49 protein-coding genes (2 of these 49 only partly in view) are annotated in these 55,147 nt (G+C 74.8%); 18 read left to right on the top strand and 31 right to left on the bottom strand.

The genetic code is table 11. The annotated features are described in order from the left end of the window. The 3 genes from ACZ6KF_RS20325 to ACZ6KF_RS20315 form a co-directional block, all read right to left on the bottom strand. Nucleotides 1–350 carry the 5' portion of a phage holin family protein gene (locus ACZ6KF_RS20325; RefSeq protein ID WP_356629002.1) on the bottom strand. Its footprint begins 73 nt before the window's first position, so only the first 350 of its 423 coding nucleotides appear in the window; it begins with the start codon at nt 348–350; its stop codon lies off the left edge, out of view. 95 nt (nt 351–445) lie between these two features. Next, nucleotides 446–991 (bottom strand): phosphatase PAP2 family protein, encoded by a 546-nt coding sequence (locus tag ACZ6KF_RS20320; protein WP_356629004.1) that lies wholly within the window; start codon nt 989–991, stop codon nt 446–448. Between the two features lie 63 nt (nt 992–1,054). After that, nucleotides 1,055–2,017, bottom strand: a complete 963-nt coding sequence (locus tag ACZ6KF_RS20315) for an AraC-like ligand-binding domain-containing protein (RefSeq protein ID WP_356629006.1) — start codon at nt 2,015–2,017, stop codon at nt 1,055–1,057. 296 nt (nt 2,018–2,313) lie between these two features. Here ACZ6KF_RS20315 and ACZ6KF_RS20310 point away from each other — a divergent pair, with 296 nt between their 5' ends. Further along, nucleotides 2,314–5,046 (top strand): helix-turn-helix transcriptional regulator, encoded by a 2,733-nt coding sequence (locus tag ACZ6KF_RS20310; protein WP_469239510.1) that lies wholly within the window; start codon nt 2,314–2,316, stop codon nt 5,044–5,046. Nucleotides 5,047–5,185: 139 nt separating this feature from the next. Here ACZ6KF_RS20310 and ACZ6KF_RS20305 read toward each other — a convergent pair whose 3' ends face one another. The 3 genes from ACZ6KF_RS20305 to ACZ6KF_RS20295 form a co-directional block, all read right to left on the bottom strand. Then, nucleotides 5,186–6,028, bottom strand: a complete 843-nt coding sequence (locus tag ACZ6KF_RS20305; protein ID WP_469157859.1) for an alpha/beta hydrolase — start codon at nt 6,026–6,028, stop codon at nt 5,186–5,188. A gap of 73 nt (nt 6,029–6,101) precedes the next feature. Then, entirely contained in the window at nt 6,102–6,947 is an 846-nt protein-coding gene (locus tag ACZ6KF_RS20300) for an alpha/beta fold hydrolase (protein ID WP_469157860.1), read from the bottom strand. A gap of 225 nt (nt 6,948–7,172) precedes the next feature. Beyond that, complete coding sequence (locus ACZ6KF_RS20295; RefSeq protein ID WP_356629014.1) at nt 7,173–8,159, bottom strand: alpha/beta hydrolase; 987 nt, start codon at nt 8,157–8,159, stop codon at nt 7,173–7,175. A 244-nt stretch (nt 8,160–8,403) separates the two neighbouring features. On the opposite strand from ACZ6KF_RS20295, the gene ACZ6KF_RS20290 reads away from it, so the two are divergent. After that, entirely contained in the window at nt 8,404–9,363 is a 960-nt protein-coding gene (locus ACZ6KF_RS20290) for an AraC-like ligand-binding domain-containing protein (protein ID WP_469239508.1), read from the top strand. A 6-nt stretch (nt 9,364–9,369) separates the two neighbouring features. On the opposite strand, the gene ACZ6KF_RS20285 is transcribed toward ACZ6KF_RS20290, so the two are convergent. From ACZ6KF_RS20285 to ACZ6KF_RS20265, 5 genes are all read right to left on the bottom strand, one after another. Then, complete coding sequence (locus ACZ6KF_RS20285; RefSeq protein WP_469239507.1) at nt 9,370–10,257, bottom strand: helix-turn-helix domain-containing protein; 888 nt, start codon at nt 10,255–10,257, stop codon at nt 9,370–9,372. An 85-nt stretch (nt 10,258–10,342) separates the two neighbouring features. Then, the gene (locus ACZ6KF_RS20280) at nt 10,343–13,105 is read right to left on the bottom strand and encodes an AAA family ATPase (RefSeq protein ID WP_469239505.1); all 2,763 of its coding nucleotides are present in this window, start codon (nt 13,103–13,105) and stop codon (nt 10,343–10,345) included. 293 nt (nt 13,106–13,398) lie between these two features. Next, complete coding sequence (locus ACZ6KF_RS20275; protein ID WP_356629020.1) at nt 13,399–14,067, bottom strand: hydrolase; 669 nt, start codon at nt 14,065–14,067, stop codon at nt 13,399–13,401. Nucleotides 14,068–14,121: 54 nt separating this feature from the next. Next, entirely contained in the window at nt 14,122–15,123 is a 1,002-nt protein-coding gene (locus tag ACZ6KF_RS20270; protein ID WP_469239503.1) for an alpha/beta hydrolase, read from the bottom strand. A 43-nt stretch (nt 15,124–15,166) separates the two neighbouring features. Beyond that, the gene (locus tag ACZ6KF_RS20265) at nt 15,167–16,387 is read right to left on the bottom strand and encodes a helix-turn-helix domain-containing protein (protein ID WP_469239501.1); all 1,221 of its coding nucleotides are present in this window, start codon (nt 16,385–16,387) and stop codon (nt 15,167–15,169) included. Between the two features lie 251 nt (nt 16,388–16,638). Here ACZ6KF_RS20265 and ACZ6KF_RS20260 point away from each other — a divergent pair, with 251 nt between their 5' ends. After that, complete coding sequence (locus ACZ6KF_RS20260) at nt 16,639–19,389, top strand: ATP-binding protein (RefSeq protein ID WP_469239499.1); 2,751 nt, start codon at nt 16,639–16,641, stop codon at nt 19,387–19,389. Between the two features lie 104 nt (nt 19,390–19,493). Here the strand turns inward: ACZ6KF_RS20260 and ACZ6KF_RS20255 are convergent, their stop codons facing one another. From ACZ6KF_RS20255 to ACZ6KF_RS20240, 4 genes are all read right to left on the bottom strand, one after another. After that, entirely contained in the window at nt 19,494–20,207 is a 714-nt protein-coding gene (locus tag ACZ6KF_RS20255) for a GPR1/FUN34/YaaH family transporter (RefSeq protein WP_356629028.1), read from the bottom strand. Further along, nucleotides 20,204–20,728 carry a DoxX family protein gene (locus ACZ6KF_RS20250; protein ID WP_469157866.1) on the bottom strand — a complete coding sequence of 175 codons (525 nt, stop codon included), beginning with the start codon at nt 20,726–20,728 and terminating at the stop codon, nt 20,204–20,206. Before ACZ6KF_RS20250 ends, ACZ6KF_RS20255 begins: the two co-directional genes overlap by 4 nt. A 58-nt stretch (nt 20,729–20,786) precedes the next feature. Beyond that, on the bottom strand, nt 20,787–22,670 hold the full coding sequence (locus ACZ6KF_RS20245) for an amidohydrolase (RefSeq protein ID WP_469239620.1): 1,884 nt from the start codon (nt 22,668–22,670) through the stop codon (nt 20,787–20,789). A gap of 221 nt (nt 22,671–22,891) precedes the next feature. Then, nucleotides 22,892–24,283 carry a glycoside hydrolase family 43 protein gene (locus ACZ6KF_RS20240; protein WP_469157867.1) on the bottom strand — a complete coding sequence of 464 codons (1,392 nt, stop codon included), beginning with the start codon at nt 24,281–24,283 and terminating at the stop codon, nt 22,892–22,894. A 113-nt stretch (nt 24,284–24,396) separates the two neighbouring features. On the opposite strand from ACZ6KF_RS20240, the gene ACZ6KF_RS20235 reads away from it, so the two are divergent. Next, nucleotides 24,397–24,843 carry a type II toxin-antitoxin system PemK/MazF family toxin gene (locus tag ACZ6KF_RS20235; RefSeq protein WP_356629034.1) on the top strand — a complete coding sequence of 149 codons (447 nt, stop codon included), beginning with the start codon at nt 24,397–24,399 and terminating at the stop codon, nt 24,841–24,843. Here the strand turns inward: ACZ6KF_RS20235 and ACZ6KF_RS20230 are convergent. After that, a complete protein-coding gene (locus tag ACZ6KF_RS20230) occupies nt 24,828–25,673 on the bottom strand; it encodes a TIGR02452 family protein (RefSeq protein WP_356629035.1) in 846 nt (281 codons plus the stop codon). The genes ACZ6KF_RS20235 and ACZ6KF_RS20230 overlap by 16 nt on opposite strands. A gap of 276 nt (nt 25,674–25,949) precedes the next feature. Between ACZ6KF_RS20230 and egtA the strand changes: the two genes are divergently transcribed. The 4 genes from egtA to egtD are packed head-to-tail and all read left to right on the top strand — an operon-like array spanning nt 25,950 to nt 30,395. Beyond that, a complete protein-coding gene (gene egtA, locus ACZ6KF_RS20225) occupies nt 25,950–27,266 on the top strand; it encodes an ergothioneine biosynthesis glutamate--cysteine ligase EgtA (RefSeq protein WP_356629037.1) in 1,317 nt (438 codons plus the stop codon). After that, nucleotides 27,263–28,636: an ergothioneine biosynthesis protein EgtB gene (egtB, locus tag ACZ6KF_RS20220; RefSeq protein WP_469239496.1), complete on the top strand. Its 1,374-nt coding sequence runs from the start codon at nt 27,263–27,265 to the stop codon at nt 28,634–28,636. The genes egtA and egtB overlap by 4 nt, the downstream gene beginning before the upstream one ends. Beyond that, nucleotides 28,636–29,427 (top strand): ergothioneine biosynthesis protein EgtC, encoded by a 792-nt coding sequence (gene egtC, locus ACZ6KF_RS20215; RefSeq protein WP_356629041.1) that lies wholly within the window; start codon nt 28,636–28,638, stop codon nt 29,425–29,427. Before egtB ends, egtC begins: the two co-directional genes overlap by 1 nt. Next, complete coding sequence (egtD, locus tag ACZ6KF_RS20210; RefSeq protein WP_469175061.1) at nt 29,424–30,395, top strand: L-histidine N(alpha)-methyltransferase; 972 nt, start codon at nt 29,424–29,426, stop codon at nt 30,393–30,395. The genes egtC and egtD overlap by 4 nt, the downstream gene beginning before the upstream one ends. A gap of 31 nt (nt 30,396–30,426) precedes the next feature. Here egtD and ACZ6KF_RS20205 read toward each other — a convergent pair whose 3' ends face one another. Continuing rightward, nucleotides 30,427–31,701: an extracellular solute-binding protein gene (locus tag ACZ6KF_RS20205; protein WP_469157870.1), complete on the bottom strand. Its 1,275-nt coding sequence runs from the start codon at nt 31,699–31,701 to the stop codon at nt 30,427–30,429. Between the two features lie 237 nt (nt 31,702–31,938). Here ACZ6KF_RS20205 and ACZ6KF_RS20200 point away from each other — a divergent pair, with 237 nt between their 5' ends. Beyond that, nucleotides 31,939–32,160, top strand: a complete 222-nt coding sequence (locus ACZ6KF_RS20200; RefSeq protein ID WP_356629047.1) for a dodecin — start codon at nt 31,939–31,941, stop codon at nt 32,158–32,160. Between the two features lie 170 nt (nt 32,161–32,330). Here the strand turns inward: ACZ6KF_RS20200 and ACZ6KF_RS20195 are convergent, their stop codons facing one another. After that, the gene (locus ACZ6KF_RS20195; RefSeq protein WP_356629049.1) at nt 32,331–32,822 is read right to left on the bottom strand and encodes a phosphatase domain-containing protein; all 492 of its coding nucleotides are present in this window, start codon (nt 32,820–32,822) and stop codon (nt 32,331–32,333) included. An 87-nt stretch (nt 32,823–32,909) separates the two neighbouring features. Here ACZ6KF_RS20195 and ACZ6KF_RS20190 point away from each other — a divergent pair, with 87 nt between their 5' ends. Further along, the gene (locus ACZ6KF_RS20190; RefSeq protein WP_469239494.1) at nt 32,910–33,923 is read left to right on the top strand and encodes an LLM class flavin-dependent oxidoreductase; all 1,014 of its coding nucleotides are present in this window, start codon (nt 32,910–32,912) and stop codon (nt 33,921–33,923) included. Here the strand turns inward: ACZ6KF_RS20190 and ACZ6KF_RS20185 are convergent. From ACZ6KF_RS20185 to ACZ6KF_RS20165, 5 genes are all read right to left on the bottom strand, one after another. Further along, nucleotides 33,875–34,792: a lysophospholipid acyltransferase family protein gene (locus ACZ6KF_RS20185; RefSeq protein WP_469239492.1), complete on the bottom strand. Its 918-nt coding sequence runs from the start codon at nt 34,790–34,792 to the stop codon at nt 33,875–33,877. The two genes, ACZ6KF_RS20190 and ACZ6KF_RS20185, sit on opposite strands and share 49 nt — an antisense overlap. Next, nucleotides 34,792–35,565 carry a GNAT family N-acetyltransferase gene (locus tag ACZ6KF_RS20180; protein WP_356629055.1) on the bottom strand — a complete coding sequence of 258 codons (774 nt, stop codon included), beginning with the start codon at nt 35,563–35,565 and terminating at the stop codon, nt 34,792–34,794. Before ACZ6KF_RS20180 ends, ACZ6KF_RS20185 begins: the two co-directional genes overlap by 1 nt. A 226-nt stretch (nt 35,566–35,791) precedes the next feature. Next, on the bottom strand, nt 35,792–36,541 hold the full coding sequence (locus ACZ6KF_RS20175) for a succinate dehydrogenase/fumarate reductase iron-sulfur subunit (protein ID WP_356629057.1): 750 nt from the start codon (nt 36,539–36,541) through the stop codon (nt 35,792–35,794). After that, a complete protein-coding gene (locus ACZ6KF_RS20170; RefSeq protein WP_469239491.1) occupies nt 36,538–38,487 on the bottom strand; it encodes a fumarate reductase/succinate dehydrogenase flavoprotein subunit in 1,950 nt (649 codons plus the stop codon). Before ACZ6KF_RS20170 ends, ACZ6KF_RS20175 begins: the two co-directional genes overlap by 4 nt. Nucleotide 38,488: 1 nt before the next feature. Further along, on the bottom strand, nt 38,489–39,196 hold the full coding sequence (locus tag ACZ6KF_RS20165; RefSeq protein WP_356629061.1) for a succinate dehydrogenase: 708 nt from the start codon (nt 39,194–39,196) through the stop codon (nt 38,489–38,491). Nucleotides 39,197–39,280: 84 nt separating this feature from the next. Between ACZ6KF_RS20165 and ACZ6KF_RS20160 the strand changes: the two genes are divergently transcribed. Continuing rightward, nucleotides 39,281–40,165, top strand: a complete 885-nt coding sequence (locus ACZ6KF_RS20160; RefSeq protein WP_469239488.1) for a LysR family transcriptional regulator — start codon at nt 39,281–39,283, stop codon at nt 40,163–40,165. A 512-nt stretch (nt 40,166–40,677) separates the two neighbouring features. On the opposite strand, the gene ACZ6KF_RS20155 is transcribed toward ACZ6KF_RS20160, so the two are convergent. From ACZ6KF_RS20155 to ACZ6KF_RS20145, 3 genes are all read right to left on the bottom strand, one after another. Beyond that, entirely contained in the window at nt 40,678–42,807 is a 2,130-nt protein-coding gene (locus ACZ6KF_RS20155; protein ID WP_356629065.1) for a putative bifunctional diguanylate cyclase/phosphodiesterase, read from the bottom strand. Next, nucleotides 42,804–43,616 carry an SAM-dependent methyltransferase gene (locus tag ACZ6KF_RS20150; RefSeq protein ID WP_469239486.1) on the bottom strand — a complete coding sequence of 271 codons (813 nt, stop codon included), beginning with the start codon at nt 43,614–43,616 and terminating at the stop codon, nt 42,804–42,806. The genes ACZ6KF_RS20155 and ACZ6KF_RS20150 overlap by 4 nt, the downstream gene beginning before the upstream one ends. A gap of 298 nt (nt 43,617–43,914) precedes the next feature. Beyond that, nucleotides 43,915–44,853, bottom strand: a complete 939-nt coding sequence (locus tag ACZ6KF_RS20145) for an SCO0930 family lipoprotein (protein WP_469239485.1) — start codon at nt 44,851–44,853, stop codon at nt 43,915–43,917. Between the two features lie 773 nt (nt 44,854–45,626). On the opposite strand from ACZ6KF_RS20145, the gene ACZ6KF_RS20140 reads away from it, so the two are divergent. Both ACZ6KF_RS20140 and ACZ6KF_RS20135 read left to right on the top strand, forming a co-directional pair. Beyond that, nucleotides 45,627–45,755, top strand: coding sequence for a hypothetical protein (locus ACZ6KF_RS20140; RefSeq protein WP_356629071.1), 129 nt, complete (start codon nt 45,627–45,629; stop codon nt 45,753–45,755). Nucleotides 45,756–45,785: 30 nt separating this feature from the next. Beyond that, on the top strand, nt 45,786–46,550 hold the full coding sequence (locus ACZ6KF_RS20135) for a bestrophin-like domain (protein WP_356629073.1): 765 nt from the start codon (nt 45,786–45,788) through the stop codon (nt 46,548–46,550). Nucleotides 46,551–46,725: 175 nt separating this feature from the next. Here the strand turns inward: ACZ6KF_RS20135 and ACZ6KF_RS20130 are convergent, their stop codons facing one another. Further along, nucleotides 46,726–47,214: a hypothetical protein gene (locus tag ACZ6KF_RS20130; protein ID WP_356629075.1), complete on the bottom strand. Its 489-nt coding sequence runs from the start codon at nt 47,212–47,214 to the stop codon at nt 46,726–46,728. Between the two features lie 335 nt (nt 47,215–47,549). Here ACZ6KF_RS20130 and ACZ6KF_RS20125 point away from each other — a divergent pair, with 335 nt between their 5' ends. Then, nucleotides 47,550–48,212: a class F sortase gene (locus ACZ6KF_RS20125; protein WP_469157877.1), complete on the top strand. Its 663-nt coding sequence runs from the start codon at nt 47,550–47,552 to the stop codon at nt 48,210–48,212. 38 nt (nt 48,213–48,250) lie between these two features. On the opposite strand, the gene ACZ6KF_RS20120 is transcribed toward ACZ6KF_RS20125, so the two are convergent. Both ACZ6KF_RS20120 and ACZ6KF_RS20115 read right to left on the bottom strand, forming a co-directional pair. Next, nucleotides 48,251–49,081 carry a polysaccharide deacetylase family protein gene (locus ACZ6KF_RS20120; RefSeq protein ID WP_469157878.1) on the bottom strand — a complete coding sequence of 277 codons (831 nt, stop codon included), beginning with the start codon at nt 49,079–49,081 and terminating at the stop codon, nt 48,251–48,253. Nucleotides 49,082–49,197: 116 nt separating this feature from the next. Next, the gene (locus tag ACZ6KF_RS20115; RefSeq protein WP_356629081.1) at nt 49,198–50,379 is read right to left on the bottom strand and encodes a CapA family protein; all 1,182 of its coding nucleotides are present in this window, start codon (nt 50,377–50,379) and stop codon (nt 49,198–49,200) included. A 212-nt stretch (nt 50,380–50,591) separates the two neighbouring features. Here ACZ6KF_RS20115 and ACZ6KF_RS20110 point away from each other — a divergent pair, with 212 nt between their 5' ends. The 4 genes from ACZ6KF_RS20110 (at nt 50,592) to ACZ6KF_RS20095 (ending at nt 53,984) form a co-directional block, all read left to right on the top strand. Next, nucleotides 50,592–51,137: a sigma-70 family RNA polymerase sigma factor gene (locus ACZ6KF_RS20110; RefSeq protein WP_356629083.1), complete on the top strand. Its 546-nt coding sequence runs from the start codon at nt 50,592–50,594 to the stop codon at nt 51,135–51,137. A 136-nt stretch (nt 51,138–51,273) separates the two neighbouring features. Continuing rightward, on the top strand, nt 51,274–51,786 hold the full coding sequence (locus ACZ6KF_RS20105) for a hypothetical protein (RefSeq protein WP_356629085.1): 513 nt from the start codon (nt 51,274–51,276) through the stop codon (nt 51,784–51,786). 198 nt (nt 51,787–51,984) lie between these two features. Then, nucleotides 51,985–52,635: a zf-HC2 domain-containing protein gene (locus ACZ6KF_RS20100; protein WP_469239483.1), complete on the top strand. Its 651-nt coding sequence runs from the start codon at nt 51,985–51,987 to the stop codon at nt 52,633–52,635. Nucleotides 52,636–52,802: 167 nt separating this feature from the next. After that, nucleotides 52,803–53,984 (top strand): PP2C family protein-serine/threonine phosphatase, encoded by a 1,182-nt coding sequence (locus ACZ6KF_RS20095; RefSeq protein WP_469239481.1) that lies wholly within the window; start codon nt 52,803–52,805, stop codon nt 53,982–53,984. Nucleotides 53,985–54,027: 43 nt separating this feature from the next. On the opposite strand, the gene ACZ6KF_RS20090 is transcribed toward ACZ6KF_RS20095, so the two are convergent. Both ACZ6KF_RS20090 and ACZ6KF_RS20085 read right to left on the bottom strand, forming a co-directional pair. After that, nucleotides 54,028–54,891, bottom strand: coding sequence for an Fpg/Nei family DNA glycosylase (locus ACZ6KF_RS20090; RefSeq protein ID WP_469239479.1), 864 nt, complete (start codon nt 54,889–54,891; stop codon nt 54,028–54,030). A 42-nt stretch (nt 54,892–54,933) separates the two neighbouring features. Next, on the bottom strand, nt 54,934–55,147 hold the end of the coding sequence (locus ACZ6KF_RS20085; RefSeq protein WP_469157882.1) for a SpoIIE family protein phosphatase. The gene runs 1,883 nt beyond the window's last position; only the last 214 of its 2,097 coding nucleotides appear in the window; the start codon falls outside the window, past its right edge; its stop codon occupies nt 54,934–54,936.

The raw sequence follows: 55,147 nt of genomic DNA, 5'->3' as shown, positions 1-55,147 counted from the left end.
GGGCCGGCCCGGTCGACCTCCTTCTTGCCGCGCAGGGCGAGAACGGCGGCGACGAGCCCCAGGACGGCGGTGACGATCAGCGCCGCGGCCCACACGGGAAGCGGCACCGCCAGGGCGGCGATCACGGTGGCGACCAGCGCCTGAAGCGCCAGGAAGCCGACGAGGCCCGCCCCGCCGAACAGTCCGCCGCCCTTGCCGTAGCGCCTGCCCTTCTCGCTCATCTCCGCCTGCGCCAGCCGCATCTCGCCCCGCACCAGTTCGGCGAGCTGCTGCGAGGCCCGCTGCACGAGTTCGCCGACCGGCTCCTGGGCGCCGGCCGGACCGCGGCGGGGATCCGGCGTCGTCGTCATTGCGGATGGCCTCCTCGTCTGTGTCGACTGCCCTCCGGGTGCCCAGACACGGGCACCCCATCCTGCGGCCTTCGGGCTGCGGGGCAGGGGCCCGGTCACAGCAGCCCGCGGGCGATGCGGGGCGCCCTGTGCACCAGCACGGCCGCGCCGGCGCCGATCGCCGCGCCGGCGGCCACGTCGGAGGGATAGTGCGCGCCGGAGTGGACGCGCTCCCAGGCCACCAGGGCGGCGGGCGCCGCGCACACCGCGCCCGCCCACGGCCACACCGCGGTCACGGCGCCCGTGAAGGCCACGGCCGCGGCGGTGTGGCCGGAGGGGAAGGACGACGAGTCGGGCCGCTCCCGGGCCTCCTCGGCCGGCACCCACTCCCCCGACGGCCGCCCGCGCGGGCACAGCGGCTTGACGAGGGCGTTGGACACGGTCTCCGCCGCCGCCATGGCCAGCACTCCCGCCACCGCGGCCCGCCGGCCCCGCCATCCGCCGGCGGAGGCCAGGACCGCGGCGGCGGCCCACCACAGCCGGGTGTGCTCGGCGGCCTCCCGGACCACCGGCGCGAGACGGCGGGCGCCGCGCGGGCGCCGCGTGGCCACCTGCCGCGCCAGCCGGTGGTCGCCGTCGTGAAGAGCCGTCCACACATCCATGTCCGGCCACTTCCCGAAGGGATCAGTTCATAACACCGGTCACCGGGTGCGGCTCATGACACGTCAAAGACCGTGCCGGAGTCCCCGCCAGGCCTGCGGCGGCAGTCCGTACGCGGCCTTGAAGGCGCGGCTGAAGTGCGAGGCCGACTTGAAGCCCCAGCGGTGGGCCAGCGCGGCGATGGTCTCGGCGCTCGGCGGAACGCGGGACAGTTCCCGGCGGCACGCGTCGAGGCGGTGGGTGCGCACCCACTCGCCGAAGCCGACGCCCTGGCGGGCCAGGATGGCGTACAGGTAGCGGACGGAGATGTGGTGGGCGCGGGCCACCGACGCCGGGCTCAGGTCCGGGTCGGCCAGGTGCGCCCGCATGTGGTCGAGGATGCGGGCGCCGAGCGTCTCCTGGAGGGGGCCCGCCGCGAGGTCGGGCCGGTCCCCCTCGGCGGCTATCATCGCGCGGATCAGCTCCATGCTCGGCGCGGCCAGCAGCCGGCCGGCGGCCCCGTCGTGCAGTGCGGGACTGGCCGCCAGCCGGGCGAGGTAGCCGGCGGTGAGCCCGGAGACGGTGCCGTGAGCGCCGAGGGTGCGGGCGACCGTCCGGCGGACCGCGGCGTCGGGCAGCGCGATGTCCCGCAGCGGAACGCGGAAGAAGTGCAGGTCCACGCCGTGGTCGAAGAGCAGCGTGTAGGGCTGCCGGGTGTCGTAGACGGCGATGTCTCCGGGACGCAGCCGGGCGTGCCGGCCCTCCTGGACGACCGTGCTCTCGCCGGAGACCTGGAGGCTGATGAAGAGCACCGGTTCGTCGTCGGCCCGGGCCAGCCGGGGGGTGCGGTGCACCGTGGCGGGGTTGGCCCGGACGGAGGTGACCTGGAGGGACCCCATCTCCGTGATGGCGACGTCGGCGAAGACGTGCTCGGGCCGGCGCGGCAGTTCGATCTCGACCGGGACGACGTGGTCCCGGATCGTCCGGCGCAGCGCGTCGGCCCGGTGCGCCAGCGGAACCCCCGATGTGGCCCAGGTGGTGGTGGCCATAGTCCGTCCTCCCGGCGGTCGTACAGCGGCAGGCTAGGCCGTCCGCGGCGCCGGGGGGCGCCCGCGGCCAGGGAAAAGGGCGGACGGAGCAGCCACGGCACACAGGTGTGCACGCCCAGGACAGCGTGTCCCGGCGGGCGGTTCCGCCGGGACACCGGGCCGTTCCCGGGCGTCCCGATCGGACGGTACGGTTCCGGCTGCGGGCCGGGACGACGGCGTTATCCTGCGCCTCGGGGGCGGCGCGCCGGGTCCGCGCGCATCCGTGCGGCCGGCGTCGCGGCAGGAGGGGGAACGCATTGCCGACAGGGGACGGCACCGACCTCATGGGGCGCCGGGAGGAGACGGCGCTGCTGCGCCGCGCCCTGGACGGCGCGCTGACGCGCGAGGGGGGCGGTTCGGCGATGCTGCTGCGCGGCGAGGCGGGCATCGGCAAGACGGCCCTGCTGGACTGGACGGCCGCCCGGGCCCGCGGGCGGGGGTTCACCGTGCTGCGCGCGGTGGGTTCGGAGGCGGAGTCCGAGCTGGCGTTCGGCGCGCTGCACCAGGTGCTGTGGCCGCTGGTGGAACGCTCCGAGGCGCTGCCCGCGCGGCAGCGCGAGGCTCTCGGGGCCGCGCTGGGCCTGCACGAGACGCTGTCACCGGCCGGCGGCTTCCTGGTGGGCGCCGCCGCGCTGACGCTGCTGGCCGAGGCGACCCGTGAGCGGCCGCTGCTGGTCCTGCTGGACGACCTGCAGTGGGTGGACTCCTCCAGCGTGGCCGTGTTCGCGTTCCTGCACCGGCGGATGGCCGATCTGCCGCTCGTGATCGTGAGCGCCAGCCGACCCGACGGCACGGCCGCCGAGGGCTGGCCCACCCGGCCGGTCGACATCGGGGCGCTGGCGCCCGCGGACGCCGCCCGGCTGGTGCGCCGGCGCCATCCCGAGCTGGGCGGCCCGGCACTGGAGCGGGTGGTGCGGGAGGCCGCGGGCAATCCGCTCGCGCTGGTCGAACTCCCCCTGCAGCTCCATCCGGACCAGATCCGGGGCGTCGCGCCGCTGCCTGAGCAGTTTCCGCTGGGGCGGCGGCTGGAGCGGCTGTTCGCCGACCGGCTCGCCTCCCTGCCCGCCGAGGCGACGCGGGTGCTGCTGCTGGTCGCGCTCGGCGGGGGCACGGCCGCCTGGGACGCCGGCAGGTGGCTGCGCGCGCAGGCCGGCGAGCGGGTGGAGAGCGTGCTGGACCTGATCGAGTCCAGCGGGCTGGCGCGGCTGGACCCGGTGGGCCGACTGGTGTTCCGGCACCCGCTGGTCAGCAGCGCCGTCGTCGCGGGCGCCTCGGGGCGGCAACGGCGCGAGGCCCACCGGGAACTCGCCGGCGCGCTGCCGGCCGACGACCCGCGCCGGCTGGTGCACGAGGCCGCGGCGACGCTGCTGCCGGACGAGGACCTCGCCGCCCGGCTCCAGGCGGCGGGCCGACGGCTGTCCCGGCGCGGCGGCGACGCGGAGGCGGCGCTGCTCCTCGACCGCGCGGCGGCCCTGAGCACCGACCCGCTGTCCCGGGCCAGACGGCTGACCTGGGCCGCCGTCATGGCGGCGCGCGGCGGCAGGCTGCCGTACACGGCGCGGATCGTGGAGGACCTCAAGCAGGGCCCGGTGCCGCCCGACGTGGCGCCGCTGTTCGCGTACGCGGTGGTGTACGTCGACCAGAGCCACCGGATGGACTTCGAGTCGTCCTTCACCCTGCTGCCCGAGGCCCTGGACGCGCTGGCCGAGCCCGGCGCGGACTCCTTCGGCGGCCTGGCCGAGCAGGCGTTCTTCAAGCTGCTGCTCGCCTCCGCGTACACGGGCGACCCGCGGGGCTGGGAGGTGCTGGAGCGGCACCGCGAACGGGTGTCGCCGCTGGCCCGGCTCTGTCTGCGGGCCTGGTCGGACCCGGCGCGCACGGGCCACGGCGTCAGCGGCGAACTGCGGGCGCTGGCCGCCGGGATGAGCGGCGAGCAGCAGGCCGGGGTGGCCTGGCTGCTGCTGTGGACGGCGTCGTCGGTGGACATGGCGGACGCGGCCATGTGGCGGCGCTTCACCGAGCAGCACGCCTACGCCACCCAGGGCACGATCGCGAAGGCCAAGGCGTACCAGGACTACCTGGAGGGCCGCTGGGACCAGGCCGGCGTCTGTCTGCGCGAGGCGGTCGCGGCGGACGAACTGGGGTACCACAACAACGCGCTGGCGTTCCGGCACCACTACGCCATGTATCTCGCGGGGCGGGGCGACGAGGAGGGCCTGGCGGAGATCGAGGGGATCGTCGGGCCCGTCGCGCGCCGGGGGCGGATGAAGCTGGTGCTGGACCGTCTGGTGTATCTGCGCGGGCTGGCGGCCCTGGCCCACGGCCGGTACGAGGAGGCGTACACGCGGCTGACGGAGCTGATGCCGCCGGGCGAGCTGCCGGCCGGGCTGGTCTGGTTCCATCTGGTGTTCTTCGACGTCGTGGACGCCGCCACGCGCACCGGCCGTCACGCGCAGGCGCGCGCCCAGGTGGCCGCGGGCCGGGCGGCACGGATGGCGGAGATCTCCCCTCACCACGCGTTCGTGCTGGCGGCGTCCGAGGCGCTGGCGGCGACGGACGAGGAGGCGCCCGCCCGGTACCGGGCCGCCTTCGAGGTGGAGGGCGCCGAGCGGTGGGTGTTCGAGTCGGCCCGGCTGCGGCTGGCGCACGGGGCGTGGTTGCGCCGGCATCAGCGGGCCGCCGCGCGGGACGTGCTGGTGGAGGCGCACCGGGCGTTCCGGGCGTTGGGCGCCGGGCCGTGGGCCGGGCAGGCGGAGCAGGAGCTGCGGGCAGCCGGGCACGCGGTCGCGCCGGCGGCCGGGGGGCGGGAGCTGCTGACGGCGCAGGAGCTGCGGATCGCCCATCTCGCGGCGGACGGGCTGACCAACAAGGACATCGGGCAGGTGCTGCGGCTGTCGCCGCGCACGGTCGCCGATCACCTGTACAAGGTGTTCCCGAAGCTGGGGATCACCTCCCGTGCGGCGCTCGCGCGGGCGCTGCGGGAGGACTGAGCGGACGGGCGCGGCCCAGGAGGGGGCGGGGCGCGCGGGACGGGGCGGGGCCCGCAGGGATCGGGTCGCCGGCACGGCGAAACGGGGGCGCCGGGCGGATGAGTCGCCCGGCGCCCCCGTTCGCGTTGTCGCTCGCCCGTCAGCCGGTGAACCGCTTGACGAAGGCCAGCGCCGTCCCGGCGACCTCGCGCCAGCCGCTGTCGATGGTCAGCGCGTGGCCGCGGCCCGGCATCTCGGTGATCTCGGTGACGGCGTGCTCGTTGCGGACCTGCTTCTTGTACGACGCGTTGGCCAGCGCCCACGGCACGGTGTGGTCCTTCTCGCCGGAGATGATCAGCAGAGGGCCGCGCTGCGGCGTGAGGGTGTCGACCTTGACCTCCGTCCACGGGTTGATGTTGGCGGTGGCCGCCTGGAACAGCGGTTCGCCCGGCGCCGGCACCGCGAACCGCTCGTACAGCTCCCTGGCCTCCTCCTCATCGACCGCGTTGGCGAAGGAGTAGCGGAACTGGTCGTACGTCAGCGGCACCGCGCGGTGGTAGTTGGCGGGGTTGCCGAGCACGACGCTCGCCGCGCGCAGCGAGGACAGCGGCAGCGGGAGCACCCCGCGGAAGGGCGCCGGGTCGATGGCGACGGAGGCCGCCGACAGGCCCCGGCCGGCCAGCATCTGGGTGATGAGGCCGCCGAAGGAGTGCCCGACGACGACGGGCTTGCGCTCGAGGCGGCCGACGAGGTCGGCGAAGTGGTCGGCGACCTGGCCGACGCTCTTGCCGGCGAACACCTCGGGGTGGGCGTTGGCCTCGGCGACGGTGTCGGGGTCGTCGGGCCAGCCGGGGGTCAGGGGCGCGTAGCCGGCCTCCTCGAAGACCCCAGCCCAGCGGTCCCAGCTGCTGGGCAGCAGCCACAGTCCGTGGACGAAGACGACGGGGGTGCGGCCGGTGGCGTTGGCATGTGCGATCTGTTCGAGGTCATGTGCTGTGGACACGGGGTTCCTCACTCGGGGGGCGGGAAGGCCAGGGGCTCGGGGGACGGCCGTCCGGACGGGGGCCGCCGGCGGCTCAGGCGGAAGGGGCGGCGGTGCGCGCGGCGGTCCTGATCAGGGCGGCCACGTCGCCGGGGCGGCTGTACAGGGGCAGGTGGGAGCTGGCGACCTCCACCGTGCGGGAGCCGGCCCGCTCGGCCTGGAACCGCTGCAGCCGCGGGGGGATGCCGCGGTCACGGGTGGCGACGAGGTTCCAGGACGGGACGGAGCGCCAGGCGGCCCTGGTGGTGCGGTCGGTGAACGCGCCGGCCGACAGGGGCCGTTGGGCCGCCGCGAGCACCGCGGCGGTGGTCCGGGACACATCCGCGGCGAAGACGTCGCGGAAACGGTCGGTGCGGAGGTACAGGTCGAGTCCCGGGGTGCCGTCGGCGGCCGGGGCGGGCACCGGCGACAGGGCCTCCTGCAGCTCCGAGCCGGGGTACTTGGCGGCGAGTTCGCCGAGCACCTCGCCCGCGTCCGGCACGAAGGCGGCGACGTAGACGAGGGCCTTCACGTTCTCCAGGCCGTCGGCGGCCTCGGTGACGACGGCGCCGCCGTAGGAGTGCCCGGCGACGACGACGGGACCGGTGAGGGCGGCGAGGACGCTTCGGACGTAGGCCGCGTCGACGGCGAGGCCGCGCAGCGGGTTGGCGACGGCCTGGACCGTGTACCCCCCTCGCTGGAGGCGCTCGACGACGGGGGCCCAGCTCGATCCGTCGGCGAAGGCGCCGTGCACCAGGGCGATGGTGGGCTCGGGGGTGCGTACGGCGTCGTGGCCGGACGCGGCTGCGGGGGCCGGGGCGGCGGCGAGGCTCGCGCCGGCGGCGACGGCCGCGCCGGCCGCCATGATCCTGCGGCGGCTCATCGACTGGGGCTCGGTCATGGTCCGGGACTCCTTGGACGATCGGGGTGTCCTTCGCACGCTAGGGCGGCGCGGGTCACGCGGTATGACCCCGCGTGCACGGGTTTGTGCCGCCGGCGCACGGCCCGCCGGCGCGCGGACCACCGGCGCACGGACCACCGGCGCACGGCCCGGTTCGCCGGGGCGGGAGGGGCGCGGCGGGAACGGGGCCGGAGGGCCGGGGCAGGCCCGGTGGAGCACGGCGGTTCAGGACCGCCAGGAGTGCAGTGCGGTGTGCAGGGTGTCCATGGTCTGGACGCGGGCGGCCGTCGCCGCGTCGCTGCCGCGCAGGGCGTCGAACAGGACGAATCCGTGCACCGTGCCGTGGTAGCGCAGCGACGTCACGGGCACCCCGGCGGCGCGCAGCCGGGCCGCGTAGGCCTCCCCCTCGTCGCGGACCACGTCGGCCTCGGCGGTGACGATCAGGGCGGCGGGCAGGCCGGCGAGTTCCGCGTCCGTGGCCCGCAGCGGGGAGGCCGTGCTGCGGAGCCGGTCGGCGGGGTCGGGGACGTACTGCCGCCAGAAGCCGCGCATGGCCTCGCCGCCGAGGAAGTGGCCCTCGCCGAAGGCGCGGTAGGAAGGGGTGTCCAGGCCGGCGTCGGTGACCGGGCAGAGCAGGACCTGGTGGAGGAACTCCACCTCGCCGCGTTCCTTGGCGAGGAGGGTGAGGGCGGCGGCGAGGTTGCCGCCCGAGGAGACGCCGGCGACCGCGAGCCGGGCGCCGTCGAGCCCGCACTGGCCGCCCTGGCGGGTGATCCAGCGTGCCACCTCGTGCAGTTGCCCGACGGCTTCCGGGTAGCGGGCCTCGGGCGCACGCGTGTACTCCGGTACGACGACGGCCGCGTCGGCGCCGAGGGCGAGGTCGGCGGGCAGCCGGCCGGGGGTGGCGGCATCCGTCAGGGTCCAGCCGATGCCGTGCGCGAACAGGACGACGGGCAGCGGCCCTTCTGCGCCGGCCGGCCGCAGGATGCGGACGGGGATCCGGCACCGGCCGGGACCGCCGGGCAGGGACAGCCATTCCTCGGTGACGTGCTCGTCCGGCGGCCGGCCGTCCAGCAGCCGCGCGACGGCGGCCCGCGCGGGCCCCGGGTCCGTGCCGGGCGGCACCCGCGGGCAGTCGTGGTCGCGCACGAACTCCCGTGCCCCGCGCTCCAGGACGAGCGGAGGCCACTGCGAGCGGTCGGTACGGGACACACGAACTCCTGGGGGCCGGCGGCGTCCTGCGAAGGGCCGACGTTAGGGACGCCACCGGCGTCGCGGGTGCCTGAGCGCGCACCACGTCATGACCGTACGCGCACCGCATGCGCCGGACGCCGCACCCCGGCGGCGCACCCGTCAAATGACCTAACCGCGGCGGCCGCGGCGCGCCGAGCCTGGGCATATGGGGCAAGGCGTGCGCCTTGCCGGAGCGCCCAGCGAGGAGCGGACTGTGCAGCCCATGGTGGACACGGCGGTCATGGCGGAGACGGAGCGGACGGCGGCCTGGGAACGGGCGGTGCGGCAGTGGCTGGGGCCGGTGCGGGTGGCGCGGCCCGCGCAGGAGCGGCCGTTCGAGGGGGCGCTGGCGTCGCGGGACCTCGGCTATGTCAGGGTGCTGTCGCTGCGGGCCGACCCGATGCGGCTGAGCCGCACGACGCGGCTGGTCGCCGAGGCCCCGGACGACCGGCTGGCGCTCGCCGTGCAGGTGTCGGGGCGGGGGGCGCTGCACCAGGACGGGCGCGGCACCGCCGTACAGCCGGGCGAGCTGGCCCTGCTGGATCTGCGGCGGCCGTTCTCGCTGGAGCAGCGCCGGCCGTTCCTGCTGCATCTGGTGCGGGTGCCGGGTGCCGCGCTCGGGGTCTCCGGGGCGCGGGCGCGGCAGCTGACGGGCCGGGCCGTGCCGGCGTCCGAGGGGGTGGCGGCGCTGCTGGGGCCCCTGGTGTCGACGCTGGTGGCGCAGGCGGAGGGGACCGACGACGCCGTCGGGGACCGGCTGGCCGGCAACCTGGCGGACCTGCTCGCCACGCTGATCGACGAGCAGACCCTGGAGCACGATCACCGGGCCCGCTCGGGCCGGGAGCATCTGCTGGCGTCGATCCGCCGCTACATCGACGACAACCTGCGCGACCCCGACCTCTCCCCCGCCGCCATCGCCGACGCCCACCGCATTTCGGTGCGCTATCTGCATCTGCTCTTCGAGGGCGAGGAGTCGACCGTGCGCAAGCTGATCCAGCGGCGGCGGGTGGAGGAGTGCGCGCGCGAGCTGGCGCGGCGCGGCCGGGTCACGCCGACCGTCTCGGCGGTGGCGCGCGGCTGGGGGTTCGCCAACGTGGCCCACTTCAGCCGGTCGTTCAAGGCGGTGTACGGCCGCTCGCCGCGCGACTGGCGGGACGCGACGCGGGCCGCGGTGGCCAACTGAGCGGCGTCAGTCCGCGCCGGCCCCGGCCCGGAGGCGGTGCCATTCACTGGGCGAGACCCCGTACGCGGCGCGGAAACTGCGGCTGAAGTGGGCGGCGTTGGCGAAGCCCCAGCGGCGGGCGACCGTCGCGAGCGAGGCCTGCCCGGGCCCGGCCGGCCGGGCCAGCTCACGTCTGCACTCCTCCAGTCTGCGCCGCCGTATCCACCGGCTCAACGTGGTGCCCTCGGCGGCGAACACCTTGTGCAGGTAGCGCACGGACACGTGGTGGCGGGCGGCGATGTGCTCGGGGCTCAGGGCCCGGTCGGCGAGGTTCTCGTTGACGAAGTGCCGCACCCGCCGCGCCATGGCGGCCCGCTCGTCGTGTTCCGCCCGGTGCGCGGCGCTCGCCCGGGCGCGGGTGCGCCGTTCGGCGGCCAGGGTGCCCAGCAGGTCGACCACGCTGCCGGCGACGCCGTGCGCGATGTGCGGCGGATACGTCGGGGCGGCCTCCGCCGCGGCCGTGAGCAAGGGCGCCAGCAGCCGCGCCACACCGCCTCCGGTCCGCCCGTGCACGCCCCACAGGACGGCCAGCTCGTCGTCGGACAGTCCCGTCAACTCCCACGGCACGGTGTAGAGGTGGAGCCGGAATCCGGCCGGCTCGCACAGCTCCCAGGGCCGCGAGGGGTCGGCCACGAACACGTCGCCCGGCGCGCAGGGCGTGCGGGAGCCGAGCTGGGCCCATACGGCGGCGCCCTCGGCCTGGACGCCGACGCCGACGAGGGCGGGGCCGGTACCGGACCTGGTCCCGCGATCGTGCTCGGGGCCGGACAGGACGTACGGCGCCGGGCCCTGGTGGGTGGTGACGCGCAGGGCGCCGAGACGGTGCTCGCTCGTGCGGGTGGTCGTCAGTGTCATGGGGGCTTCCTCGGATCGCACTGGTGTCCGGGCCGGGAACGGCCCCGGCCGTTCACCCAGGGTGGCGAGAGCGCCGCGCCGGCCGTTAGGTCGGATGACGGTCCTCGCGCGTGGGCTGCGCGGCCAGCGCCCGGGCGACCGCCGCGCGGGTGGTGATCCCCAGCTTCGGGTAGATGCGGTAGAGATGGGCGGCGACCGTGCGCGGCGACAGGTGCAGCCGGGTGCCGACCTCCCGGTTGGTGAGCCCCTGGGCGACGAGTTCGGCGATCCGCAGTTCCTGCGGGCTGAGGGCCGACACGCCGGCGGGGTCGTCGCAGACCGCCAGCTCCTGCCGGGCCCGCTCGGCCCACGGACCGGCGCTCAGGCCGGTGAAAACCCCTTCTGCCAGGGTGAGTTGGTCGCGGGCCTCGGCGCGTCTGCCGTGCCGGCGCAGCCAGGCGCCGTGGTAGAGGCGCACCCGGGCCAGTTCGAAGGGCCACCGCCGGGTGTCGCTCGACGCGTACAGGGCCGTGCAGTCGGCGTCGACGTCCTCGCTCGCCAGCGCCCGCCCGGCGTGCAGCACGAAGCGGTGGTGCGGGGAGATGCGGTCCATGCCGGCGGCCAGCCCGGCGGCGACGTGCCGGCGGGCCTCGGCGTGCCGGCCGGTGTGCACGGCCGCCTCGACGAGGTCGAGGAAGACCAGCTGGAAGTGGTTGACGCCGGCGGGGAAGGAGCCGGGCGGGGTGATGGCGCAGGCGTGCGCGTAGGCGCTCTCGTGGTCGCCGACGGCGAGGGCGCACATGGCCTCCATGGAGCGCACGCGGTGGACGACGAAGACGAGCCCGCGCGCGACGGCCCAGGGCCGCAGTTCGGCGACGAGTTCGTCCACCCGCTGCCGGTCGCCCCGGGCGGCGGCGACGTAGCCCTCGGTGTACCGGTGGACGCGCTCGTGCATGCCGAAGCCCCGGACCCGGGCCGCCGCTGCCGCCGCGCGGGCCGCGTCGACGCAGCGGTCCCAGTGCCCGTTGAGGTAGTCGGCGTAGCCGCACACGGCGGTGATGAGCGCCTGGGTCACGTACGAGTGCCGACGAGCGAACTCCTTGATGAGCGGAGCGTGTTCGTCGGCCGAGTCGAGCGCCACGGCGGACCACAGGAACAGCCAGGCGTCCTCGGCGCTCTCCCCGGTGACCGTGCGCGCCAGTTCCGCCAGGCGGGCGGCGCCGTCCTGGGCGTGACGGGCGGGGTCGTGCCAGACGTCGCGGCCGAGGCGCACGAGGTCCGACTGGGCGGCGAGCCGGGCGTCGACGGCTTCCCAGGCGCGGGGGTCGGTGGTGTACCCGGCGATCAGCAGCAGCAGGAACAGACATCCGCGGCGCATCGGCTCGGTCCCGGGCAGCCCGTCGAGCCGGTCGAGCACGCCGGGCACCAGGTCGAGGGTGGGCGCCGGGTCGCCGTCCGCCTGGAAGCGGACCGTGGAGCGGGTGAAGGCCAGCGTGTCGCGGGCGGCGGCGGGCACGCCGTGCGCCTGGGCCTGCTCCAGCAACTGGTCGGCGAGCGCGATCCGCACGCCCCGTACGGCGGCCAGGGCCGCGGCCACCAGACGGTCGCCCCGGCCGGCCGCGGTGCCGCTCAGCCCGGCGGCGCGCGCGAGGAGTCCGGCCGCCTCGGCGTCGCCGCCGCGGGCCTGGGCCCGCTGGGCGGCCTCCTCCAGCGCGCGGGCGATCTCCTCGTCGGGCACGGCCGTGGCGGCGGCCCAGTGGGTGACCTGCCGCAGGTCGCCGCAGGGCAGCACGTCGGCCCAGGCGGCATGCGCGCGCCGGCGGTCGGCCCCGGGCGCGGCGGCCACCAGCGCCGACCTGACCAGCGGGTGGCGAAAGCGCACCTGGGCGGTGCGCGGGTCGAGATGGATGAGGCCGTGCTCCTCGGCGAGCGCCAGGTCCTGCTCGACGCCGTCGGCGCCCGCGGCGCGCGCGGCGGCGGCGATCAGGTGCGGGGACGGTCCCTCACGGCCCTCCAGGGCGCACAGCAGCAGCGTGAACTGCGCCGACGGCGACAGCACCGCCACTCGCCGGGCGAACATGTTCCGCAGCCGTGTGCCGAGGGGCAGGTGTTCGGGCAGCGGAAGTTCGCCGGTGCGCTCGCCCTCCTCCAGCCGGCCGGGCAGTTCGACGAGCGCCAGCGGATTGCCGGCCGCCTCCTGGAGGATCCGGGAGCGGGCCGCCCCGGACAGCCCCGGGTGCCGTTCGCGCAGCAGCCCGTCGGCGCCCTCGTCGGTGAGCGGCTCGACGTCCAGGAGCCGTACGCCGGTGAAGTCGGAGCCGGCGACGGCCTCCGCCCACACGGTCGCGAGCATCACGACGGGGACCGGGGCGAGCCGGCGCTGGAGGAAGTGCAGGACCTCGGCGCTGGACGCGTCGATCCAGTGCAGGTCGTCGATGAGCAGGGCGATCGGGCGGCGCCTGGCCGCGAGGGCGAGCAGTTCCAGGGTGGCCGCGGAGACCGTGTACGCCCCCGCCTCCTCGTCCGGGTCCATGCCGAGGGCGCGGTCCAGCGCGGCCCGCGCCGGGGCCGGCAGTTCCCGGGCCTGCGGGGTGAGGGTCCACATCATCTGGTGCAGGGCGGCGAACGGCAGGTCCTTCTCGCCCTCGGCCCCGTTGACGCGCAGCAGCCGCAGTCCCCGGTCCGCCGCGAACTCACCGGCCTGCTCCAGCAGGACGGTCTTGCCGATGCCGGGTTCGCCGCACAGCCACAGGGCCCGGCCCTGTTCCGTCACGGTCTCGATCGCCTCGCGCAGCACCCGCCACTGCGGTCCCCGTCCCAGCGCCTGCGCGTCCAGCAGGGCCGAAGCCCGCTCCTTGGTGTCCGCCATCGGACCGCCCTCCCTTCCCGCCGCCCGCGGCCCGGTACGCGGCGGCACGCCCATCCTGCGGCGGACATCCGGGCGGCGGGGCCCGCGCGGGGGTGCCGTGCACACTCGGTCAAGGGCCCGTCCCCGCAGGTCAATCCGGGGTGCCCGGGCCCGCCGTGCCCCTCGGCTGCCCGGACCGCCGGGCCGAGCGGGCCGAGCGGCCCTGCCGCTCGGTGGGGGCGCCCGGACATGGCGGAGCGACCGCCGGGGGCACACCCCGGCGGTCGCCGACGGACGCTCGCGGAACCGGGGAGTCAGCCCGCCGCGCCCGCGCCGATGAAGTGCTTGGCGTACACGACCCCGAGGCCGTACGCGCCGGCGTGCGCCTTGACGATGTCCATCACTCCCTCGTACGTCTCGCCGCGCGCCCAGTCCCGCTGGAGCTCCAGCAGCACCTGCACCCAGGTGACGGTGACGGCGCCGGCCCGGCTCATCCGCTCCAGGGCGTGCTCGTGGGCCGCAGGGGTGACACCGCCGGAGGCGTCGGCGACGACGTAGACCTCGTAGCCCTGGCCGAGCGCGGACAGCACCGGCAGGACCAGGCAGACCTCGGTCCACAGACCGGAGATCACGATCTTCTTGCGGCCGGTGGCGCGGACGGCCCCGACCAGGTTCTCGTCCTCCCACGCGTTCATCGTGGTGCGGTCGATCGGCTTGTGGTCGGGGAAGACCTCGGCGAGCTGCGGCAGCACCGGGCCGGAGAAGGACTCGGCGGCGACGGTGGTGATGACGGACGGCACGTCGAACAGCCGGGCGGCCCTGGCCAGTCCGACGGTGCTGTTGATGACGGCCGTGCGGTCGCCGCTGCCGGTGCCGAAGAACATCTGCGGCTGGTGGTCGACGAACAGGAACACGGAGTTCTGCGGGGTGAGCAGATCGGGGCTGGGCGCCGCGGTGACCTCGTCCGGACGGAATTCGGGCATGACTGACGACTCCTTGTCGCGAAGGGGTGGTTGGTGCAGGGGTGGGAGCCGTGCTCAGACGGCGTGGAGGGCCTTGCGCAGGGCGTCGACGGCCAGGGTGACGGCCGCCTCGGCGCCCTGGGTGGAGCGCAGCGCGTTCAGCATCACGAAGTCGTGGATCACGCCCTGCACCCGCACCGCCGTCACCGGGACGCCGGCCGCGCGCAGCTTGTCCGCGTAGGCCTCGCCCTCGTCGCGCAGGACGTCCGCCTCGGCCGTGATCACGAGCGCCGGGGGCAGCCCGGTGAGTTGCTCCCGCGTGGCGCGCAGCGGGGACGCGGTGATCCGCGCCCGCTCGTCCTCGTCGGTGGTGTACTGGTCCCAGAACCACTTCATCGCCTCGCGCCGCAGGAAGTAGCGCTCGGCGAAGCGGTGGTAGGACGGAGTGTCGAAGGCCGCGTCGGTGACCGGGTAGAACAGCACCTGGAGGGCGAGTTCGAGGTCGCCGCGCTCCTTGGCCATCAGGGTGAGCGCCGCCGACATGTTGCCGCCGACCGAGTCGCCCGCGACGGCGATACGCGCGGCGTCCAGGCCGTGCCCGGCGCCCTCCTGCACGACCCACCGCGCGACGGCGTAGTTCTGCTCGATCGCCACGGGGTAGCGCACCTCGGGCGAGCGATCGTACTCGGGGAAGACGACCGCGGCACGCGCCCCGACCGCCAGTTCCCGCACGAGCCGGTCGTGGGTGTGCGCGTTGCCGAACACCCAGCCGGCGCCGTGGATGTAGACGAGGACCGGCAGCGGGCCCTCGTGTCCGGCCGGGCGGACGATCCGGGCCCGCACCGATCCCGTGGGCCCGCCCCGGACGGTCACCCACTCCTCGTCCACCTCCGGCTTGGCGATCGCCCCGGACTGAACGTCGTCCACCGCCTTGCGGCCTTCCTCGACCGGGATCTCGTAGAGATACGGCGGGTCGGCGGTGGCGGCGGCGAACTCCGCCGCGGCCCGCTCCAGGACGGGACCGGTGCCGACGGGTCCGCTGCCCGCCGGTCCAGTACTGCTGTGCTCGTCGGACATGGTGCTCGACCTCTCCTCGCGTGCCCCGTGGTTCGTGGTGGGCTCACCGTAGGAGCGGCGCGGATCGGGGAGTTTGCCCAGAGTGCAGACGGGTTGACGGGGCAAGCACACGCGGTTCGGCGGGCGGCGCGGGCCCGGCGGGAGGGTTGCCGTGTCCCTGGCGCCAGCGGCTCGGAGTCACCCCGTACACGGAGCGGAACAGCCGGCTGAAGTGGGCCGGGTTGACGAACCCCCAGGTGCGGGCGACGGCGGCGATGGTCAGCCGCTCGTTCCCGGGGCGCAGCAGGTCCTCGGCGCACTCCTCCAGCCGGCGGCGCTGGACGAGGCGGCCCACGGTGAGGTCCTCGTCCTCGAACAGCTTGTGCAGGGAGCGCACGGAGATGTGGTGGGCGGCGGCTATGGACTCGGGGCCGAGGCCGGGGTCGGTGAGGTGGCGGTCGACGTGGGCGCGGATCTCCTCCAGCAGCCGGCCGCGCGTGCCCTCGGCGGCGTCCGTGCGGGCGCCGGTGTGCTCGGCGACGAGGGAAGCGAGCAGGTCGGTGACGCTGTCGGCGAGCCGGCGGGCGATGGGCTCGGGGCAGCCGGCGGGGGTGTCGGCCAGGGCGGCGACCAGCGCGGCGAGCAGGGCCGCCGACGGGCTCGCGGGGTCGGCCTCGAGCGGGGCGAACGCGGCCAGGGCGTTGGCCCAGGGGCCGAGTGCGGCACGAGGGACCAGGCAGGCCCTGACGGGTGGGGCGACGGGCAGGCCGGGGCCGTGCGGCTCGTCGGCGCCCTGCCATGGACGGGCCCCGTACGGCCGGCCGGTGTCCCACACCAGGAGCCGCACACCCGCGGCGCCCGCCGTACGTCCGGGGCGGCGAGCGGCCCGGGCAACCAGCGCGGACGGTGTGGCCGGCGCGGCCCATGCGGCAGGTGTCACCGGTGCCGCGGAGCCGGGCACGGCGACCGCCACGAAGCCCGGTTCCTGCAGTGGGCCGAGGGCGGCGCGCCGGCCGGGTCCGGCGGGCCGATGCGCGTCGGCGTCCAGGGTGACGAAGAGCAGATGCCCCAGGCGCCGGGTGACCGGGCGGCCGTCGTCCGCCGGTGTCCGGCCGCGGGCGGCGCCGACCGGCGTCCGACCGCCGGGTGCGTCGGCCGAGAGCCGGCCGCCGGCCACCTCGACCGGCGTCCTGCCACGGCGCCCGTCGACCGGCGTCCGGCCCCGGGCCGCCTCGGCCGGCGTCCGGCCGCGGGACCCGTCGATCAGCGTCGTCGTCGGTCGCATCGCTCCTCCCGCCTCCTGCCGGCACCCTCACGTTCCCCGCACGCGGCCGGTCCGCCGGCGAAGGGCCGCGTCCGCACCCGCCCAGCGTCGGGCCCGGGCGGCGTCCGCGGCATCGGCACGATGACTGCGAAGTGACTGTGATCGCGTGCCGGCGGCCGGGCTGTGCCGCCCGCGCACCGCGGCTGCTCCCTGTGTGCGGCCGCGCCCATAAAATCGTTGTCGGGACACAGGCGTGGTGACGGGGGCATCGGGTGTCGGTCGACGGGCTGATCGGCAGGGCTGAGGAGCTGAAGGCGCTCGACGCCCTGGTCGACGGGCTGCCCCGGCAGGGCGCGGCGCTCGTGGTGCGCGGGACGCCGGGGATCGGCAAGTCGGCCCTGCTGGCGCGGACGGCGCACCGGGCGTCCGGCGCCGGGTGCACCGTACTGCGGGCGTCGGGGGTGGAGACCGAGACGCATCTGCCGTTCGCCGGGCTGCACCAGCTGACCCGGACGGTCCTGGACCGCGTGTCGGCGCTGCCGCCGGCGCAGGCGCAGGCGCTGCTCGCCGCGTTCGGGATGGGGAAGCCGTCGCCCGCGGCGCCCGCCCCGCAGTTCTTCCTGATCGCCCTGGCGACGCTCAGTCTGCTCGGCGAGGCGGCGGCCGACAGGCCCGTCCTGCTCGTCGTGGACGACGCGCAGTGGCTGGACTCGCCGACCCTCGACGTGCTGGCGTTCCTCGCCCGGCGGCTCGGCGCCGAACCCCTCGGGCTGCTGCTCGGGGTCCGCGAGGAAGCGCCGACTCCTCTGGACGCCCTCGCCCTGCCCGAACTGCGGCCGGGCCCGCTCGGTCCCGACGACGCCGAGGCGCTGCTGGACGCCGTCGAGCCGGCGCTGGAGCCCACGCTGCGGCGCCGGGTGCTGGAAGGGGCCGCCGGCAACCCGCTGGCGCTGCTGGAACTGCCCGACGCACTGCGCCGCCGGGGAACGGCCGCCGACGCCCTGGTGTCCCCGGCCGTTCCCCTGACCGCACGGCTGGAGCGGGCCTTCGCCTCCCGGCTGGCCGGACTGCCGCCGCACACCCGCAGCGCGCTGCTGATCGCCGCGTCCGACGACGAGGGTGCGGTGGACGAGGTCCTGGCGGCGGCGTCCCGGCTGGCGGGCACGCGGATCGGGCCGGACGCGTTCGAAGCCGGCGGCGCGCCCGCCCTGGTCGCGGTGGACGACCGGCGCGTCCGGTTCGCCCACCCGCTGGTGCGCGCGGCCGTCCTGCACGCCGCGTCCCCCGCCGAGCGGCGCGCCGCGCACGCCGCGCTGGCCGCCGTACTGGACGGCCGCGGCGACCGGCAGGCCTGGCACCGGGCCGCGGCCGGCGGTCGCCGGGACGAGTCCGCGGCCCTGGCGCTGGACCGGGCGGCCGAGCGGGCCGGGGCCCGCGGCGCGCCCGCGGTCGCCCTGGCCGCGGTGGAGCGGGCGCTGACGCTCGGCGAGGAGACCTCGGCCCGGGGACGCCGGCTGTTGAAGGCGGCGGAACTCGCCCTGGAACTGGGCCGCACCGACCGGGCCGCGACCCTGCTGCAGCTGGCCGCCCCGCTGGAGTTCGACGTGCCGGCGCGGGCGCGCATGGTGCTGCTGCGCGAGGCCCTGGAGACGGACGTGTCGACCAGCGTTCCCCGGCTGCGGCTGCTGCTCGCCACGGCCGAGGCGGCGGCCGGCGCGGGCGAGCCCGAGCCGGCGCTGCGGCTGCTGCGGGCGGCGGCGCGGCGGTGCTGGTGGTCGGATCCGGGGCGGGAGCTGCGCGAGCGGGTGGTCGCGGCGGCCGAACGGCTCCCGGTGCCCGAGCTGCACCCCGAGCTGGTGTACGTCCTGGCCGCGGCGGCCCCGCTGGAGCGCGGCACGACCGTCGTGGAACGGCTGGAACGGCTGGAGTTCCGGGGCGGTTACGACGTCATCGGCGCCGCCACGCTGGGCACCGCGGCCACGATGGCGGGCGCCTACGACCACGCCGGGGGCTTCCTGCGGCACGCGGCGGCGGGGCTGCGGGCCCAGGGCAGGCTCGGGCTGCTGTCCCAGACGCTGGTGTCGCTGTCGTTCACCGCGGCCCACATCGTGGACTGGGAGTCGGGGCTGCCGAGCGTGGCCGAGGCGCTGCGGCTCGCGGAGGAGTGCGCGCTGCCGCGCTGGCTGACCGGCGCCCGGATCGCCAAGGCCCACTTCGCCGCCATCCTCGGGGACCTGGAGGCGGCGCAGACGGCCATCGGCGAGGCGGAGCGGCAGGGGCTGACCGTCGCCAACCCGTCCAATCTGGCGTTCATCCAGAACACGCGCGGTCTGATCGCGCTGGCGGCCGGGCGGCACGCGGAGGCGTTCGCCTGTGTGTGGCGGGTGTTCGACCCCTCCGACCCGGCCCACCACCCGTATCTGCAGACGGTCGCGATCACGACGCTCGCCGAGGCCGCGGTCTCCGAGGAGCACCGGGCGCTCGCGCGGGAGGCGCTGCGCCGGCTCGACGCCGCGTCCGCCGCCACGGACGTCCGGATGATCCGGGCCAACCTCGCCTTCGCGCACGCCCTGCTGGCGGACGACGAGGAGGCCGGGGAGCGGTTCCGGTCGGCGCTGGCCCTGGACCTGTCCCGCGATCCCTTCACCCGGGCGCGGCTGCTGCTCGCCCAGGGGGCCTGGCTGCGGCGCAGGCGCCGGGTGATGGAGTCGCGTACGCCGCTGCGGATCGCCAAGGAGTCGCTCGCCGCGCTGGGGGCGCAGCCGTGGCACGAGCGGGCGGCCCAGGAACTGCGGTCGGCGGGCGAGGGCGGGGCGCAGGCCGGTCCTCCCGGCTGGGATCTGCTCACGCCCCAGGAGCTGCAGATCGCCCAGTTGGCGGCGACGGGCTTGTCCAACCGGGAGATCGGGCAGCAGCTGTACCTCTCCCCGCGCACGGTCGGGGCCCATCTGTACCGGATCTACCCGAAGTTGGGGATCACCTCGCGGGGTCAGCTGCGGGAGCGGCTCGGTCCGCGCGGGTGACGGGCCGCCTCCCGGCGGGTGACGGGCCGTTCCGCGCGGATGGCGGGTGGCGGGTGACGGCGACAGGCGGCGGGCGGCCCGCGGGCGGCGGCCGGCCGTCGGCGTCACAAGGTGCGGCGTACGCCCGCCTGGCGCTCCAGGTTCCGCAGCTGCACCGCGAGGTCGCCCTCCACGGCGTCGTACGCCGGCCCCTTGCGGCCGACGGGCAGGACCTCCTCGCCGCGCATGTCCTCGACCATGTGCGCGAACGCCGCGTACAGGGCGACCGCCGCGAGGAGCAGCCCGAACACGCCGGAGATGCGGCCGAGCCAGCCGGCGCCGGTGAGGCTGAACAGGGCCGCGACCGTGAAGCGCGGCACCGCCACGCACAGCACCAGCCACATGGCGCGCTTGCGGTGCGCGACGGTCGCCATCAGCAGGGCGAAGAAGGCGAAGACGAGGTTGAGCACGCCGAGCACCCGTGCTCCGGAGGGCGGTTCGAGCGCCAGGACCAGGGCGGACGCCAGCCAGGTGCCGGAGAAGCAGGCCATGAGGGTGGCCGCGAGCACGTCCCGCGCGCCGAACGCCAGGACGGCGACCAGGAGTTGGAGGACGAAGGCGGGCAGGATCGTCAGGGCGACGGCCCGGCCGGCGTCCGCGCCGAGCAGGTCCAGCTGGAAGACGCCGACGATCACGGAGGCGATGGCGACGGCGAAGAAGCCGAGGGGCATCGGGGAGGCGATGGGCCGCAGGTTGATGCGGGTCATCGACCGCAGGTCCGGCTCGTGGCGCCGGGCGGACTCGGGCCGCCGCGGGGCGGGCTCGGGGCTGTCGCTCATGACGTGCTCTCCTGGGGGCGGTGGGGACGGGGGTGACGTTGCGGCCGGTGCAGGACCAGGCGCGTCAGCAGGCCGCTGCCGACCCCGGCGGCGACGGCGAGCGGGGCCCACCAGGCCGGCCAGGGCAGCAGTCCGAGCCGGGCGTCCAGCGACCAGTCGCCGGGGCCGGTCGCGGACAGGACGGCGGTCACCACGATCAGCACGAGGGGGTATTCGTAACCGTCGTTCTGGACCCACAGGCCGTGCCGCCACTTGACGGTGAGCGCGACGGTCATGACGCCCATCGCCGCGGTGGCCGCGAGCGGGGTCAGCAGTCCGGCGGCGAGGAAGAGGCCGGAGCCGATCTGGCCGGCGCCCGCGGCGAGCGCGGTGAGCGCGCCGCCGCGGAAGCCGTCGTCGCGGAACTCCTGGATGCCGCCGCGCAGCCCCCGGCCGCCGAGTCGGAAGCTGACCTTCTGGACTCCGTGGCCCGCGATCAGCAGGCCGATGATCACCCGCAGGACGAGCAGTCCGGTGTTCATGGTGGCTCCTGTGGTGGTTCGGGGTTCTCTCGGTGCACGGGCCCGGCGGCGCCCGGCGTCACAGCACGAAGCACGGGTCGAACACCTCTGAGCGGGCCTCGGGCGCGAGGCCGCGCGCGGCCCGCCACCGGCGGTGCTGTTCGGACTCGGCGACGGCCTGCGCGAGCAGGTCGGCCTGCCGGGCGCCGGTGAGGCTGGGCCGGGGTGTGGCCCGGTAGCCGCCGAAGTGGGCGACGGGGCTCCACTCGGGCCGGACGGGTTCGATCGCCTCGTCCAGGCCCTCGTACTCGGCCGCCGCGTGGACGATCCGTCCGCCGACGACCGTGAGGACGGACTCGATGTGCGGGATGTCCTCGGCCGGCACGCCGAAGTAGTCGTCGGACAGGACGGCGAGGTCCGCGAAGTGCCCTTCTTTCAGGCGGCCCTTGACGTCGTCCTCGCCGGTGAGGCGGGCACCGCCGAGGGTGTACAGCTCCAGGGCGGTCTCCCGGCTGAGCCGGTTGCTCTCCGGGTACAGGGGCAGGTCGCCGACCGTTCGGCCGGTGACCAGCCAGTGCAGGGCGACCCACGGGTTGTACGAGGACACCCGGGTGGCGTCGGTGCCGGCCCCGACGGTCAGCCCCTTGTCGAGCATCCGCCGCACGGGCGGGGTGCGGGTGGCGGCCGCCGCGCCGTAGCGGTCGACGAAGGCGCGGCCCTGGAAGGACATGCGGTTCTGCACGGAGACCGCGCCGCCGAGCGCGGCGATCCGGTCCAGGCTGGCGTCGCTCACGGTCTCCGCGTGGTCGAACAGCCAGCGGTTGCCGGCCGGGAACAGGCCCTCGGCGGCGAGGCGTTCGAAGACGGCGAGGTCGCGGCGGATGGTGTCGTCGTAGGTGGCGTGCAGCCGGAAGCCCCAGCCGTTCTCCATCAGCAGCCGCACCGCCTTCTCGAACTCCGCCTCGTAGCCGTCGGCGAGTTCGGGGCGGGGCTCGGTGAAGTTCTCGAAGTCGGCGGCGGCCCAGGTGAGGTTCTCGCCGGCGCCGTTGAGGCGCAGCCAGGCGTCGCCGTCCTGCGGGCGGACCGTCTCGATCCAGCGGGTCAGGTCGGCGATCTCCTGTCCGCCGGTCTGCGGGAACAGGTGGTAGGCGATGCGCAGCGTCAGCTCGCCGCGCCGGGCCAGTTCGATGACCGCGGCGTAGTTGTCGGGGAAGTTCTGGAAGCCGCCGGCCGCGTCGACGGCCGACGTCAGCCCGAAGCGGTTGAGCTCGCGCAGGAAGTGCCGGGTGGACAGGAGCTGTTCGCCGGGGGCGAGGGCGGGGGCCTTGGCGAGCGTGGAGTAGAGGATCAGCGCGCCCGGGGCGGCCAGCAGCACGCCGGTGGGCCGGCCGTCCCGGCCCCGCACGATCTGGCCGCCGGGCGGGTCGGGGGTCTCGGCGGTGAAGCCGGCGGCGCGCACGGCCGCGCGGTTCATCAGCGCGGACTGGTAGAGGTGCAGCACGAAGACCGGGGTGTCCGGGGCGGCGGCGTTCAGCTCGGCGACGGTCGGCATCCGGCACTCGGCGAACTGCTCCGCCGTCCAGCCCCCGACGACCCTGATCCACTGTCCGGCAGGGGTGCGCCCGGCCTGCTCCCGCAGCATCGCCAGCGCCTGCCGCAGCGAGGGCACGCCGTCCCAGCGCAGTTCGAGCACGTAGTTGAGGCCGCCCCGGATGACGTGCAGATGCGAGTCGTTGAGGCCGGGGACGACGCGGCGGCCGAGGGCGTCGACCACTTTCGTCTCCGGCCCCACCAGGCCCGCGAGGTCGTGGTCGTCGCCCAGCGCCAGGACCCGGCCGTCGCGGACGGCGATCCCGCGCGCCTCGGGCCGTGCCCGGTCGCCCGTGTACACCTTGGCGTTGCGCACGAGCAGTTCGGCGGGCTCGGCGGCGCCGGAGGTCGGCGCCATGCCCGCAACCGGCATGCTGGTCACGTCGGCTCCCCTTCGGTGAGGTGGTCGGCCCGGACGGCGGACGCGCGCCGGGCCTTTCCGTTGTCACCGTAGGAGCGGGGCGCGGCGCGGCCTGTGCCCGGAGCGCACACGCGTTGTCCGGCCCGGCACGCTCCCGCCCGGGCGGGCTCCGGGCGGGGCGGCGGCGGTCACCCGCGCCGGCCGGCGGACGGGGAGCCGGCGGGGTGGCCGGCTCAGGACCAGGCGGTCACCGGCAGGAAGGAGCTGTCCTGCCGGAACAGCTCCGTGCCGTCGGCCGGGTCCACGCGCAGCTGGTAGCCGTAGTGGCGCAGATAGCGACCCGGGTAGTTGTACGACTCGAAGCGGACGGCTCCGGAGGCGGTGCCCGTGCGGGCGATGAACGTGGCGTCGCGGGCGAGGACCGCGGAGCCGTCGTCGGCGTCGAATCGGCCCCGGAAGTCCCAGTGCCGCAGGTACCTGCCCGAGGCGTCGCGGAAGGAGAAGGCGGCGGGGTCGGCGAGTCCCGGCGCCAGGGTGAAGGACGCCGCCTGTTTCTCCGCGGTGGTGGACGAGGAGGTCACCACGGGCAGGTTGAGCAGGGCGGACTGCTCCTGCCAGTGGCGGGTGGGGAAGTTGACCGAGCGGAAGGAGCGGCGGACGCCGGTGGCGAGGGCCGGGCCTGCGGGGACGGTCTCCTTGAGCACGGTGAAGTGGCGGGCGGTTCCGGAGATGCCGGGGAGCCTGCTGGGCGCCGTCCAGGTGGCGAAGGTGTCGTGGCTGTCGCTGTAGTAGTAACTGCCGTCGCCGTAGCCGTCGAAGAAGATCCGCCAGGCGCCGTTGTCGAGCCGGATCAGCGCGGGCCCCTCGCGGGTGCCGCCCCAGCCGGCCCAGTCGCCGGTCCGGTGGACGGTGTACGGGCCGCCCAGGCTGGAGGCGGTGGCGTACTCGATGTACTTCGTCGTCTCGTTCTTCGGGAACGCGTGGTAGGTGGACCCGGTCCGGACGATGAAGGTGTCGATGCGGTTGGCGCCGATCCCCGTCAGGGCGACCGGCGGACTCCAGGCGGTCAGGGCGGAGTTGGCGGCCCTCATCCGGTACGGGGTGAAGATCCACTGGTTGTCGGCGGTGGAGCAGGACACGATGACGTGGACGCTGCCGTCGGCGTCGACGAACCACTCCGGCGCCCACGCCCGGGACAGGCCCGCGATCGGGACCGGATGGTCGTACAGGAACGTCCAGTCGAGCCGGTCGGCGCTGCGGGCGAAGCCGATGGTGGTGCTGGTGTCCTGCCAGGTGCGGGTGGTGTAGACGAGATAGTAGAGGCCGTCGGTGTGCTTGAGGATGCTGGCGTCGCGGATGCGGTGGGCGGGCGGCCGGTAGGCGGCGGAGCGCAGCAGCCGGAAGTCGGTGGCGTCGTCGGACTGGTAGACGTTCACGGTCCCGTCGTCGCTGTCGAGGAACGGGACGATGGTGTAGCGGGTGGCGGATCCGCTCGGCGGCGCGGCGGCGTGGGCGACGCCGAGCGGTCCGGCTTCGCCGAGCGCGAGCGCGGAGGCGGGCAGGGCGGTCAGGGCGGCGCGCAGCAGGGTCCGGCGGGAGGGGGTGGCGGGGTGGTGTGGGGGCACGGGCGGCTCTCCTCTGAACGTCCGACATACCGAACACGGTTCGGGAAGGCGGTCAGAAGCTAGAGCCGGGGCATGGACGCGTCAATGGCCGGCGCAGGGCTACCGTGACCCCCGTGACTGCCTTCACCGACGACGCCGCGCCCGGCCGCTTCGGCCCCACCGCCACCACCGAGACCGACCCGCGCGCGGTGGGCCGGGTCCGCACCGAGTACTCCCCCGCGCACGACGGCGACCCGGATCCCGGCGAGATCGTCTGGACGTGGGTGCCCTACGAGGAGAACGACGGGCGCGGCAAGGACCGGCCGGTTCTGGTCGTCGCCCGGGAGGCGGCGGGCACCTTCCTCGCCGTGCGGCTCAGCAGCAAGCGGCACGGCGGGGACCGCGAGTGGGTGCCGATCGGGCAGGGACCGTGGGACCGGTCCGGGCGGGACTCGTGGGTGGGCGTGGACCGGGTGCTGCGGCTGCACGAGCGGGGGATGCGCCGGGAGGCCTGCGCGCTGGACCGGATGCGGTTCGACCTGGTCCGGCGGCGGCTGCGGGAGCGCTATGGCTGGAGCTGAGCCGCCGGCGCCGCGGCGGACGCCTCGGGGAACGCCCGGACGAACGCGGCGCGCACCACGGCGCCCGGAGTGCGGTCCAGCACGCCGAACACCACCTGCGTGAACACGCCCGCGAACCGGCCGCCGGGTGCGAGCAGGTCCCGGAACGCGCCCGCCACCTGCGCCGGGTCGTTCTGGAAGACGCCGCAGCCCCAGGCGCCCAGCACCAGCCGCCGGTGGCCGTGGTGGGCGGCGGTCTCCAGCACCCGCTCGGCGCGCACGGCGAGGACGCGCGGCAGTTCCGCCGCCCGCTGCGGCGCCGTACGGCGCACGACCCCGGCGTTCGGGGCCGCCGCAGTGAGGAAGGCGGCGGTGAAGGGCTCCTCCAGCAGCCGGCCCCGGTCGTCGCGGAAGACCGGCACGCCCGGGGAGTGGATGACGCGGTCCGAGTACAACGGGTCGCGGTGGGCGCGGTGGTGGGCGTAGAACTCCGGGGCCCGCAGCAGGCAGGCGTACAGCGCCGAGGCACGGCACAGCGCCTCCTCCTGGGCCTGGGCGCCGTTGAGGAAGCCGCCGCCCGGGTTGCGGGCGGAGGCGAAGTTGAGCACGGCGGCGTCGCCGATCCGGCGGGCCGCCTCCAGGCTGCTCTCCCCCGTCACCTCGAACACGGTGGCCCCGCCGTCCGGCAGGGAGGGGAGCGGCACCGGGTCGGGTCCGTGCATGAACGTGCCCGCGCACGCCTCCCGGACCGCGGCGGCGAGGGACACCTCGCGCCCGCCGTCCGAGCGGTAGCCGCCGTCGGCCACGATCCGCTCGGTCTCCCGCGCGAGCGCGCGCAGCCGGGCGCTCATGGCGCCACCCCCGTGGACGCCATGACCGCCCCGACCGCACACGGCCGGCGGGCCGCTCCCGTCTTCCCCGTGGTGCTCATGAACGCATCGTGAGCGATGCTGGTCCTGCGGTGCAACGGAGTTTTCCCGCCCCGGGAACCCGCCCCCCGCGGTCCGGCACGTCCGCGGTCGCGCCCTTGTGCGCGGCGGTGCGAGGGGTTTGGGTGGACGGTGGAGCCGGTCCGGGACGCGTTCCCGGGCCCGGCGACATGGTGGAACTCTCAGGAGGAACCCGACATGTCCGATACCGAGCCCGCCGGTCCGGCGGGCGACCGTACGGATTCCCGGTCCGCCGTCACCGAAGCCGAGGTGGAGGCCCTGGTCCGCGGGATCTGTTTCAAGACGGGACCGCCCCGCCGCGTCGGCGTGGAAGTGGAATGGCTGGTCCACGAGCTGCGCGAACCGCGGCTCCCCGTGACGTCCGAACGACTCGAAGCGGCCTACGCCGCACTGCGCACCGTCCCGCTGCGGTCCGCGCTCACCGTCGAACCCGGCGGTCAGCTGGAGCTCAGCTCCCCGCCCGCCGCCTCCCTGACGGACTGCGTGCGCACCGTCTCCGCCGACCTGGACGCCGTCCGCACCGCCCTGCGCGAGCACGGTCTCGGCCTCAGCGGCCTCGGCCACGACCCGTGGCACCCTCCCCGCCGGTTCCTGCGCGAGCCCCGCTACGACGCCATGGAGGCCTGCCTGGACCGCACCGGCCCGGCCGGCCGCGCCATGATGTGCACCTCGGCCTCGGTGCAGGTCTGCCTGGACGCCGGGCACGAGGAGCCGGGCCCGCTCGGACATGTGCGGCGCTGGTGGCTGGCCCACCAGTTGGGCGCGGTCCTGGTGGCCGCCTTCGCCAACTCCCCCGTGGTCGAGCACGCGCCCACCGGCTGGCGCTCCACCCGTCAGCTGCGGTGGACGCAGATCGGCTCCGGCCGGGCGGGCGGCCCCGCCCTGGACACCGCACCGCGTGAGGCGTGGGCCCGGCACGTCCTGGACGCCCCGGTGATGTGCGTACGGCGCGACGGCGGCCCGTGGGACGTTCCCGAGGCGCTGTCCTTCCGGGAGTGGACCCGCACCGGCCTGCCCCGGCCCCCGACCAGGGACGACCTCGACTATCACGTCACGACGCTGTTCCCGCCGGTCAGACCGCGCGGCCACCTGGAACTGCGCATGATCGACGCGCAGCCCGGCGACGACGGCTGGATCGTGCCGCTGGCCGTGACGACCGCGCTGTTCGACGATCCGGAGGCCGCCGAGACGGCCTACCGCGCGGTGAAGCCGCTGGGCGAGCGCACCCGGGCACGGCCCGCTCCGCACAATCCGCTGTGGCTGGAGGCGGCCCGCAGCGGCCTCGCCGACCCGGAGCTGCGCGAGGTGGCCGCCCAGTGCTTCGCCGCGGCCCTCGACGCGCTGCCCCGCCTCGGGGCCGGCCCGGGGATCACCGACGCCGTGGCGGCGTACCGGGACCGCTATGTGAGCCGGGGCCGCTGCCCCGCCGACGACCTGCTCGACCGGCTGTACGGCGCCGGCCGCAGCCCGCACGGGAGGGACGACCGCCCATGACCGACTCCGTCACCGATTCCGTCACCGATTCCGTCACCGACACCGGCCACGGCTCCCCCGTACCCGCCGACCCCGAGACGCTGCGCGAGCGCGCCCTGGCCTCGCTGCTCACCGCGCGGGACCGCACCACCCTGCTGACCGGCTGCGTCGAGGAGCCGGACCTGACCGCGCAGCACTCCCCGCTGATGTCCCCGCTGGTGTGGGACCTCGCCCACATCGGCAACCAGGAGGAGCAGTGGCTGCTGCGGGCGGTCGCCGGACAGGAGGCGATACGGCCCGAGATCGACAGCCTCTACGACGCCTTCGAGCATCCCCGGTCCGAGCGGCCCTCGCTGCCGCTGCTGCCGCCCGCCGAGGCCCGCCGGTACGCGGCCGACGTGCGCGGCCGGGTGCTGGACGTGCTGGCGCGCACGCCGTTCGAGGGCACGACCCGGCTCACCGAGGCCGGGTTCGCCTTCGGCATGATCGCCCAGCACGAACAGCAGCACGACGAGACGATGTTGATCACCCATCAGCTCCGCAAGGGCCCGCAGGCCCTGGCCGCCCCGGACCCCGGGCCCGCCCCGCTGTTCACGGGACCGTCCGAAGTCGTGGTTCCCGGCGGCCCGTTCACCATGGGCGCCACCGACGAGCCGTGGGCGCTGGACAACGAACTCCCGGCCCACCGCCGCGAGGTGGCGTCGTTCGCCATCGACACCACGCCGGTGACCAACGGCGCCTACCAGGTGTTCATCCAGGACGGCGGGTACGACGACCCGCGCTGGTGGACGGCGGAGGGCTGGGCGCACATCCGCCGGCACGCCATCCGGGCCCCGCTGTTCTGGCACGGCGACGGCGGGCAGTGGCTGCGCCGCCGGTTCGGGGCGACGGAGATCGTGCCGCCCGACGAGCCGGTGCTGCACGTGTGCTGGTACGAGGCCGACGCGTACGCCCGCTGGGCCGGGCGCCGGCTGCCCACCGAGGCCGAGTGGGAGAAGGCTGCCCGCTTCGACCCGGCGACCGGCCGCTCCCGCCGCTACCCGTGGGGCGACGCCGATCCGGGGGCCGAGCACGCCAACCTGGGCCAGCGGCATCTGCGCCCGGCCCCCGCCGGCAGCTACCCGGCGGGCGAGTCGCCGCTCGGCGTACGCCAGTTGATCGGGGACGTGTGGGAGTGGACGGCGAGCGACTTCCTGCCGTACCCGGGATTCACGGCGTTCCCGTACAAGGAGTACTCGGAGGTGTTCTTCGGGCCCGACCACAAGGTCCTGCGCGGCGGTTCGTTCGCCGTGGACCCGGTGGCCTGCCGGGGCACCTTCCGCAACTGGGACTACCCGATCCGGCGGCAGATCTTCTCCGGCTTCCGCACGGCCCGCTCGGTGGACGCCTGATGTGCCGTCACATCGCTTACGCGGGACCGGAGCTGGCGCTCGGCGAGGTGCTCGTCGATCCGCCGCACGCGCTGTACCGGCAGTCGTGGGCGCCGCGGCGGCAGCGCCACGGGACCGTCAACGCCGACGGTTTCGGAGTCGGCTGGTACGCCGAGGGCGATCCGCGCCCGGCCCGTTACCGGCGGGCCGGGCCGATCTGGGCGGACCTGTCCTTCGCCGACCTCGCACGCGTCGTGCGCACCACCACGCTGCTCGCCGCGGTGCGCGACGCGACGCTGGCCGGCGCCGACGCGGAGGCCGCGGCGGCCCCGTACGCGGCCGGGCCCTGGCTGTTCAGCCACAACGGCGCCGTCAAGGGCTGGCCCGGCTCCCTGGCGCCGCTGTCGCGGACCCTGGACCCGGTGGATCTGCTGTCCCTGGAGGCCCGCAACGACTCCGCGCTGGTGTGGGCCCTGGTCCTGGCCCGGCTGCGGGCCGGGGACGATCCGGGGCGGGCGCTGGCCGAGACCGTGCCGGAGGTCGCCGCGGCGGCCCCCGGCTCCCGGCTCAACCTGCTGGTGACCGACGGCGCCTCCGTCGCCGCGACCGCCTGGGGCGACACCCTGTGGTACCTGTCCCGGCCCGCGGGCGGCACGGTCGTGGCCTCCGAGCCGTACGACGACGATCCGCGCTGGCGCGAGGCGCCCGACCGCACCCTGCTCACCGCGGGCGGCGCCGGGGTGCGGCTCACGCCGCTGAAGGAGCCGAGCGACGTCTCGGCGCACGCACCGACCGAGGAGCCCCACCCGTGAGTCCGTTCCACCTCACCCGCACCCTGCCCGAGGGCGCCACGGAAGCGGCACTGCGCCAGGACGTCCTGCGCGGGCTGACCGCCACGCCCAAGACCCTGCCGCCGAAGTGGTTCTACGACGCCCGCGGCAGCGAACTGTTCGACGAGATCACCGAGTTGCCCGAGTACTACCCGACCCGCGCCGAGCGGGAGATCCTGCTCGCCCGTTCCGCCGACGTCGCGGCGGCGACCGGCGCCCGCACCCTGGTCGAACTGGGCTCCGGCTCCTCGGAGAAGACGCGTCTGCTCATCGACGCGCTGACCGGGACGGGCGCCCTGCACACGTACGTCCCGGTCGACGTCAGCGAGAGCGCGCTCACCCGGGCGGGGCACGCCCTGGTCGCGGAGCGGCCCGGTCTGCGGGTGCACGCGCTGATCGCCGACTTCACCGCCGGGCTGGAGCTGCCGGACTCACCGGGGCCCCGGCTGCTGGCGTTCCTCGGCGGCACGATCGGCAATCTGCTGCCCGCCGAACGCGCCGCGTTCCTCGCCTCGGTGCGCGCACTGCTCGCCCCGGGCGACGCGCTGCTGCTCGGCACGGACCTGGTCAAGGACGAGCGGGTCCTGGTCCGGGCGTACGACGACGCTGCCGGGGTGACGGCGGCGTTCAACAAGAACGTCCTGACCGTCGTCGACCGCGAGCTGGGCGCCGACTTCGATCCGGGCGCCTTCGACCATGTGGCCCTGTGGGACGCCGAGCGGGAGTGGATCGAGATGCGGCTGCGCTCGCGCACCGCGCAGACCGTGAAGGTGCCGGCGCTCGACCTCGCCGTGGACTTCGCGACGGGCGAGGAACTGCGCACGGAGGTCTCCGCGAAGTTCCGCAAGGAGGGCGTGCGCGCCGAGCTGCGCGCGGCCGGCCTGGAGCCGGTCCACTGGTGGACGGACTCCGAGGGCCGGTTCGCGCTGTCGCTCGGCGTGGCCCGGTAACGGCCGGGGGCCCGCGCCACCGGGTCCGGCGTCAGGAGACGGAGACCGTCAGCGCCTCGGTGATCCGCTGCGAGGCGCGGCGGGCCTCCGTCGCCGGGTCGGCGCCGGTCAGCACCTTCGTCATGTACTCCTTGATCGGGTTGTCCGCCTCGACGTTGGCCCACTCGGGAGAGGAGGGGGTCGCCCGGCCCCGCGCGGCGCCCGCCGCCATCGCGGCGACCCCTTCCTCGCCGGCGACCGCGTCGGCCAGCGTCGTCTTGTTGGGCACGTAGTTCATGGTCCGGGCCAGTTCGGTGTTCCACTTCTCGCCGGCGAGCGCCTCCACGACCGCGACGGCGGCCTCGCGCTGGTCGGTGTTCCTCGGCACGACCAGGTCGGAGCCGCCGGTGAAGACGGCGCCCGGCTTGTCGGCGCTCCGGCCCGGCACCGGGAAGAAGCCCAGCTTGCCCTTCAGGTCCGGGTTCCGCTCGACGATGGCGCGGGCGAGGCCGGGCACCGCCACGATCTGCGCGACCCGTCCGTCGGCGAACACCCCGGCCTGCGGCGGGTGTTCCTCGTCGGCGTCGACCGGGCCGTCGCCGAGCGCCTGGAGCCGCCGGTAGAAGTCCATGCCGCGCAGGGCGGCCGGGGTGTCCAGCGTGCCGTACCACGAACCGCCGCGCTGCTCGGCGAGTTCGCCGCCCTCCTCCCAGATGAAACCGGAGAGCGTGTACCAGTCCTGGCCCGCGAGGTAGATGCCCTGGCGGCCGTCCCCGTCGAGCTTCTCGGTGACCGCCAGCCACTCGTCCTGGGTCTTCGGCACCCCGGTGACGCCGGCCTCGGCGAACAGGTCCTTGCGGTAGATGACGACGCGGTTGGCCGCGTACCAGGGGATGCCGTACTGGGTGGAACTCTGCTGCCCCGGTTCGGCGAGGCCGGGCAGCCAGTCGCGCATCCCCCAGTCCCGCATCGACTCCAGCGTCAGGTCGAGCAGTCCGCCGCCGGCGACGTACTGCGGGACCTGGGTGTTGCCGACCTCGATGACGTCCGGCCCGTTCGCGCCCTCCTCCCCGGCGCGGGCGTCGAGCGCGGCGTGCACCTTCTCCCCGATGCCGGTCCATTCCTGGATGCGGATGTCGAGGTCGAGGTCGCCGTGGGCGCTCTCGAAGTCCTCGGTGAACCGGTCGATGAACTCCCGGGAGGCGCTGTCCTTCATCAGCCATACGGTGACCGTGCGCCGCTCGCTCCCACCCCCCTGCGGCACGAGTCCGCAGGCGCCGGCCAGGGAGGCGGACACGCAGACGAGGGCGAGGAAACGAAGTCTCACGGTGGTCCTGTTCTGTCTGACGGACAGGGGGAAGGGACCCGACGTGGGGGGCCGAGTCCGGGACTCGGACGGGTGTGCCGATTTTGGTATGGACCAATGCGGAGGTCAAGACCGGTGCGGTCACCGTCCGGGGACGGCCGACGTCTCGCGCTCCGCCTCGGCTTGGGGCACGGTGGAGTGACGTGTGACACACGCGCGGCCGAAGAGGCGGCGGAGGAACGGAAGGGGAGCACCCGTATGTCGAACCACATCTACCGGGTCACCGAGATCGTCGGCACCTCGCCCGACGGCGTGGACCAGGCGGTCCGCAACGCCATCGGCCGCGCCTCGCAGACCCTGCGCAACCTGGACTGGTTCGAGGTGACGCAGGTCAGGGGGCAGATCGAGAACGGGCAGGTGGCGCACTGGCAGGTGGGCCTGAAGGTGGGCTTCCGGCTGGAGGACGCGGACGCGGGCTGAGGGGCGGACGCAGGGGCGGGCCGAGGCGCGCTCCACGCGGCGGCCGGCGGTCGGCGGCGTCCCGTGCGCCGGGTTGCGCCGGTGTCGTGCGTCGGGTCCCGTGTGCCGGGTGTCGGGTCCCGTGTGCCGGGTGCGTCGGGCGAGCCGGCGTGCGGGGTGCGCGAGGTGCTTCAGGTGCGGCCCTCCTTCTCCTGGGCCGCCTTAAGGTCGGCCGACGGGCTCGCCCAGCGCGCCCGCACCACGGTGAACCCGGCCCGTTCGGCGTCCGCGCACACCAGTTCGTCGTCGTCCACGAGGACGCGGACCGTGCGGGTGCGGGCGAGCCGGCGCAGGATCTGGAGCTTGGTGAAGCGGGCCGGCCTGCGGTCGTCGTCGCGCCGCATGTACACGCGGCCCTCGGGCAGTCCGTGCCGGGCCAGCCACTCCAGTGTGTCGCGCCGGCAGCGCTCGGGACGGCCGGTGAGGTAGACGACCTCGCACTCCTGCGCGCTCGCCGACGCCAGGGCCAGTCCCTCGGGGAGCGGCGGGTCCTGGGGCGCCGCCGCGAAGAAGGCGTCCCAGTCGCGCGGCCTGCGCTCCAGGAACCGCTGCCGGTGGGCGGTGTCCGCGAGGGTGTTGTCCAGGTCGAAGACGGCGAGCGGCCGTGCGCTGTCGGCTGTCACGCCCCCAGCCTAGGCACCCGCCGCGTCCGACGCCTGCGGCGCCCCCGGCTCGGGGAATGCCGCGGCGCGGACGGCGTTGAACCGGGTGTGACTTCCGTGATCGGCGCGACCCGTTTCTCCGTGCTCGACCGTTCCCGCATCCGTGAGGGGCACGCGGACGCCGAGGCACTGCGCGACACCGTGCGGTTCGCCCAGGAGGCGGAGCGGCTCGGCTATCACCGGTTCTGGGTGTCGGAGCACCACGGCGTGCCCGGCGTCGCCGGGTCCGCGCCCACCGTCCTGGCCGCCGCGGTGGCCGCCGCGACCTCCACGATCCGGGTCGGCACGGGCGGGGTGATGCTGCCCAACCACCGGCCGCTGGTGGTCGCCGAGCAGTTCGGGGTGCTGGAGTCCCTCTTCCCGGGGCGGATCGACATGGGGCTCGGCCGGTCGGTGGGGTTCACGGACGGGGTGCGCAGGGCGCTGGGCCGCGGCAAGGAGGACGCCGAGGACTTCGCGGCCCAGCTCGACGAGTTGCTCGGCCGGCTCCGGGGCACCTTTCCGGACGGGGTGCGGGTCCGGCCCGCTGCGGGGCTTTCGGAACCGCCGTTCGTGCTGGCCATGGGCGAGGGGGCCGCCGTGGCCGCCCGCGCGGGGCTGCCCATGGTCATCGGCGACCTGCGCGACCGCGCGAAGATGCTGCGCGGCGTCGAGCGCTACCGCGCCCACTTCCGTCCCTCCCCCTGGGCGCGGGAGCCGTACGTCGTCGTCTCGGGCACGGTCGCGGTGGCCGCGACCCCCGAGGCGGCCCGTCGGCTGCTGGTTCCGGAGGCCTGGTCGATGGCCCACTCCCGTACCCACGGCACGTTCCCGCCGCTCCCGCCCGCCGGACGCGTCGAGTCCCTGGCCCTGTCCCCCAAGGAGCGCGACCTGTACGAGTCCGGGCTCACCGGCCATCTGGCGGGCACCGAGGAGCAGGTGGCGGACGGGCTGGAGACGCTGCTGAAGGAGACGGGCGCCCAGGAGGTGCTGGTCACGACCAGCACGTACGACCGCGACGCCCTGCTGGACTCCTACCGGCGGCTGGCGCGCGTCGTCGCCTCCCGGGCCGCCGGCCGTTGAGCCGTCCCCTCCTGCGCCGTCGCCTCCCGGACGGTCACCTGACGGGGCATCACCGGCCGCCCGGAGGGAGCGATCCGCGCGGTGTGGTCGCCGCCCGGAGCGGTGTGCGGCTGGGCGGCGCGGGCGAGGGCCCGGCGGTCGGGGTGGGCGCCGGGCGCAAGGGGCGGCCGTATGTCCACCTCGGCGACCAGGCCGCGGGTGGAGGCGACCCGCCACAGCGAGGCGAGCAGGGAGTCCTCGCCGACGAAGGCGGGTGCGGTGCTGGCCGCGCCGTCGGCGAAGCGGTAGTGGAGGCGGACCGGCTGCACCGGCACGCCCGCGTCCAGGGCGGCCTGGAAGACGGCCCGGCGGAAGGCGCCCTGGGCCCGGCCGCACCAGGTGCTGCCCTCGGGGAAGACACCCACCGCCGCCCCGGAGCGCAGGGCGCCGGCGATGTCGGCGACCGTCCCGGGCAGGGTGCGCAGCCGGTCGCGTTCGATGAACACCACGCCCGCCCGCGCCGCCAGCGGGCCGGCGACCGGCCACTGCCGGATCTCCGTCTTGGCGATCATCCGGGCCGGGCGGACGACGGCGAGCAGCGGGATGTCCAGCCACGAGATGTGGTTGGCGACCAGCAGCAGCCCGCCGGCCGGTACGGGGCCGCCGGACAGGCGGATCCGCACCCCCGCGGCCCGCACGACGGCCCGCGACCACACCCGCACCAGCCCGGCGGGGACGCGCCCGCCGAGCGGCAGCAGCACGATGCCGGCCAGCACCAACAGCGTCACCGCGGCGAGCCGCAGCAGGGCCCGCGGCGCGGCCACCGCCCGGTCCGCGGGTTCGACGCACGCCCCGGGGGTGCAGGGCGCACTCGGCAGCCAGACGCTCATCAGGACGGGACGAGCGAGAGGAAGTGCTTCAGGTAGCGGGCGTTGACCCGGCTCATCGGCAGCAGCACATAGAGGTCGGCGACCCCGAAGTCCGCGTCGTGGGCGGGCTCGCCGCACACCCAGGCGCCGAGGCGCACGTAGCCGCGCAGCAGGGGCGGCAGGTCGGTGTGGCCGGCCGGGCGGGCGACGCCCTCGGGGTTCCACGGCGTCAGCGGCCGTACCCGGTACTCCTCGGGGGCGAGGTTCTTGGCCCGGACGCGGTCCCAGGTGGCGGCGGCGACCGCGCCGCCGTCGGCCAGCGGGATCGAGCAGCAGCCGGCCAGCCACTCGTGGCCGCGGTCGACCATGTAGCGGGCTATGCCGGCCCAGATCAGGCCGATGACGGTGCCGTCGCGGTGGTCGGGGTGCACGCAGGAGCGGCCGACCTCGACGAGTCCGGGGCGGATCGGGTCGAGGCGGGTGAGGTCGAACTCGCCCTCGGAGTACAGCCGGCCGGCGACCGCGGCGCGCTCGGGCGGCAGCAGCCGGTAGGTGCCGACGACCTGGTCGGTGAGGGTGTCCCGGACCAGCAGGTGGTCGCAGTAGGCGTCGAAGGCGTCGATGTCGTGGCCCGGCTGCGGGGTGGACAGCAGGGCGCCCATCTCGCCGGCGAAGACGTCGTGGCGCAGCCGCTGGGCGGCGCGCACGTCGTCCTCGTCGCGGGCGAGGGTGACGGTGTAGCGGGTGGGAGCGGCTGGCTGCGGGGGGCGGTCGAGCGTGGAAACGCCGGTCATGTCACTCTCCTGGTCGGGCCGGGGACGGCGGAGCGCGGAGCGGGGCCGGCGCCGTGTGTCCGGCCGCCACAGTTCTTCCGATTCCGGCTGTCCTGCGCGTGACCCGTGCGCGGAGAGCGGGTGTGAGCTAGTTGAATGCCCGGGGTGCACGACGGGGCCGGGATGAGCACCGCTCCCGGCCCCGCCCGTCCGCACCCTGCCGGCGAACGTTCCTCAGCTGCCGCGTCTAGCCCCTGGCCACCTTGCGGGTCGCGCGCAGCCACTCCTTGTTCATGCTCGTGATGGACGTCAGCGGGATGCCCTTGGGGCAGGCGGTGGCGCACTCGCCGGTGAGGGTGCAGCCGCCGAAGCCCTCCTCGTCCATCCGCGCGACCATGTCCAGCACCCGGGTCTCCCGCTCGGGCGCGCCCTGCGGGAGCACGCCGAGGTGGTTGACCTTCGCGGAGGTGAACAGCATCGCCGCTCCGTTGGGGCAGGCGGCCACGCAGGCTCCGCAGCCGATGCACTCGGCGTGCTCGAAGGCGAGGTCGGCGTCGGCCTTGGGCACGGGCGTGGCGTGCGCCTCGGGCGCGGAGCCGGTGGGGGCCGTGATGTAGCCGCCGGCCTGGATGATCCGGTCGAAGGCCGAGCGGTCCACGACCAGGTCCTTGATCACCGGGAAGGCGGCGGCCCGCCACGGCTCGACGTCGATGGTGTCGCCGTCCTGGAAGGAGCGCATGTGCAGCTGGCAGGTGGTGGTGCGCTCGGGCCCGTGGGCGTCGCCGTTGATGACGAGGCTGCACGCGCCGCAGATGCCCTCACGGCAGTCGTGGTCGAAGGCGACGGGGTCCTCGCCCTTGAGGATGAGTTCCTCGTTGAGGGTGTCCAGCATCTCGAGGAAGGACATGTCGGGTGAGACGCCGTCCACTTCGTACGTGGACATCGCGCCGTCGGCGTCGGCGTTCTTCTGCCGCCAGACGCGCAGGGTGAGCTTCATGCGTAGCTCCGCTGGGTGGGGTGGACGTACTCGAAGGCCAGGTCTTCCCTGTGCAGGACGGGCGCCTCGCCGGTGCCGGTGAACTCCCAGGCGGCGGCGTAGGAGAACGCGTCGTCCTTGCGGGCGGCCTCGCCGTCGGGGGTCTGGGACTCCTCGCGGAAGTGGCCGCCGCAGGACTCGGTGCGGTGCAGCGCGTCGAGGCACATCAGCTCGGCGAGTTCGAGGTAGTCGACGATGCGGTTGGCCTTCTCCAGGGACTGGTTGAACTCCTGGCCGGTGCCGGGGACCTTGATCCGCCGCCAGAACTCCTCGCGGATCTGCGGGATGCGCTCCAGCGCCTTGCGCAGGCCGCCGTCGGAGCGGGACATGCCGCAGAACTCCCACATCAGCTCGCCCAGTTCGCGGTGGAAGGAGTCGGGCGTGCGGTCGCCGTCGACGGCCAGCAGCAGGTTGAGGCGGTCCTCGGTCTCGGCGAGCACCTCCTGCACGACGGGGTGGTCCGCGGTGACCTCCCCCTGGCGCGGGGTGCGGGCGAGGTAGTCGTTGAGGGTGGCCGGCAGCACGAAGTAGCCGTCCGCGAGGCCCTGCATGAGCGCGGACGCGCCGAGCCGGTTGGCGCCGTGGTCGGAGAAGTTGGCCTCGCCGATGGCGAACAGGCCGGGGATCGTGGTCTGGAGGTCGTAGTCGACCCACAGGCCGCCCATCGTGTAGTGCACGGCCGGGTAGATGCGCATCGGCACCTCGTACGGATCCTCGTCGGTGATCCGCCGGTACATGTCGAAGAGGTTGCCGTACCTGGCCTCGACGGCCTTGCGGCCCATGCGCCTGATCGCGTCCGCGAAGTCGAGGTAGACGCCCTGTCCGCCGGGGCCGACGCCGCGGCCCTCGTCGCAGACGTTCTTCGCGGCGCGGGAGGCGATGTCGCGGGGCACCAGGTTGCCGAAGGACGGGTAGATGCGCTCCAGGTAGTAGTCGCGTTCGTCCTCCGGGATCTGCGCCGGCGGGCGGGTGTCGCCCTTGGCCTTCGGCACCCAGATGCGGCCGTCGTTGCGCAGCGACTCGCTCATCAGCGTCAGCTTGGACTGGTGGTCGCCGGTGCGCGGGATGCAGGTGGGGTGGATCTGGGTGAAGCAGGGGTTGGCGAAGTACGCGCCGCGCCGGTGGGCCCGCCAGATCGCGGTCGCGTTGGAGTTCATGGCGTTCGTCGACAGGTAGAAGACGTTGCCGTAGCCGCCGGTGGCGAGGACGACGGCGTCCGCGAAGTACGTGTCGATCCTCCCGGTGACCAGGTCGCGCGCCACGATGCCGCGGGCCCGCCCGTCGACGACGATCAGGTCGAGCATCTCGGTGCGGGCGTGCATCTCGACGTTCCCGGCCGCGATCTGCCGGGACAGCGCCTGGTAGGCGCCGAGCAGGAGCTGCTGGCCCGTCTGGCCGCGGGCGTAGAAGGTGCGGGAGACCTGGACGCCGCCGAAGGAGCGGGTGTCGAGCAGGCCGCCGTACTCGCGGGCGAAGGGCACGCCCTGTGCCACGCACTGGTCGATGATCTCGACGGAGATGTGCGCGAGCCGGTGCACGTTGGACTCTCGGGCGCGGAAGTCGCCGCCCTTGACGGTGTCGTAGAACAGCCGGTGGATCGAGTCGCCGTCGTTGCGGTAGTTCTTCGCGGCGTTGATGCCGCCCTGCGCGGCGATGGAGTGGGCGCGGCGCGGCGAGTCCTGGAAGCAGAACTGGACGACCTTGTAGCCCTGTTCGGCGAGGGTGGCGCCGGCCGAGCCGCCGGCGAGGCCGGTGCCGACGACGATCACCGTGTGCTTGCGCCGGTTGGCCGGGTTGACCAGCTTCGCCTCGAAGCGGCGCTTGTCCCAGCGCTCGTGGACGGGTCCGGGCGGCGCCTTCGTGTCGGCGATCGGCTCGCCCGTCGTGTAGTTGGCGTAGTCGCTCATGTCAGCTCACCACTCCGGTCATGACGCCCACGGGGACCGCGATGAAACCGGCCGTGAGCAGCAGTGCGAGGACGTCGGCCGAGGCCTTGAGGGCGCGGTCGCGGGTGCGGCTGCCGACGCCGAGGGTCTGGGCGGCACTCCAGAAGCCGTGCCGGATGTGCAGGCCGAGGGCGAGCATCGCGACGATGTAGATGACGTTGCCGTACCAGGTGGAGAACGTGTCCAGGACGTTCTGGTAGGGCTTGCCGTGCTCGAAGCCCCCGGTGTGCACGGTGCCGGTGGTCAGGTCGAGGATGTGCCAGACGATGTAGAGGCCGAGGATGACGCCGCCCCAGCGCATGGTGCGCGTCGCGTAGGAGGCCCGCGGCTTCTTGTGGACGTAGCCCCTGGGCCGCGCCCGGATGTCGCGGCGGCTGAGCTGGTAGGCGGACACTCCATGGGCGACGACCGCGACGACGAGGACCACGCGGATGAGCCACAGCGTCCACTCGTAGTGCATGAACGGTTCGCCGAGGGTGCGGATCCAGTGCGCGTAGCCGTTGAAGTCGCCCGGCCCGAAGAAGATCTTCAGGTTTCCGTACATGTGGACGACCAGGTACAGCAGCATGATCACGCCGCTGACCGCCATGACCGCTTTCTTGCCGACGGTGCTGTCCCACATCGTGCGCGCGAACGACGGCCGTCGGTCCGTCCGCGTTGCCAGAGCCATGTCCTCAGACGTTAGGGGGGAGAGACCCCATCGGTCCAAGACATGGTCCGGCTTGATTCGATAGGGCGGGCCTATGATGCGAGGGTGCAGTTCCAGCAGCTCCAGTACTTCGTCGCGGTCGCCGAGACCCGGCACTTCACCCGTGCCGCGGAACTCGTCCACGTCGCGCAGCCGTCGCTCTCGCAGCAGATCAGGGCGCTGGAGCGGGAGCTGGGCGCGGACCTCTTCCTGCGGGCCCGCGGCAACATCACCCTCACCGACGCCGGGGAGGCGCTGCTGCCGCTGGCCCGGCGCATCCTCGCCGACGCGGACACGGCCCGGCACGAGGTGCAGGAGCTGGCGCAGCTGCGGCGCGGCCGGGTGCGGCTCGGGGCGACGCCCAGCCTGTGCACCGGTCTGCTGCCGGACGTCCTGCGCGCCTTCCACGACCGTTATCCGGGCATCCGGCTGATGATCGAGGAGGGCGGCTCGCACGATCTCGTACGGCACCTGGCGCGCGGCGCGCTGGATCTGGCCCTGGTCGTGCTGCCGCTGCCGACGCCGTCGCCGGCGCTGACCACGGTGGAGCTGCTGCGCGAGGACCTGGTGGTGGTGTCGTCGCCGGAGACGCCGCGGCCGGGCCGGGGCCGGCGCACGGTGCGGATCGCCGATCTGGAGGGCGAGCGGCTGGTGATGTTCCGGCACGGCTACGACCTGCGGGAGCTGACCGTGGCGGCGTGCCGGGCGGAGGGGTTCGAGCCGGACTTGGCGGTGGAGGGGGGCGAGATGGACGCGGTGCTGGGGTTCGTGCGGGCGGGGCTGGGCCTGGCGGTGGTGCCGCGCATGGTGGCGGCGCGCTCGGGGCGGGGGCTGCGGGTCACCCCGCTGGCGCGGCCGGGGCTGCATCGCACCATCGCGCTGGCGCACCGCAGCGACGTGGCGCCGCCGCGGGCGGCGCGGGAGCTGCAGCGGATGCTGCTGGAGCGGTGACGGGGCCGGCGCCGCCGTTCCTGCGCCGGGCCGGCGCACGGCGCGTCGCCCGGCGTACGGCGCCGTGGTCCGGCGTACGGCGCCGTGGTCCGGCGTACGGCGCCGTGGTCCGGCGTACGGCGCCTCGGCGCCCGGCATGTCGTCGGGCGCGGCGCACATCGGCAGCACCGGCGAGTCGTCGGTGCGCGGCACGCCCGGCACGTCGGCGGGCGCCCCGCCACGGTCGGCGCCCGGCACACTCCCGTCGCCCCGCGTCACGGCGGCCGACGGCGCATCGGGCGACACACGGCAAGTCCGTGCGCGGCACGGCGGCACGCCCGGCACGTCGGCGGGCGCCCCGCCACGGACGGCGCCCGGCACACTCCCGTCGCCCCGCGTCACGGCGGCCGACGGCGCGTCGGCGGGGGCACGGACGTCGGAGGGCGCCTCGACGACCGACGGCGCCTCGGCGCACCCCCGGCGCGCACTGCAAGGCCCGGCGCGTCGGTGGCGCGGCCCCGGGGCGGACCGCGCTACGCCCGCGTGTCCGCCATCGCCAGCTGGTGCAGCCGGTCCGGGGGGCCCGGGCGGGCGTAGTACCAGCCCTGGGCCGTGTCACAGCCCAGGAGGCGCAGTTGCTCGGCCTGGGCGCCCGTCTCCACGCCCTCGACCGTCACCGTGAGGTCCAGGCTGTGGGCGAGGGAGACGATCCCCTCGACGATCTTGAGGTCCACCGGGTCCGCCGGAAACTGCTGCATGCCCTGGGTGAAGGAGCGGTCCAGCTTGAGGACGCTCACCGGCAGGCGGCGCAGGTTGGCGAGGTTGGAGTAGCCGGTGCCGAAGTCGTCCAGGGCGATGTCGACGCCCATCTCGGCGAGTCGGCGCAGCGGTTTGAGCAGGTCGTCGTCGGCGCCGATGAGGGCCGACTCGGTGACCTCCAGGCACAGCGCGTCCGGCGTGACGCCCTCGGCGTCCAGGATGTCGACGGTGTCCTGGACCAGACCGGGGTGGGTGAGCTGGCACGGCGAGAGGTTCACGTTGATCCGCAGCGGGCCGGCGTGCCGCTCCCGCCACGCCTTGGCCTGGCGCACGGACTGCTCCAGCACCCAGCGGCCCAGCGGCACGATCAGCCCGGTGTGCTCGGCGAGCGGGATGAACCGGTCGGGCCCGAGGACGCCGTGCTGCGGATGCAGCCAGCGCACCAGCGCCTCCGCGCCGCGCACGCTGCCGTCGCCGAGGTGGACGAGCGGCTGGTACTCGATGAAGAACTCGCCGCGTTCCAGGGCGGTCGGCAGCGCCGTGGTCAGCCCGTGCCGGGTGATGGCGCGGGCGTCGGCCTCGGCGTCGGCCGTCTCGTAGCGGTTGCCGCCCGCCGACTTGGCCCGGTACATGGTGATGTCGGCGCTGCGCAGCACCTCGGCCGCGGTGCGCTCGCCGGCGGCGCCCTCGACGATGCCGATGCTGCCGCGCACGGTCAGCTCCCGGCCGTCGACGCTGATCGGGGCGAGCAGGGCGTTCATGATCCGCGCGGCCAGCTCCTCCACCTCGCGCCGGGAGTCGGGGCCGGTGGTCAGCGCCACGAACTCGTCGCCGCCGAGCCGGGCGACCATCTCGCCGGGAGCGGTGGCACAGGCCTGGAGCCGGTCGGCGACCTCCACGAGCAGCCGGTCGCCGGCCGCGTGGCCGAGGCTGTCGTTGATCGTCTTGAAGCCGTCCAGGTCGAGGTAGCACAGCCCGAACCGCCGGCCGTCGCCCGCGGCGAGGACCTTCTCCAGCCGCTCGGAGAACAGCGTGCGGTTGGGCAGGCCGGTCAGCGCGTCGTGGGTGGCCTCGTAGCGCAGCCGCAGATTGAGCAGCCGCCGCTCGGTGGTGTCCTCCATCAGGGCCAGCTGGTACTGCGGGTTGCCGTCGGCGTCGCGCAGCAGGGAGACGGTGAGGTTGGTCCACAGGGCGGTGCCGTCGGGCCGGTAGTAGGCCTTCTCCACGTGGTAGTGGTCGCGTTCGCCGCGCACCAGTTCCTCGTACAGCCGCCACACCTGCGGCGCGTCCTCGGCGTGCGTCCACTCGCGGACGTTGCGGCCGCGGACGTTGTGCTCGGTGCCGCCGAACATGCGCATCAGGGCGTCGTTGGCCTCCAGGACGTTGCCGTCCAGGTCGGCGATGCCGATGCCTATCGCCGCGCCCTCGAACACCGCGCGGAAGCGGGCCTCGCTGCTGTGCAGGGCCTGTGCCACCACGCCCTGGGCGCGCAGCGCGGCCTGGGCGATGGACTCCTGCTCGGCGAGGGTGCGTTCGCGCAGCGCCTGGGCGTACCCGGCGGCCATGGCGTGCTGGAGGCGGGAGGAGCGGGCCCGCAGGTCCTCCTGGGGACCGCTGCCGCCGCAGTAGAGCACCAGGTAGGCGTCGACGCAGTCCAGGCTGCGGCTGAGCGCCTCCGGGTCGGTGCAGTGCGCCTCGACCAGCGCGGCACCGACCTCACGGCCGGCCGCCGCGTCGAAGCCGCGGGCGCGCAGGGCCACGCTCAGCCGCCGCGCGAGCGGCAGCAGTTGCTCCTCGAACTCGCGCCGGGTCAGCGACGAGGCCGTCACCGGGTACACGGCCCGGCTCCAGATCGTCGCGAACCGGCGCAGTCTGTCCTCCGGCCCGTCCGGTTCCGCGCTCACGCCGTACGCCCCACACCCGCGAAACCGGAGAACGCGTAGGGGTCCTCGTCCTCGGGCGCCGTCTCCGGCCGCCAGGCGGCCAGCGGCACCAGTCCCGGTTCCACCATGTCGTACCCCTCGAAGAACCGCGCGATCTCGTCGCGCGAGCGCATGATCAGCGGGTTGCGGATGTTCTTGTACACGTCGACGGTGCCGCCCGCCCGCTCGGGCGGCAGCGGGATGCCGTCGTAGGCGGCGTGCGTGAGCACCAGCATGCTGCCGCGCGGCAGCGCGTCCCTCAACTGCGCGACCGCGCCGTAGGGGTCGTCCGCGTCCTCGACGAAGTGGAGGACCGCGACCAGCAGCAGGGCGACCGGCCGGTCGAGGTCCAGCAGCCGCTCCACGGTGGGACTCGACAGGATCTCCTGGGGCTTGCGCAGATCGCCGGCGAGCACGTCGGCGTCGGCGTTGCCCTCCAGGACCGCCTGGCTGTGCGCGACGGCGACCGGGTCGTGGTCGACGTAGACCACGCGGGCGCCGGGATGGGCGGCCTGGGCCACCTCGTGGACGTTGCCGAAGGTGGGTATGCCGGAGCCTATGTCGAGGAACTGCGTGACGCCCTCGCCGACCGCGAACCGCACGGCGCGGCGCATGAAGGCACGGTTCGCCTGCATGATCTTGGGGAGTCCCGGCATGAACTCCATGGCCTTGCGGGCCGCCTCCCGGTCGACCTCGAAGTTGTGCGAACCGCCCAGGTAGTAGTCGTAGATGCGTGAAACGCTCGGCACCGAGATGTCGATGCTCCGGGGGGCCCAGGCGGGACGCTCCATCTACTTCTCCAAGGCGTAGGCGATCCGGTGTTCGAGCAGAGGCTACTGATCGTCCGCCAAAGGAGCGAGCCGAAACGGAAATTGACCGTCCGTTCCCGGTCACTGCCTGTGGCTCGTACCGAATCGTCGCGCGGCGGGGAGCGAGGCGCATGTGCCCCGGGGAGTTGCCCGAGAGTTCCGGATCGTGCTGGTGCATTCCGACAAAAACGGCCCGCCTCCTGCGAGGGGAGCGCAGGGGCGGGCCGCGGGGGGAGGCGCACGGGGAGAGGCCGGCCGGGGAGCCGTTCCGGCGGGGTGGCTACCGACCTTTCGCGGGCGCGCCGACCGGTTTTCCGTCGGGCGCCACGGCGAACCAGGTGCCGCCCACACCCTGGCCGTTGGTGTCGCCGGGCTTCTCGTCCCCGGCGAAGGTGTAGATGGGCCAGCAGTCGATCGTCTGCTGTCTGACGCCGTCGGGCCGGGTGAAGCTCATCAGTCCCTTCTTCTCCACGCCCTTGGTGTCGGCCGCCTCGACCGGCGCGACGACCGGCCACTTGTCCAGGCATGCCCCGGTGCACGCCGAGACGGGCTTCGGCCAGGCCTCGTCCTCGAGGAAGCGGTAGACGGTGTTGCCGTCTCGGTCGACCACGATCTCGCCGAGCTTCGGGTCCTCGCGGGTGGACAGCCCCGGCAGGTCGGCGAGCCTGGCCTTCTTGCCGTCGGGCGCGAGCGCGTGCCAGGTGCCGTTGACCCCTTGACCCTTGGTGTCGCCCGGGTCGACGTCCTCGGCGAAGCGGTACGCCGGCCAGCCGCCGACGGTGAGCTGCTTGGTGCCGTCGGACCGGGTGACCTCGCCGAGCAGCGATTGGTCGACGCCCTCGCCGGCGGAGGCGTCGTCCGCGGGGACCGGCGGCCAGGCGGTGGCGCAGTCGCCGTCGCAGGTGGACCTGGGCGGCTCGGCGGTGTCCTCGTCGAACCGGTAGAGGGTGCGTCCGCCGGCGTCGGTCAGCAGCTCGCCGAGTTGCGGGTCGGCCGCGACGGCCAGCTCGCCCGCGGGGGCGGCCTGGGCGGCCGCGTTCTGCTCTCCGGGCGCGGCGCCCGCGCCGATGCCCGTGCCGCCGTATCCGCCGGCCGGCGCCGTGGCGCCGACGTTCTGGCCGGCCGGCCCGTCGGCGCTGTCCTGACCGCACGCCGTCGTCAGCGCCAGCACTGCCGCGGCGCTCGCCACGACAGAGGCGCTCCGCCAGGAGGTCTTCATCTCAACTCCCCGATCATCGCAAGGTGTCGCGGCGCCCTGCTGGGCCGTCGCACGACCAGGGGTACGGGCGGGGGCGGCCGGCGTGTTCAACCGCGTCGGTTTTTTCTTCTCCCGCACGGTCCCGCCCTCTCCCCGACGACCCCGCGCTCTCCCTGACAACACCGAGTTCTCCCTGGCAACCCCGAGAGCGGCGTTTCCCTCGTTCGGACCAATCCACCGCGGCCCGCCCACGGCCTGACCCGTGACGGCCCATGCTCGGCATCGTGCATGGTTGCCGACCGACCCATTCGCCTTTGCCCACAAGGCTGTTGGCCCTCCTGGCGCTCGCCTGGGCGCTCGCCGGCGCCCCGGCCGGCGTCGCGGTGGCCGACGCGTGCGCCCACGCCTCGACCGGACCGGACGGCACCGAGGCGGTGTCCGTCGCGGGGAGCCGCACCTGGCCGCCCCCTCCGGGCTGCCCCCACCCCACTCCGCCCCCGACGCCCACACCGACGCCCACCCCTACCCCGACCCCCACCCCGACTCCCCCCGAGCCGACCCCCACCCCGTCTCCGTCTCCCCCGCCGGCCCCACCGCCCCCGCCGCCGAGGCCGACGCCGGCCCCCGCACCGCCCCCGCCGCCCGCGGCCCGCCCGGCACCACCCCCGCCACCGGCCCCCACGCCCTCCACGACCCCCCGGCCGACGCCGGCACCGCGCCCCGAACCGACGCCACCGCCCGCCCCGGCGCCGTCCCCGTCGCCCTCGCCGACCCCCCGCCCCTCGGCGTCCCCCGTGAGCTACCCGGAGTACCGCACGGCCCCGCGCACCCGCACCCGCGGCCGCGGCCACTCCCCCCTCACCCACGTCCTGCTGATCACCGTGCCCGCGCTGGTCGCCGTCGCCGCACTGCGGCCGCGCTGACGGCCGGCCCCAGATCCCCGGAGGATCCCGTTGCCGGAATGGCTTGTTCTCACCCTCGCGATGGTTGCCGCCTGCACCCTGGTGGTGGTCATCACCCTGCTGCGGCACCGCTCGGCCTCCGACGACGAGGACCCCTCGGAGACGCCCGACGTCATCGAGTACATGACGATGTGGATCGGCGTCATCTACGCCATCGTGCTGGGCCTGGCCATCGCGGGCGTCTGGGAGGCCCGCAACGTCGCCCAGGACCATGTGCAGGCCGAGGCCCAGGCGCTGCACGAGATCTCCGAGCGGGTCCGCGTCTACCCGGCCGACGTGCGCAACCGCATCAGGGAGGACGTCAACACCTATGTCGGACACGTCGTGACCGACGAGTGGAAGGCGATGGCCGACAAGGGCGAGGTCACCGAGCGCGGCGCCGAACTGCTGGACCGCATCCGCGCCGGCGTCACGGACTACGAGCCGAGGACGGACTTCGAGGCCCAGGCATACCAGCCGCTGGTCGACCAGGTGGCCGCCGCCGACCAGGCGCGCACCGGCCGGGCCAACGCCACCGGACCGACCATGCCGGGCGTGGTGTGGTTCGGGCTGGTGATCGGGGCCGTGATCACGATCGGGATGATCCTGGCGCTCCAGATCCGGCGCACCCCGCGCGAGCTGATCCTCGCCGCGCTGTTCTCCGCGCTGATCGCGTTCATCCTCTTTCTGATCTGGGACTTCGACGCGCCGTACAGCCGCGGCATCACGGCCACGGCCGACCCGTTCCTCACGCTCTTCCCCGGGGCCGGGGGCTGAACGCCCCTCCCCGGGGGCCGGCGGGGACGCCGGCTCCTGACACCTCGAACCCCGGCGCCCCGCACAGGCCTTCGCCCCGGACGGCCCTCACGGGGTCCGGGGCGAAGGCCTGTGCGGCGTGCGAGGTCGAAGCGTGCGTGCGATGTCGACGTGCGAAGGGAAGACAGCCGCGGCCTCAGAGCGTGTGCCGCTCCGAGCGCCGGCGCATCCAGAACAGCCCGCCGCCGACGACCGCCGCCGCCACCAGGCCGCCGCCGATCGCCATGTCGGTCGGCGTCGCCCCGGTGGAGCTGCTGCCGCCGAGACCGCCGCGGACGCCGCCGATGACGGTGAACGCGGCCGGGCGGGTCAGCGTGCGGCCGGAGCAGTTGACGGTGATGTCGTACGAGCCCGGACGGGCGTTGCTGTGGATGGTGGCGGTGCCCTTCGCGGTCTCGTTGGCTCCGTGGATCGGCGTCAGGGTGGCGGTCGAGAACGCGCCGGACGTCATGGTGCCGCCCTTGGGGCAGCCGTCGACGGTGACCGTCAGCTGGCCGCCGCGGGCGATGACGCTGGGCAGGGCGACGATGTTGCTCGGTGTGTCCCACGCGACGGCCGCCGGGGCGGCGAGCCCGAGGGCGGCGACCGCGGCGGCAGAGACCGCCAGGGCACGAGAGTTGCGCATGTCATCCTCCGCGGAAGACGCCCCGGGACCCGTCCCCGGTCGATCGGCGAGAAAGCGTCTCCCGCAACGACCCTCGATCGCCCGGGACGCGCCCGCATGTCGGGAATGGTCCGTCCTGGTGAGACAACACGCCGGGCGAAAAGCACACAATCGGATATTGTCGCAGGTCACGGACCGTCAGGAAATTTCTGTGCGCGGCAACTCGGATGGCGCACCCGAAGGCCGCAGCGGCCACCCGTTCGTCTCCGCCCCCGTCGCCGGTTCCCGGCACTGCGCTTAGCGTTCTGTCATGCGCGAATGACGTGGCGACGGCCGCGTCGAGAGGGGATTGCCGAATGTCTGTTGCCGAGCTGGCCGAAGAGGAGGAGCGGCGGAGGAGGCGCGCCCCGTGGGGCGTGATAGCGCTTGTTCTGCTGACCGGTCTCGCGCTCATTCGGAATGGTTCGGGCGAGTTCGACGTCGGGCCGCCGCAGCCCGCCCCGGCCGCCGCCGCGGACGCCCGCACCACCCCGGACACCTTCCTCAACGCCCCGCAGCCGCTGCCGTACTCGGTGCCCGACCGGGTCAGGATTCCCGCCATCCAGGTCGACGCGCCGATGATGCCGGTGGGCCTGGACGCCGAGGGCTGGGTGGACGCGCCGCCGCCGGAGGACCCGAATCTGGCGGGCTGGTTCACCGGCGCGGTGGCGCCCGGTGAAAAGGGCACCGCGGTGGTGGTCGGCCATGTCGACAACCAGCGCGGCCCGGCGGTCTTCTACGGTCTGGGCGCGCTCAAGCGGGGAAACCTGGTGGAGATCACCCGGCAGGACGGGAAGACGACGGTTTTCGAGATCTACGGCGTCGAGGTGTTCGAGAAGAACAATTTCCCCGGGGACCGGGTCTACGGTTCCAAGGGTGCCGCCGAATTGCGGGTCATCACCTGCGGCGGCGGTTTCTCCCAGCAGAACGGCTACGACGGCAATGTGGTCGTCTTCGCCCGCCTGGTCGAGGTCCGCTGAGCGGGCCCCGGCCGGGCGGGCGCGGGCCGTGCGGACGCTCACGGCCGGTGCCGACGGGGCACGGTGACGCGGTAGCCGTCGTCCAGCAGGCGCGGCAGATAGTCGCGCAGCGCCCGTACGCTCTGTGAGCGGTCGCCTCCGGCGTCGTGCGAGAGCACCACCACTCCGGGGGCGGCGCCGTTCTCCACCCGTTCGGCGATGGTGCGCGCGCCGGGCTCGGTCCAGTCGAGGGTGTCGACCGTCCAGGCGAGGGGTTCCATGCCCAGTTCGGCGCCGAGCTGGAAGGCCGCCCGGTTCCAGGCCCCGTAGGGCGCGCGGAACCAGCGGGGGCGCTCTCCGCAGGCATCCTCGACGACGTCGCTGGTGCGCTCCATCTCGGAGCGGATCCGGCCGCGGCCGAGCCGGATGAGCAGGGGGTGGGACCATGTGTGGTTGCCGACGACGTGGCCGTCGTCCGCCATCTCGGCGATCAGGTCCTTGCGGGCGGCGGCCATCTCCCCGCACACGAAGAACATGGCGCGCACGTCGTAGGCGCGCAGGGTGCGCAGGACGTCGGGGGTGTAGCGGGGGTCGGGGCCGTCGTCGAAGGTCAGCACGATGGTGCGGCCCGCGCCGGACACCCGCAGCAGCGGCGCGCGGCGTACCAGGGTGCGGGTGGGGGCGGCGGCGGGCGGACCGTATCCGGCCAGGGGCTGGAGTCGGTGGGCGGAGGGCTTGAGCGGGCGGCGCGCCGGGGGCCCGGCGGCCGGGGCGGGGGCCTGCCCGCCGCCCGTGCCCAGGCCGAGCAGCCCGCACGTCCCGGCCGCGCCCAGGGCGCCGGCGCCGAGGAGCAGGGCACGGCGCCGCGTCGGCAACTGGTCCTTCGTCATGACTCATCAGTCGCCCACCGCGGACCCGACGCACCACAACGACACCGGGGCGGCGGTGCGAAAGCACCCGTGCGGCCCATGCCTCGCCCGTCGGCCGGGAGGGCCCGGCGCGGTTGTCATCGCCCCATGACCAGCCCGTCCTCGGCCGCGCCCCGGCTGAGGACCACCCGCCGGATGCGGTCGCGCACGGCGGTGAGGTCGGCGCCCTCGGCGAGCGCGGAGTTGAGGTTCACCACGCGGCCGGCGTCGACGTCGAACCACTGCGGCACGAACTCGGCCCGGGTCACCCGCCACCGTTCGCCGGGCCGGGCGGGCGGGGCGAAGGTGAAGCGGCCGACGGTGGACTGGTTGCCGCGCGGGTCGGGCAGCCGCTGGTGGTTGGTCATCTCGCCGGCGATCTGGTCGCCCATCCCGTAGATCACCCAGGTGCCGTTGACCTTCTCGTACGCCTGCGGGACGTGGGCGTGGGTGCCGACGATGAGATCGATGTCCGGCCGGCCCCGGGTGGCGGCGGCGGTGAGCGACCGGGCGAGGGAGAGCTGCCGCTCGTCCGGCTCGTCCTGCCACTCGGTTCCCCAGTGCAGGGAGACGACCACCACGTCGGCGCCCGCCTGCCGGGCCGCGCGGGCGTCGGCGACGATCCGGGTCCCGTCGATCAGGTTGACGGCCCAGGGCCGGTCGGCGGGGAGGGGGTGGCCGTTGGTGTCGTAGGTGTAGGCGAGGTGGGCGACGCGCGCCGGGCCGGCCGGGATGATCGTCGGGGTGTGCGCCTCGGCCGGGGTGCGCGCCGACCCCGCGTGCCGCACGCCGGCCCGGTCGAGGGCGTCCAGGGTGCGGCGGATGCCGTCGGCGCCGTCGTCGAGGCTGTGGTTGGAGGCGGTGGAGCAGCCGTCGTAGCCGGTCTCGGCGAGCGCCAGGGCGACCTCGGGCGGGGACTTGAACAGGGGGTAGCCGGTGTAGTGGCCCGCCTCGCCGTAGACGGTCTCCATGTGGCACAGGGCGAGGTCGGCGCGGGAGACGACCGGCCGGATGCCGGAGAGCATCGGCCCGAAGTCGTGGCCCCGGCCGCCGGCGTCGAAGGCCGCCTGCTCGATGACCGAGGTGTGCGGGAGGACGTCTCCGGAGGCGACCAGGGTGAACCCGCGCGCCTCGGCGGAGGCCTCGGCGGACGGGGCGGGGGCGGGACGGCCCCGCGCGGCGGGCGGTTCCTCGCTCCGGGCCTGGCAGGCGGCGGCCGCGGCGAGCAGGGCCGTGAGTGCGAGGGCCGCCTGCCGTCTGCGTGCGATGGATACGAACATCAGCTCACCCCAATGCAGTCGTATTTACGCACAAATAGGTACGAAGTTGGAGCCGTGGCCAAACTGCCCCAGGGGCCCCTTTAACCCGTCCGGTGTGCGCGGGCGGCGGCCCGGAACCGTTCATCGAACCGTTCATCGACGGTTTCGACCGTCCGTCGCAGCACCGTGTGCGCGCTCTGTCCGGATACGGCTCCCTGGGGTGACATACGGCCATGACGGCCGGAACCACCATGACCAACGGGACGACCGCCGAACACGAGCTCGCCGCGCTGCAGCGCGAGCACGGGCGACCGCTCTTCGCCCTGCTGCTGCGTCTGTGCGACGGCGACCGGCAGCGGGCGGAGGACCTTGTGCAGGAGACCCTGGTACGCGCCTGGCAGCATCCCGAGGCGCTGCGCGCCGACGCGTTCGACTCCGTACGCCCCTGGCTGCTGACCGTGGGGCGGCGGCTCGCGATCGACGCACGGCGGGCCCGGCAGGCGCGCCCGCCGGAGGTCGGCGACGCGATCCTGGAGAACGCGCGGGTGTGCGCGGACCACGCCGAACGGTCGGCGGCCACCGTCGACGTGCGCGAGGCTGTGAAGACTCTCACTCCCGAACACCGTGAAGTCCTGATGCTCATGTACTTCCAGGGGGCGAGCGTGGCGGAGGCCGCCCAGGCCCTGGGCATTCCGCCCGGTACCGTGAAGTCCCGCGCGTACTACGCGCTGCGCGCCCTGCGCCGGGTGCTTCCGGGCTACGCGGCCGACCTGCGGTGAAACCGACAGCCGGGTCAAGCCTCCGTAAAGTGCCTTGCCGATGACCCCCATGGGGTAATCGGCTGTCCTCATCCGTGTTCCGGACCAGGACCCGGGGTCGGGCCACGCGCCACGCACCGGAGGAAGGCAGGAAGGGATGCAGCACAGAGGTGAGCAGAGCACGGAGGGGGCCGACGGCGGTGAACTGACCGTCCCGATGGCCTGGTTGTACGCCGAGTACATCGCCGACGAGCTGCTGCGCAGCGGCGATCTGATGCCGCCGACGTCCTTCGAGTTCCGCGCCGGGCGCGACGCGCTGGCGCTGACGGTCTTCCTGGCCGACACCGGGGGCGGGCCCGGCATCGAGGTCGTCTCCCAGCTGGAGACCTGGCTGGCGCTGACGGCGTACGACCAGCCGTGGCAGGACTGGGTGGGCGAGCGCATGGCCCGGTTCGCGCAGCGGGCCGCCGAGTCGGGCGGCCCGGCGCCGGACCTGGAGCTGGCGGAGGCGGCCTGGCGCTGGCTGCGGGAGACCGAACTGCTCGCGCCCGACCTGAACGCGGTGCCGGGCGGCGGTGCGGTGATCGGCGAGGAGGACGGGCCGAAGGTGTGGACGCCCGCGTGGCAGCTCGGCCTGCCCCTGGGGCATCTGGCGATCCATCTGTTCTGACCCGGCGCCGGGTGTCGTGCCGGTCCTCCGCCGGACCGCTCGGACGGCCGCGGGGAATCCCCGTCGCCGGCCGGTCCTCCACTGGGGCCGCGCCGAATCGTTCGGGTCGCGAGCGGAATACGGCGTGAGTGATTCCGCGTGGCGGTGCGTACGGGTGGATGAACGAAGTGACTCCCACCCACGGCACGAGGATGCGGCATGAGGTCCCTGGAGAGGCATCGCGACGTCGGCGCGTACACGCTCGGCGTGCTGGACGAGGCGGACGCCTTCCGTTTCGAGGACCACCTGACCGGGTGTCCCGGCTGTGCCGTGCAGCTTTCGGAACTCCGCTTCGCCGCACGGCAGTTGATGCTCTACCGGCGGGCGACGCCGCGGGTCGTGCACCCCGTGGCGGGCCCCGGGCCCCGGCTGCTGGACCGGCTGCTCGGCGAGGTCGCGGCGCGACGGCGGGCGGGACGCCGGCGACTGCTGTGCGCGGTGGCCGCGTCGGCCGTCCTGGCCGTCGCCGTCCCGGCCGTCGCGGTGATGGCGCAGGGCGGCGGCCGCGCCCACCGGATCTCCGCGACCGACGAGCGCTCCGGGGTGTGGGCCCGGGTCACGGCCGAGGACCAGGCGTGGGGCAGCCGGGTGCGGCTGGACGTGCGCGACGCGGCCGGCCCCCGCGTCTGCCATCTGGTCGCCGTGGGCCGCGACGGCTCGGAACAGACCGTCACCACCTGGACCGCCCCCCGCCACGACGCCCGCCTCCGCACCACACACGGCGGCGCGGCCCTGCGCCCGGCGCAGATCGACCGCTGGGAGGTGCGCACGGCGACGGGGGAACGACTCGTGGCCCTCGATCCGCGCTAGACCCGCGTCCGACCGCTTCCCGCCCCACTCGGACGCGGGCACGGCGGGGGCCGCCCCGCGCGCCGACGCCGGCGCGGTTGACCCGGCCGCCCCTCCCGGCGGGCGGGGCGCCGGGGCCGGTGTGAGACTGCCCGTGGGCCGAACCGGCGCCGGCGAGGGGAGATCAGGTGACGGCTGCGGAGACCGGCGACGGGCTGCTGGAGGACTTCCTGGCCGACCCGGGCAACGCCGCGCTGGACCTGAACACCGCGGTCGCCCGCTGCTCCAGGGCGCTCGGTCTCCCGCACTGCGTTGTCCATCTGGTGGACGTCCAGCAGCGCGTGCTGGTGCCGCTGAGCGAGGCGGCCGTCCCGCTGGCCGTCGACGGCTCGCTGGCCGGCTGGTGCTACCGGACCCAGTCGCTGCGCGTGGAGGAGTCGGAGACCACCGGCCTGACCGTGTGGCTTCCGCTGCTGGACGGCGTGGAACGGCTCGGCGTACTGGCCGTGCACACCCCGGCGCTCACGCCCGTCATCCTGCGCCGCAGCCGCAGCCTCGCCACCCTGCTGGCGATGATGATCACCTCGAAGCGGGCGTACAAGGACACGTTCGTGCGGCGCACCCGCACCGAGCCCATGCGCCTGCCCGCCGAGATGCTGCGGGCCTTCCTGCCGCCGCGCACCATCGGCACGGCGCACGTCGTCTCCACGGCCGTGCTGGAGCCCGCCTACGACCTCGGCGGCGACGCCTTCGACCACTCGCTGACCGATACGGCCCTGCACGCCTGCGTCTTCGACGCCATGGGGCACGACCTGGCCTCGGGGCTGACGACCTCGGTGGCGATGGCCGCGTGCCGCAACGCCCGGCGTGTGGGCACCGAGCTGCCCGAGCTGGTGAAGTGCGTGGACGACGCGCTGTCGTCCTGGCTGCCGGACGGGTTCTGCACCGGCGTCGTCGCCCGGCTCGACCTCACCGACGGCCTGCTGCGGTGGTGCAACTGCGGACATCCGGCGCCCCTGCTGATCCGGGACCACCGGCTGCTGGTGGACGCCATGGAACGGGACGCCGACCCGCCGATGGGCCTGCCGGCGCTGCTGGCCGGACGGTCCCGGCAGGTCCACGAGATCGCCCTGCAGCCCGGCGACCGGGTGCTGATGTACACCGACGGGGTCACCGAGGCGCGCACCCGCGACGGCAGTCTGTTCGGACTGGAACGGTTCGCCGACTACGTCATCCGGGCCAGCGCCACCGGCGAACTCGCCCCGGAGATCCTGCGGCGGCTGATCCACTGGATCCTCGACGCCAACCCCGGCCGGCTGAGGGACGACGTGACCATCCTCATGTTCGAGTGGCACCCGCCGAACGGCTGACCCGTGGGCGGTCGCCTCAACGCCCGGGACCGCCCCCCGACGGTCACTTCAGCAGTCGGGACAGCCGCCGGTCCGCCAGCGGTTTCCCGCCCGTCTGGCAGGTGGGGCAGTACTGCAGCGAGGAGTCGCTGCAGGACACCTCGCGGACGGTGTCGCCGCACACCGGGCAGGGCTCGCCGGTGCGGCCGTGGACGCGCAGGCCGCTCTTCTTCTCCGCCTTCAGCCGCCCGGCGGCCAGCCCTCGCGAGCGCTCCACGGCCTCGCCGAGGGTGGTGCGCAGCGCCGCGTGGAGCCGCTCGACGTCCTCGGGCGTGAGGGAGGCGGTCGGCTTGAACGGCGACATCCGCGCCGCGTGCAGGATCTCGTCGCTGTAGGCGTTGCCGATGCCCGCGATCAAACTCTGGTCGCGCAGGGCGCCCTTGATCTGCCGGCGTTCTCCGGCGAGCAGCGCGCCGAGGCGGGCCGCGTCGAAGTCGGCGGCGAGCGGGTCGGGGCCGAGCCGGGCCACGCCGGGCACCTCCTGGGGGTCCCGCACGACGTACACCGCGAGCCGCTTCTGGTGCCCGGCCTCGGTGAGATCGAAGCCGGCGCCGGTGTCCAGGGCCACGCGCAGCGCCAGTGGGCCCTTGCCGGGGCGGGGCGGGCCGTCGGGGAGACGGTCCTTCCAGTGCAGCCAGCCCGCACGGGCCAGATGGGTCACCAGATGCGGGCCGCCGGCGGTCCCGACGTCGAGGAACTTGCCGTACCGGCGCACCTCCGCGACCTCGTGGCCCTCGACGGCGGCCGGCGGCGGGTCGTACGTCTTGAGCACGCTCACGGCGACCGGCAGCACCCGGACGATCTCCCGCCCGACCAGGTGCTCGGTCAGGAAGTCCTTCAGCGCTTCGACCTCGGGAAGTTCCGGCATACGTCCAGGGTGGCCATTGCGCGCCGCCCCCGCCACGCGGGCTCAGTCCCCGTCCCGGTCCGCGTCCCCGTCTCCGTCCGGCACCGCGAACTCGCACCACACGCACTTGCCGCCGCCGCGCGCCTCCACGCCCCACACCTGCGCGAGCAGGTCGACCAGGAGCAGGCCGCGCCCCGAGACCCCCGACTCCCCCGCCTCCCGGCGGCGCGGCAGGGCGCTGGAGGAGTCCTCCACCTCCACCCGCAGCCGGCGTTCG

Source organism: Streptomyces sp. NPDC046379 (genome assembly GCF_055587785.1).
The sequence above is the reverse complement of the archived record's forward strand: the minus strand, read 5'-3'. Positions and strand labels throughout refer to the sequence as shown.

Coding starts and splice junctions, on each gene's coding strand:
- ACZ6KF_RS20090 (WP_469239479.1), bottom strand. CDS start 54,891: ATGCCGGAACTTCCCGAGGTCGAAGCGCTGAAGGACTTCCTGACCGAG.
- ACZ6KF_RS20315 (WP_356629006.1), bottom strand. CDS start 2,017: ATGGCCACCACCACCTGGGCCACATCGGGGGTTCCGCTGGCGCACCGG.
- ACZ6KF_RS20165 (WP_356629061.1), bottom strand. CDS start 39,196: ATGGCTCTGGCAACGCGGACGGACCGACGGCCGTCGTTCGCGCGCACG.
- ACZ6KF_RS20145 (WP_469239485.1), bottom strand. CDS start 44,853: ATGAAGACCTCCTGGCGGAGCGCCTCTGTCGTGGCGAGCGCCGCGGCA.
- ACZ6KF_RS20285 (WP_469239507.1), bottom strand. CDS start 10,257: ATGACACTGACGACCACCCGCACGAGCGAGCACCGTCTCGGCGCCCTG.
- ACZ6KF_RS20290 (WP_469239508.1), top strand. CDS start 8,404: ATGGTGGACACGGCGGTCATGGCGGAGACGGAGCGGACGGCGGCCTGG.
- ACZ6KF_RS20320 (WP_356629004.1), bottom strand. CDS start 991: ATGGATGTGTGGACGGCTCTTCACGACGGCGACCACCGGCTGGCGCGG.
- ACZ6KF_RS20105 (WP_356629085.1), top strand. CDS start 51,274: ATGCAGCACAGAGGTGAGCAGAGCACGGAGGGGGCCGACGGCGGTGAA.
- ACZ6KF_RS20280 (WP_469239505.1), bottom strand. CDS start 13,105: ATGGCGGACACCAAGGAGCGGGCTTCGGCCCTGCTGGACGCGCAGGCG.
- ACZ6KF_RS20175 (WP_356629057.1), bottom strand. CDS start 36,541: ATGAAGCTCACCCTGCGCGTCTGGCGGCAGAAGAACGCCGACGCCGAC.
- ACZ6KF_RS20270 (WP_469239503.1), bottom strand. CDS start 15,123: ATGTCCGACGAGCACAGCAGTACTGGACCGGCGGGCAGCGGACCCGTC.
- egtB (WP_469239496.1), top strand. CDS start 27,263: ATGACCGACTCCGTCACCGATTCCGTCACCGATTCCGTCACCGACACC.
- ACZ6KF_RS20275 (WP_356629020.1), bottom strand. CDS start 14,067: ATGCCCGAATTCCGTCCGGACGAGGTCACCGCGGCGCCCAGCCCCGAT.
- ACZ6KF_RS20180 (WP_356629055.1), bottom strand. CDS start 35,565: ATGACCGGCGTTTCCACGCTCGACCGCCCCCCGCAGCCAGCCGCTCCC.
- ACZ6KF_RS20100 (WP_469239483.1), top strand. CDS start 51,985: ATGAGGTCCCTGGAGAGGCATCGCGACGTCGGCGCGTACACGCTCGGC.
- ACZ6KF_RS20120 (WP_469157878.1), bottom strand. CDS start 49,081: ATGACGAAGGACCAGTTGCCGACGCGGCGCCGTGCCCTGCTCCTCGGC.
- ACZ6KF_RS20110 (WP_356629083.1), top strand. CDS start 50,592: ATGACGGCCGGAACCACCATGACCAACGGGACGACCGCCGAACACGAG.
- ACZ6KF_RS20230 (WP_356629035.1), bottom strand. CDS start 25,673: ATGAGCGCCCGGCTGCGCGCGCTCGCGCGGGAGACCGAGCGGATCGTG.
- ACZ6KF_RS20265 (WP_469239501.1), bottom strand. CDS start 16,387: ATGCGACCGACGACGACGCTGATCGACGGGTCCCGCGGCCGGACGCCG.
- ACZ6KF_RS20170 (WP_469239491.1), bottom strand. CDS start 38,487: ATGAGCGACTACGCCAACTACACGACGGGCGAGCCGATCGCCGACACG.
- ACZ6KF_RS20255 (WP_356629028.1), bottom strand. CDS start 20,207: ATGAGCGACAGCCCCGAGCCCGCCCCGCGGCGGCCCGAGTCCGCCCGG.
- ACZ6KF_RS20300 (WP_469157860.1), bottom strand. CDS start 6,947: ATGACCGAGCCCCAGTCGATGAGCCGCCGCAGGATCATGGCGGCCGGC.
- ACZ6KF_RS20185 (WP_469239492.1), bottom strand. CDS start 34,792: ATGAGCGTCTGGCTGCCGAGTGCGCCCTGCACCCCCGGGGCGTGCGTC.
- ACZ6KF_RS20250 (WP_469157866.1), bottom strand. CDS start 20,728: ATGAACACCGGACTGCTCGTCCTGCGGGTGATCATCGGCCTGCTGATC.
- ACZ6KF_RS20130 (WP_356629075.1), bottom strand. CDS start 47,214: ATGCGCAACTCTCGTGCCCTGGCGGTCTCTGCCGCCGCGGTCGCCGCC.
- ACZ6KF_RS20245 (WP_469239620.1), bottom strand. CDS start 22,670: ATGCCGGTTGCGGGCATGGCGCCGACCTCCGGCGCCGCCGAGCCCGCC.
- ACZ6KF_RS20200 (WP_356629047.1), top strand. CDS start 31,939: ATGTCGAACCACATCTACCGGGTCACCGAGATCGTCGGCACCTCGCCC.
- ACZ6KF_RS20150 (WP_469239486.1), bottom strand. CDS start 43,616: ATGGAGCGTCCCGCCTGGGCCCCCCGGAGCATCGACATCTCGGTGCCG.
- ACZ6KF_RS20115 (WP_356629081.1), bottom strand. CDS start 50,379: ATGTTCGTATCCATCGCACGCAGACGGCAGGCGGCCCTCGCACTCACG.
- egtA (WP_356629037.1), top strand. CDS start 25,950: ATGTCCGATACCGAGCCCGCCGGTCCGGCGGGCGACCGTACGGATTCC.
- egtC (WP_356629041.1), top strand. CDS start 28,636: ATGTGCCGTCACATCGCTTACGCGGGACCGGAGCTGGCGCTCGGCGAG.
- ACZ6KF_RS20125 (WP_469157877.1), top strand. CDS start 47,550: ATGTCTGTTGCCGAGCTGGCCGAAGAGGAGGAGCGGCGGAGGAGGCGC.